This is a genomic window from Actinoplanes sp. URMC 104 (assembly GCF_051386375.1).
Lineage (GTDB): Bacteria > Actinomycetota > Actinomycetes > Mycobacteriales > Micromonosporaceae > Actinoplanes.
On the sequence record NZ_JBPQTO010000012.1, the window covers coordinates 500,810 to 557,911 of the forward strand.

48 protein-coding genes and 2 pseudogenes (2 of these 50 only partly in view) are annotated in these 57,102 nt (G+C 73.5%); 22 read left to right on the top strand and 28 right to left on the bottom strand.

Annotated elements, in window-relative coordinates; genetic code table 11:
• The 3 genes and pseudogenes from ACSNN8_RS41240 to ACSNN8_RS41250 form a co-directional block, all read right to left on the bottom strand.
• A protein-coding gene (locus ACSNN8_RS41240; RefSeq protein WP_436656529.1) for a glycoside hydrolase family 10 protein crosses the window boundary here: on the bottom strand, positions 1-453 show its 5' portion. It extends 1,164 nt beyond the left edge of the window; the window shows 453 of its 1,617 coding nt (coding positions 1-453); its start codon is at positions 451-453; its stop codon lies beyond the left edge, outside the window.
• Positions 454-511: 58 nt separating this feature from the next.
• Entirely contained in the window at positions 512-1,711 is a 1,200-nt protein-coding gene (gene glgA / locus ACSNN8_RS41245; RefSeq protein ID WP_436656531.1) for a glycogen synthase, read from the bottom strand.
• Positions 1,712-1,937: 226 nt separating this feature from the next.
• A pseudogene (locus ACSNN8_RS41250) lies at positions 1,938-2,390 on the bottom strand (IS110 family transposase); the annotation flags it as partial.
• A 341-nt stretch (positions 2,391-2,731) separates the two neighbouring features.
• Here ACSNN8_RS41250 and glgC point away from each other — a divergent pair.
• Complete coding sequence (glgC, locus tag ACSNN8_RS41255) at positions 2,732-3,964, top strand: glucose-1-phosphate adenylyltransferase (RefSeq protein ID WP_436656533.1); 1,233 nt, start codon at positions 2,732-2,734, stop codon at positions 3,962-3,964.
• Positions 3,965-3,998: 34 nt separating this feature from the next.
• Here the strand turns inward: glgC and ACSNN8_RS41260 are convergent, their stop codons facing one another.
• From ACSNN8_RS41260 to ACSNN8_RS41280, 5 genes are all read right to left on the bottom strand, one after another.
• Positions 3,999-5,003: an AraC family transcriptional regulator gene (locus ACSNN8_RS41260; protein ID WP_436656535.1), complete on the bottom strand. Its 1,005-nt coding sequence runs from the start codon at positions 5,001-5,003 to the stop codon at positions 3,999-4,001.
• Positions 5,004-5,021: 18 nt separating this feature from the next.
• The gene (locus tag ACSNN8_RS41265; protein ID WP_436656537.1) at positions 5,022-5,372 is read right to left on the bottom strand and encodes a phospholipase; all 351 of its coding nucleotides are present in this window, start codon (positions 5,370-5,372) and stop codon (positions 5,022-5,024) included.
• A 9-nt stretch (positions 5,373-5,381) separates the two neighbouring features.
• Complete coding sequence (locus tag ACSNN8_RS41270) at positions 5,382-6,806, bottom strand: DUF4331 domain-containing protein (RefSeq protein ID WP_436656539.1); 1,425 nt, start codon at positions 6,804-6,806, stop codon at positions 5,382-5,384.
• Between the two features lie 10 nt (positions 6,807-6,816).
• Positions 6,817-7,104 carry a hypothetical protein gene (locus tag ACSNN8_RS41275; RefSeq protein WP_436656541.1) on the bottom strand — a complete coding sequence of 96 codons (288 nt, stop codon included), beginning with the start codon at positions 7,102-7,104 and terminating at the stop codon, positions 6,817-6,819.
• A gap of 90 nt (positions 7,105-7,194) precedes the next feature.
• Positions 7,195-8,106, bottom strand: coding sequence for a lytic polysaccharide monooxygenase (locus ACSNN8_RS41280; protein WP_436656543.1), 912 nt, complete (start codon positions 8,104-8,106; stop codon positions 7,195-7,197).
• A 108-nt stretch (positions 8,107-8,214) separates the two neighbouring features.
• Between ACSNN8_RS41280 and ACSNN8_RS41285 the strand changes: the two genes are divergently transcribed.
• Positions 8,215-8,583 carry an FKBP-type peptidyl-prolyl cis-trans isomerase gene (locus ACSNN8_RS41285; RefSeq protein WP_436656545.1) on the top strand — a complete coding sequence of 123 codons (369 nt, stop codon included), beginning with the start codon at positions 8,215-8,217 and terminating at the stop codon, positions 8,581-8,583.
• Positions 8,584-8,659: 76 nt separating this feature from the next.
• Complete coding sequence (locus tag ACSNN8_RS41290) at positions 8,660-9,061, top strand: hypothetical protein (RefSeq protein ID WP_436656547.1); 402 nt, start codon at positions 8,660-8,662, stop codon at positions 9,059-9,061.
• Positions 9,062-9,139: 78 nt separating this feature from the next.
• Here ACSNN8_RS41290 and ACSNN8_RS41295 read toward each other — a convergent pair whose 3' ends face one another.
• The gene (locus tag ACSNN8_RS41295) at positions 9,140-9,754 is read right to left on the bottom strand and encodes a TetR/AcrR family transcriptional regulator (protein ID WP_436656549.1); all 615 of its coding nucleotides are present in this window, start codon (positions 9,752-9,754) and stop codon (positions 9,140-9,142) included.
• Between the two features lie 92 nt (positions 9,755-9,846).
• On the opposite strand from ACSNN8_RS41295, the gene ACSNN8_RS41300 reads away from it, so the two are divergent.
• Positions 9,847-10,566 carry an SDR family NAD(P)-dependent oxidoreductase gene (locus ACSNN8_RS41300; RefSeq protein WP_436656551.1) on the top strand — a complete coding sequence of 240 codons (720 nt, stop codon included), beginning with the start codon at positions 9,847-9,849 and terminating at the stop codon, positions 10,564-10,566.
• Between the two features lie 5 nt (positions 10,567-10,571).
• On the opposite strand, the gene ACSNN8_RS41305 is transcribed toward ACSNN8_RS41300, so the two are convergent.
• Positions 10,572-11,063, bottom strand: coding sequence for an N-acetyltransferase family protein (locus ACSNN8_RS41305; RefSeq protein WP_436656753.1), 492 nt, complete (start codon positions 11,061-11,063; stop codon positions 10,572-10,574).
• Between the two features lie 82 nt (positions 11,064-11,145).
• On the opposite strand from ACSNN8_RS41305, the gene ACSNN8_RS41310 reads away from it, so the two are divergent.
• Positions 11,146-12,003 (top strand): UbiA prenyltransferase family protein, encoded by an 858-nt coding sequence (locus ACSNN8_RS41310; RefSeq protein ID WP_436656553.1) that lies wholly within the window; start codon positions 11,146-11,148, stop codon positions 12,001-12,003.
• Between the two features lie 4 nt (positions 12,004-12,007).
• On the opposite strand, the gene ACSNN8_RS41315 is transcribed toward ACSNN8_RS41310, so the two are convergent.
• The 4 genes from ACSNN8_RS41315 to ACSNN8_RS41330 all read right to left on the bottom strand — a co-directional run bounded on the left by ACSNN8_RS41315 (position 12,008) and on the right by ACSNN8_RS41330 (position 15,643).
• Entirely contained in the window at positions 12,008-12,892 is an 885-nt protein-coding gene (locus ACSNN8_RS41315) for a carbohydrate ABC transporter permease (RefSeq protein ID WP_436656555.1), read from the bottom strand.
• Positions 12,889-13,845, bottom strand: coding sequence for a carbohydrate ABC transporter permease (locus ACSNN8_RS41320; RefSeq protein WP_436656557.1), 957 nt, complete (start codon positions 13,843-13,845; stop codon positions 12,889-12,891). The genes ACSNN8_RS41315 and ACSNN8_RS41320 overlap by 4 nt, the downstream gene beginning before the upstream one ends.
• A gap of 70 nt (positions 13,846-13,915) precedes the next feature.
• On the bottom strand, positions 13,916-15,280 hold the full coding sequence (locus ACSNN8_RS41325) for an ABC transporter substrate-binding protein (RefSeq protein WP_436656559.1): 1,365 nt from the start codon (positions 15,278-15,280) through the stop codon (positions 13,916-13,918).
• A gap of 150 nt (positions 15,281-15,430) precedes the next feature.
• Complete coding sequence (locus tag ACSNN8_RS41330; RefSeq protein WP_436656561.1) at positions 15,431-15,643, bottom strand: RNA-binding S4 domain-containing protein; 213 nt, start codon at positions 15,641-15,643, stop codon at positions 15,431-15,433.
• 113 nt (positions 15,644-15,756) lie between these two features.
• Between ACSNN8_RS41330 and ACSNN8_RS41335 the strand changes: the two genes are divergently transcribed.
• Entirely contained in the window at positions 15,757-16,593 is an 837-nt protein-coding gene (locus ACSNN8_RS41335; protein ID WP_436656563.1) for a DUF1775 domain-containing protein, read from the top strand.
• Positions 16,594-16,733: 140 nt separating this feature from the next.
• On the opposite strand, the gene ACSNN8_RS41340 is transcribed toward ACSNN8_RS41335, so the two are convergent.
• Positions 16,734-17,672: an exopolyphosphatase gene (locus tag ACSNN8_RS41340; RefSeq protein WP_436656565.1), complete on the bottom strand. Its 939-nt coding sequence runs from the start codon at positions 17,670-17,672 to the stop codon at positions 16,734-16,736.
• Positions 17,673-17,827: 155 nt separating this feature from the next.
• Here ACSNN8_RS41340 and zwf point away from each other — a divergent pair, with 155 nt between their 5' ends.
• Entirely contained in the window at positions 17,828-19,321 is a 1,494-nt protein-coding gene (gene zwf, locus ACSNN8_RS41345) for a glucose-6-phosphate dehydrogenase (protein WP_436656567.1), read from the top strand.
• Positions 19,322-19,366: 45 nt separating this feature from the next.
• On the opposite strand, the gene ACSNN8_RS41350 is transcribed toward zwf, so the two are convergent.
• Positions 19,367-19,885, bottom strand: a complete 519-nt coding sequence (locus ACSNN8_RS41350; protein ID WP_436656569.1) for a peroxiredoxin — start codon at positions 19,883-19,885, stop codon at positions 19,367-19,369.
• 101 nt (positions 19,886-19,986) lie between these two features.
• Here ACSNN8_RS41350 and ACSNN8_RS41355 point away from each other — a divergent pair, with 101 nt between their 5' ends.
• Positions 19,987-20,319 (top strand): STAS domain-containing protein, encoded by a 333-nt coding sequence (locus tag ACSNN8_RS41355; protein WP_436656571.1) that lies wholly within the window; start codon positions 19,987-19,989, stop codon positions 20,317-20,319.
• Between the two features lie 38 nt (positions 20,320-20,357).
• Here the strand turns inward: ACSNN8_RS41355 and ACSNN8_RS41360 are convergent, their stop codons facing one another.
• Positions 20,358-21,401 carry an ROK family protein gene (locus tag ACSNN8_RS41360; protein ID WP_436656573.1) on the bottom strand — a complete coding sequence of 348 codons (1,044 nt, stop codon included), beginning with the start codon at positions 21,399-21,401 and terminating at the stop codon, positions 20,358-20,360.
• Between the two features lie 115 nt (positions 21,402-21,516).
• Between ACSNN8_RS41360 and ACSNN8_RS41365 the strand changes: the two genes are divergently transcribed.
• The 4 genes from ACSNN8_RS41365 (at position 21,517) to ACSNN8_RS41380 (ending at position 26,264) form a co-directional block, all read left to right on the top strand.
• Entirely contained in the window at positions 21,517-23,031 is a 1,515-nt protein-coding gene (locus tag ACSNN8_RS41365) for a DUF1800 domain-containing protein (protein ID WP_436656575.1), read from the top strand.
• Positions 23,031-24,284 (top strand): DUF1501 domain-containing protein, encoded by a 1,254-nt coding sequence (locus tag ACSNN8_RS41370; protein ID WP_436656577.1) that lies wholly within the window; start codon positions 23,031-23,033, stop codon positions 24,282-24,284. The genes ACSNN8_RS41365 and ACSNN8_RS41370 overlap by 1 nt, the downstream gene beginning before the upstream one ends.
• An 80-nt stretch (positions 24,285-24,364) precedes the next feature.
• Complete coding sequence (locus ACSNN8_RS41375) at positions 24,365-25,777, top strand: DUF2252 domain-containing protein (RefSeq protein ID WP_436656579.1); 1,413 nt, start codon at positions 24,365-24,367, stop codon at positions 25,775-25,777.
• An 82-nt stretch (positions 25,778-25,859) separates the two neighbouring features.
• Positions 25,860-26,264: a pyridoxamine 5'-phosphate oxidase family protein gene (locus ACSNN8_RS41380; protein WP_436656581.1), complete on the top strand. Its 405-nt coding sequence runs from the start codon at positions 25,860-25,862 to the stop codon at positions 26,262-26,264.
• Between the two features lie 121 nt (positions 26,265-26,385).
• Here ACSNN8_RS41380 and ACSNN8_RS41385 read toward each other — a convergent pair whose 3' ends face one another.
• The 3 genes from ACSNN8_RS41385 to ACSNN8_RS41395 all read right to left on the bottom strand — a co-directional run bounded on the left by ACSNN8_RS41385 (position 26,386) and on the right by ACSNN8_RS41395 (position 29,207).
• Positions 26,386-27,531, bottom strand: a complete 1,146-nt coding sequence (locus ACSNN8_RS41385; RefSeq protein ID WP_436656583.1) for an FAD-dependent oxidoreductase — start codon at positions 27,529-27,531, stop codon at positions 26,386-26,388.
• A gap of 136 nt (positions 27,532-27,667) precedes the next feature.
• The gene (locus tag ACSNN8_RS41390) at positions 27,668-28,105 is read right to left on the bottom strand and encodes a hypothetical protein (RefSeq protein ID WP_436656585.1); all 438 of its coding nucleotides are present in this window, start codon (positions 28,103-28,105) and stop codon (positions 27,668-27,670) included.
• A 148-nt stretch (positions 28,106-28,253) separates the two neighbouring features.
• The gene (locus ACSNN8_RS41395) at positions 28,254-29,207 is read right to left on the bottom strand and encodes a pirin family protein (protein ID WP_436656587.1); all 954 of its coding nucleotides are present in this window, start codon (positions 29,205-29,207) and stop codon (positions 28,254-28,256) included.
• An 829-nt stretch (positions 29,208-30,036) separates the two neighbouring features.
• Here ACSNN8_RS41395 and ACSNN8_RS41400 point away from each other — a divergent pair.
• On the top strand, positions 30,037-37,053 hold the full coding sequence (locus ACSNN8_RS41400) for a hypothetical protein (protein WP_436656589.1): 7,017 nt from the start codon (positions 30,037-30,039) through the stop codon (positions 37,051-37,053).
• Here the strand turns inward: ACSNN8_RS41400 and ACSNN8_RS41405 are convergent.
• The 5 genes and pseudogenes from ACSNN8_RS41405 to ACSNN8_RS41425 all read right to left on the bottom strand — a co-directional run bounded on the left by ACSNN8_RS41405 (position 37,037) and on the right by ACSNN8_RS41425 (position 42,304).
• Positions 37,037-38,089 (bottom strand): GGDEF domain-containing protein, encoded by a 1,053-nt coding sequence (locus ACSNN8_RS41405; protein ID WP_436656591.1) that lies wholly within the window; start codon positions 38,087-38,089, stop codon positions 37,037-37,039. The two genes, ACSNN8_RS41400 and ACSNN8_RS41405, sit on opposite strands and share 17 nt — an antisense overlap.
• A gap of 63 nt (positions 38,090-38,152) precedes the next feature.
• Positions 38,153-39,031 (bottom strand): EamA family transporter, encoded by an 879-nt coding sequence (locus ACSNN8_RS41410; protein WP_436656593.1) that lies wholly within the window; start codon positions 39,029-39,031, stop codon positions 38,153-38,155.
• Between the two features lie 65 nt (positions 39,032-39,096).
• On the bottom strand, positions 39,097-40,281 hold the full coding sequence (locus tag ACSNN8_RS41415) for an ABC transporter permease (protein WP_436656595.1): 1,185 nt from the start codon (positions 40,279-40,281) through the stop codon (positions 39,097-39,099).
• Positions 40,281-40,949: pseudogene (locus ACSNN8_RS41420) on the bottom strand (ABC transporter ATP-binding protein); the annotation flags it as partial. The pseudogene ACSNN8_RS41420 and the gene ACSNN8_RS41415, both read right to left, overlap by 1 nt.
• Positions 40,946-42,304: an efflux RND transporter periplasmic adaptor subunit gene (locus tag ACSNN8_RS41425; protein ID WP_436656597.1), complete on the bottom strand. Its 1,359-nt coding sequence runs from the start codon at positions 42,302-42,304 to the stop codon at positions 40,946-40,948. The pseudogene ACSNN8_RS41420 and the gene ACSNN8_RS41425, both read right to left, overlap by 4 nt.
• Positions 42,305-42,368: 64 nt before the next feature.
• On the opposite strand from ACSNN8_RS41425, the gene ACSNN8_RS41430 reads away from it, so the two are divergent.
• Positions 42,369-42,545 carry a hypothetical protein gene (locus ACSNN8_RS41430; RefSeq protein WP_436656599.1) on the top strand — a complete coding sequence of 59 codons (177 nt, stop codon included), beginning with the start codon at positions 42,369-42,371 and terminating at the stop codon, positions 42,543-42,545.
• A gap of 15 nt (positions 42,546-42,560) precedes the next feature.
• Here ACSNN8_RS41430 and ACSNN8_RS41435 read toward each other — a convergent pair whose 3' ends face one another.
• A complete protein-coding gene (locus ACSNN8_RS41435) occupies positions 42,561-43,193 on the bottom strand; it encodes a L,D-transpeptidase family protein (RefSeq protein ID WP_436656601.1) in 633 nt (210 codons plus the stop codon).
• Between the two features lie 478 nt (positions 43,194-43,671).
• Positions 43,672-44,712 (bottom strand): CAP domain-containing protein, encoded by a 1,041-nt coding sequence (locus ACSNN8_RS41440; protein WP_436656603.1) that lies wholly within the window; start codon positions 44,710-44,712, stop codon positions 43,672-43,674.
• A 302-nt stretch (positions 44,713-45,014) separates the two neighbouring features.
• On the opposite strand from ACSNN8_RS41440, the gene ACSNN8_RS41445 reads away from it, so the two are divergent.
• The 8 genes from ACSNN8_RS41445 to ACSNN8_RS41480 are packed head-to-tail and all read left to right on the top strand — an operon-like array spanning position 45,015 to position 55,678.
• Entirely contained in the window at positions 45,015-46,514 is a 1,500-nt protein-coding gene (locus ACSNN8_RS41445; protein ID WP_436656605.1) for an acyltransferase family protein, read from the top strand.
• 53 nt (positions 46,515-46,567) lie between these two features.
• A complete protein-coding gene (locus tag ACSNN8_RS41450; RefSeq protein ID WP_436656607.1) occupies positions 46,568-47,062 on the top strand; it encodes a chemotaxis protein CheW in 495 nt (164 codons plus the stop codon).
• A complete protein-coding gene (locus ACSNN8_RS41455) occupies positions 47,059-48,462 on the top strand; it encodes a CheR family methyltransferase (protein ID WP_436656609.1) in 1,404 nt (467 codons plus the stop codon). Before ACSNN8_RS41450 ends, ACSNN8_RS41455 begins: the two co-directional genes overlap by 4 nt.
• Positions 48,459-49,013 (top strand): chemotaxis protein CheW, encoded by a 555-nt coding sequence (locus tag ACSNN8_RS41460; protein WP_436656611.1) that lies wholly within the window; start codon positions 48,459-48,461, stop codon positions 49,011-49,013. The genes ACSNN8_RS41455 and ACSNN8_RS41460 overlap by 4 nt, the downstream gene beginning before the upstream one ends.
• Positions 49,010-50,482: a methyl-accepting chemotaxis protein gene (locus tag ACSNN8_RS41465; protein ID WP_436656613.1), complete on the top strand. Its 1,473-nt coding sequence runs from the start codon at positions 49,010-49,012 to the stop codon at positions 50,480-50,482. Before ACSNN8_RS41460 ends, ACSNN8_RS41465 begins: the two co-directional genes overlap by 4 nt.
• The gene (locus ACSNN8_RS41470) at positions 50,482-52,617 is read left to right on the top strand and encodes a hybrid sensor histidine kinase/response regulator (protein WP_436656615.1); all 2,136 of its coding nucleotides are present in this window, start codon (positions 50,482-50,484) and stop codon (positions 52,615-52,617) included. Before ACSNN8_RS41465 ends, ACSNN8_RS41470 begins: the two co-directional genes overlap by 1 nt.
• Entirely contained in the window at positions 52,617-53,687 is a 1,071-nt protein-coding gene (gene cheB / locus ACSNN8_RS41475; RefSeq protein WP_436656617.1) for a chemotaxis-specific protein-glutamate methyltransferase CheB, read from the top strand. The genes ACSNN8_RS41470 and cheB overlap by 1 nt, the downstream gene beginning before the upstream one ends.
• Positions 53,684-55,678, top strand: coding sequence for a response regulator (locus ACSNN8_RS41480; RefSeq protein ID WP_436656619.1), 1,995 nt, complete (start codon positions 53,684-53,686; stop codon positions 55,676-55,678). The genes cheB and ACSNN8_RS41480 overlap by 4 nt, the downstream gene beginning before the upstream one ends.
• On the opposite strand, the gene ACSNN8_RS41485 is transcribed toward ACSNN8_RS41480, so the two are convergent.
• Positions 55,675-57,102: the 3' portion of an N-acetylmuramoyl-L-alanine amidase gene (locus ACSNN8_RS41485; protein WP_436656621.1), read on the bottom strand. 819 nt of this gene lie beyond the right edge of the window; the window shows 1,428 of its 2,247 coding nt (coding positions 820-2,247); the start codon falls outside the window, past its right edge; the stop codon is at positions 55,675-55,677. The genes ACSNN8_RS41480 and ACSNN8_RS41485 overlap by 4 nt on opposite strands.

Genomic DNA, 57,102 nt, shown 5'->3' on the forward strand with positions numbered 1-57,102 from the left:
CAGGGGGTCCCACCCGGGCGAGGCGCCGTCGCGCCGGCCGGTCAGCCACTCCGACCAGGGGGCGTACGCCGAGGGCCAGAACGCGTCGCCGCTGGGCCGCACGTGCACGAAGATCGCGTTGTGGCGCTGCGCCACGGCGAGGTCGAGCCAGCGCTGGTACTCCGCCTTGACCTGCGCCTGCGACAGGCCCCGCCGGCTGGGGAAGTCGATGTTGGCCACCGTGGTGAGCCACATGCCGCGCAGCTCCCGGGCCGCCCGCACCGGCACCGTGCCGCACCGGCCCTCCGCGCCGGCCGGGGCCGACGGCGTGGGCGTGACCCAGGGCGCGCCCGCCGCCGGCGTGGGCTTGTAGGTCGCCGCCCGCAGCAGCCCGACCCCGAGGACCGCCGTCGCGAAGATGACCGAGGCGAGCGCGAGCGTGAGGCGGACCGGCGGCCGGGGGACGCGGAGCATGCGGACCAGTGTGCCCTGCCGCGCCGATCATTGCCGCGGCACGGGACCGGCAGGACCCCTAAAGAACCGTCCGGTAGACCGCGAGGGTCTGCTCCGCGATCCGCGACCAGCTGAACTGCTCGACCGCGCGCCGCCGGCCGGCCAGCCCCATCTCCCGCGCCCGGGCCGGGTCCTCGACGAGCTCGGTCATGGTCGCGGCGAGGTCGGCGACGAACTTGTCGGGGTCCACCGGCGTGCCCGTGCCGTCCTGCACCTGCTCGATCGGCACCAGCAGGCCGGTCTCGCCGTCGGCCACGACCTCGGGGATGCCGCCGGTCGCGGTCGCCACCACGGCCGTCTCGCAGGCCATCGCCTCGAGGTTCACGATGCCCATCGGCTCGTAGACCGACGGGCACGCGAACACGGTCGCGTGGGTGAGCACCTGGATGACCTCGTGCTTGGGCAGCATCTCCTGCACCCAGATCACGCCGCGCTCGTCGCGGGCCGCGCGCAGCTCGTCGGCCAGCCCCTCGACCTCGGCGGCGATCTCCTTGGTGTCGGGCGCGCCGGCCAGCAGCACGATCTGCGTCTCGGCGGGCAGCGACCGGCAGGCGCGCAGCAGGTAGGGCAGGCCCTTCTGGCGGGTGATGCGGCCGACGAAGACCACGCTGGGCCGGTCGAGGTCGATGCCGAGCCGCTCGATCACGTCGGTGCCGTGGTTCGGCGTGTACAGCTCGGTGTCGATGCCGTTGTAGACGACCTGCACCTTGGCCGGGTCGACCGAGGGGTACGCCTGGAGCACGTCGCGCCGCATGCCGCCGGACACGGCGATGACCGCGTCGGCATTCTCGATCGCGACCCGCTCGCAGAACGAGGACAGCGCGTAGCCGCCGCCGAGCTGCTCGGCCTTCCACGGGCGCAGCGGCTCGAGGCTGTGCGTGGTCACCACGTGCGGCACCCCGTGCAGCAGCTTGGCGGTGTGCCCGGCGAAGTTCGCGTACCAGGTGTGGCTGTGCACGATGTCGGTGCCCTCGGCGCCCGCGGCGATCTCGAGGTCGACGCCCATCGTACGCAGCGCCGCGTTGGCGCCGGCCAGCTCGGCGGGCTCCGGATAGGCCGTCACACCGGGCTCGTCGCGCGGCGCGCCGAAGCAGTGCACCCGCACGTCGGCGAGCGCGCGCAGGTCGCGGGTCAGGTATTCCAGATGGACGCCGGCGCCGCCGTACACCTCCGGCGGGTACTCGCGGGTGATGAGGTCAACGCGCAATCTCTCGGCCACGCCCGCAGCCTAGTACCTGCACCGCCCGCGCGCCGCGCTCACGCCTGTGGATGACGAGGTCGTTCGCGCTTGACAGCGGGTACGGTCGTTCCGCTCCCCTGGGCGGGGGTGTCCCTATGGGTTTGGTCAAGCGGTAGCTGTCCGAGGTTGGTAGGGGACCTTGTCGCGCAGCATGGCGAACAGGACGTCGCAGCGGCGGCGGGCCAGACAGGTCAGGGCGGCGTGCCTTGGGCGCTGCCTTGCGGAGCCCGGCCGGGCCACCGCAGCGCGACAGCAATTCCAGGACGGCCTTGTGCTGCACTAGCGGCCCCATTACGCGTTCCAGGGCGGGGTGGACCTGGGTGAGCAGGGCGCGGATGCGGTTGGCCAGCCGGATCGCTTCCCCGGCCAGGTCATCGTCGAAGCCGACCAGAACTTCCAGCTCGGCGAGTGTTTCGTCGCCGACGTCGACGCGGCGAAGCGTGTGCGGCAGCGTGCGGGTGGCGTCGGCGATCACATAGGCGTCACGGGCGTCGGTCTTCGCCGTGCCAGGGTGCAGATCAGCGATCCGGCGCATCGCCAGGCCAGGTGAGTAGGCGACCTGGTGGCCGCAGGCGACGGCGTGGTGGCCGTCCTTGCCGACATCAGGACCGAGAAACACCTGATAGTCGCCGTGCACCGCATCGCCTCCCCGCGACATCGCCTGCCGTCTCGATCGCCAGTCTGGCGTCGACTGCCGCAGCCACGTTACGAAGAGACCTACCCCAACCCTGCGGGTGGCCGTGTCCCTGTCAGCGGTCCATCGACGCCACCCGGCCCGGTGACAACACCCCCGGATCATCCGTACGACAGGGGCAGTAAGTCATGCGCGGCCCGGGAGACCGAGCAGTCCCCGGCCGGGGACGATCAAGGAGGTAACGGGGCTCGGGATGGCCACACGCGGTACACCAAGATCCGCTATCCTGGCCACTCGCCGTGGTGGGCTCGGCGAGTTGGTCTCTTCGGCTGGCGCTCCGGCTGGCGGAAAGTTAGCGTCCTTCCATGGCTGTCAAGGTGCTTGCGATCGTTCTGGCCGGTGGTGAGGGTAAGCGCCTGATGCCCCTGACGGCGGACCGGGCCAAACCCGGCGTCCCGTTCGGCGGCATCTATCGCATGATCGACTTTGTGCTGTCGAATCTGGCCAACGGCGGCTATCTGAAGATCGTCGTGCTGACCCAGTACAAGTCGCACTCGCTCGACCGGCACATCTCCAAGACGTGGCGCATGTCGACGCTGCTCGGCAACTACGTCACGCCGGTGCCCGCCCAGCAGCGGCTGGGCCCGCGGTGGTTCGCCGGCTCGGCGGACGCCATCTACCAGAGCCTCAACCTCATCAACGACGAGTCGCCCGACTACGTCATCGTGTTCGGCGCCGACCACATCTACCGCATGGACCCGAAGCAGATGGTCCAGGACCACATCGCCTCGGGCGCCTCGGTCACAGTGGCCGGCATCCGCCAGCCCAAGTCGCTGTCCGACCAGTTCGGCGTCATCGACGTGGCCGAGGACGGCAAGAAGATCCGGCAGTTCATCGAGAAGCCCAAGGAGGTGAACGGGCTGCCCGACGCGCCGGACGAGATCTTCGCGTCGATGGGCAACTACGTCTTCACCACCCGGGCGCTGTGCGAGGCCGTCTCCAAGGACGCCAAGGACCCGGACAGCAAGCACGACATGGGCGGCAACATCATCCCGATGCTCGTCGAGCGCGGCGAGGCCAACGTCTACGACTTCCGCGACAACTCGGTGCCGGGCAGCAGCGACCGCGACCGCGGCTACTGGCGCGACGTGGGGACGCTCGACTCGTTCTACGAGGCCCACATGGACCTCATCGCCACCGAGCCGATCTTCAACCTCTACAACCACGACTGGCCGATCTTCACGAACTACGGCTCGTGGCCGCCGGCGAAGTTCGTGCACGGCTACGACGACCGGCAGGGCCGCGCGATCGAGTCGATGATCTCGCCGGGGGTCGTGGTGTCGGGCTCGCTGGTCGAGCGCTCGGTGATCTCGCCGAACGTGCGGGTCAACTCGTGGGCGCACGTCGAGGGCTCGGTGCTGATGGAGGGCGTGCAGGTCGGCCGGCGCGCGATCATCCGCAACGCGATCATCGACAAGAACGTCATCGTCCCGGAGGGCGCGCAGATCGGCGTCGACCTCGACCGTGACCGCAAGCTCTACACGGTCTCGGACAACGGGGTGGTCGTCATCGGCAAGGGCCAGGAAGTCGAGCTCTGACGTCTTCCCGTTCAGGGGCGGCGGCCGGATCGGGCTAGCGGCGCTCGCGCAGCGTCTGCGAGGGCGAGACGCCGTACCGCTCGCGGTAGGCGCCGGCGAAGCGTCCGAGGTGGGTGAACCCCCAGCGGTACGCCACCTCGGACACGTTGACCTGCCACGGGTCGGCGCGGGTCAGCTCGGCGTGCACCCCGTCGAGGCGTAATCGCCGCAGGTAGGTCAGCGGCGACATGCCGACGTGCTGCCGGAACGACTCCTGCAGCACGCGCACGCCCACCCCGGCCACCGCGGCCAGCTCGGCCGCGGTGAACTGGCGCCACGGTTCGGCGTGCATCGCGTCGAGCGTGCGTTTCACCGTGCGCGGACGGTTCGGCCCCTGCAGCCCTGCCGGTTCCTCGCCGTACGGGTGCTCGACCGTCAACGCCAGCCCGCTGACCACCATGTCGCGCCAGCGGGCGGCCATGCGCGGTTCCGCGGACAGCCCGTCGCCGCGTCGCAGCTCGCCGAAGAGCAGCCGCACCAGCGACACCCAGGTGCGCCCGGGCGCGTCGACCGCGCTGAAGCTGTCGCCCAGCAGCAGCGGCGTCACGACCCGCTGGTCGAGCGCCGCGTCGAGCTCGCGTTCCAGGGCGGCGCGCTCGACCTTGACGCTGAGCAGCCGGCACGTGCCCGGCCACTCCAGCTCGATGTCGCCGATCGGGCGGTAGACCGCGGCCCGGGTCGGGTCGGCGAGCACCGTGTTGCCCCGGTGCCGCGAGTGCAGCATGCCGGTCAGCGGCGAGAGCACGTGGTACGACGTCTCGAGGTCGGCGATGGCGACGTGGATGTCGCTGCCGTAGCTGATCTCGCCGACCGTGAGCGGCCCGAACGACACCACCTCGCCGCGGAAGGCGAACCCGGACCGGTCGCCGACCGGGTCCACCCGCAACGGGCCGTAGAACAGGCGGCGGCAGAAGGCGCGTGCCTCGTCCACATCGGTCGTGGCGAGCTCGAAGCGGACGGGTGTCTCCGCGCCCGGGCGCAACTGGTGGACGCCGGCCATGGCGTCCACCCTAGACCGCTACACCGGTTGCGGGACCTCGGAAGTCACCGGCCAGGTGAACTCGGCGACCCCGCCGTCGGGCACCTCGACCTCGCCCAGCGGCGTGACCGGGTCGTCCCAGACGGTGTAGCGGCCGCGGGGCAGGCTGTCGAGCACCACGCTGTAGCAGACGCCGCCCCACACGTAGCGGGCGCGGACGGCCGCGTGGGTGCGCCGTGCCGGGTCCTCGACCGGGCTGACCTCGATCTCGCGGCCGTGCATCCGGCCGGGCGTGTTGATGATCAGCGCGCCGATGCCGTTGCCGATGTTGAGCATGACCGTCCCCTGCCCGGAGGGCGTCATGCTGTGCCAGGAGTGCTCGGAAGTCATGGTCAGCCTTCAGTCCGTTTCAGGGGCGGCGGTCGGGGTGGCGGGAAGGGGGTTGCCGAATCCGTCGAAGGGGGTGCCGAGGTACGGGAAGTGCTTGAGCAGCCCGGCGCTCGCGTCCTTGATGCTGAGTCCCTGCTCGACCAGCGCGGCCGCGGCGTCGGGCTCGAAGTCCTTCTCGACCAGCGGCAGGGTGGCGCCGGCGATGGCCCGCAGCGAGATCGAGACCACGTCGTCGGCGATGCGCCGGCCGTTGGGGAAGCCGGCCAGGTCGCCGCCGAGCACGCCGAACTTGCTGGGCTCCTTGGCCGGCGGCACGGCCGTGTTGAGCCGCAGCATGTCGGCCTGCACCTCGCCGGTGGTGTTCTGGAAGTTCTCGACGACGCCGTCCGGGATGCCGGTCAGCAGGATCGCCACCAGGTCGGCGCGGGGCTTGCCGGTCTTGTCGCGGGCGGCGAGCTTGTCGAACAGGCCCGGGTAGAGCACCGGCAGCAGCGTCTGCAGCTCCGGCTTCTCGACGAACTGGGCGAACCGCTTGTCCTCCGCGGGCGGCAGGCTGTTCCACGTGTCCTTCTGCGCCATCGGCACGATGACCTCGTTGAACAGCGGGTTGCCCAGCCGCGACACCTGCACCTGCGGGCCCACCACGACGTCGTCGTCGGCCCGGTCGCCGCGCACCTGCACCTGGCGCCGGCTCGCCGAGGTCCACACGCCGATCACGGCGCCGGGGTCGCGCCCGCGGACCTTTTTCTTGCCGTCCCGGCGTACGGCCGCCAGCGGCACCTGGATCGCGATGCTGTGCACGTTGAGCTTGTCGGTGGCGTTGACCGCCTTGCCCGCGTAGTTGAACAGCGTCTGCCCGACCAGGTGCTTGTCCTGGAACGGGCGCAGCGTGCCCAGGTCGAAGATCGCGCCGAGGTCGACGAAGAACGCGTCGGCGCGCTGGCCCGCGAACACCTTCTCGCCGGTCTTGAGCTTGGCGACGGCGTCCTTGGCGAGCTTGTCGTAGTCGGGGATCGACAGCTTGCCGACGTTGCACGGCGGGCACGGCAGCCGCTTGGCCAGCACGGTGCTCTTGCCGTACGCGTCGACCTTGGTGACCGAGAAGAACTGCCGGCGGTTCCAGTTCTCGCTGTCGAGCGAGTCGATCGGCCCGGTGTTGTAGAGGAACGTCTTGTCGTTGCGCAGCTCGGTGCGGAACCGGAACTGGTACGTCAGATCGGGCCGCGCGTCGCCGTTGGAGTCGATGTGGATCTCGTAGAGGACGTCGTCGCCGAACTCGAAGAAGTTCGGGCCGCTCGCCGGCAGCTGCAGCGGCACGTAGTTGGCGATGATCGTCACCGTGTCCGGGTCGTCCGGGCTGACGAACGCGTAGAGGTCGGAGCTGTCGGCCACCGGGTCCTTGCTGATCTCCGGGGCTTCGCGATGCGATGACATGTCGGTCCCCTCAGCCCTTCGCGGCCTTGAGCAGCCGGGCGGCGAGCTTCTTGTCGGTGAGCGTGACCTTGGAGCCGCCGGCGAACACGTCGAACGTGCCCTTCTCGGCGTCGCGCAGAGACAGGACCAGCGGGCCGGCGCCCCGGGGGGCGTCCTCGGACTCGCCGGCCAGGCTCAGCCCGGCCACGCCGGCCACGGAGACGCCCACACCGGCCGTGGCGGCGATCGCCAGGACCCGGCGCCGGTTCACCCCACGGTGACCGTTGGCTGCTCGGTAGCCGTAACGAACTCGACTCATGCTCGGCCTTTCATGATTCCTCGGGGGGAAGGAACGGGACCTGCTGGAGGATGTCGACGCCCATCAGTACGAGGGGGGAACCGTTGCGGTTCAACGGTTTTCGCGCCGTCTGCGAAGAAGTGCGCCCGCGGTGGCCCAGGATGCGGCGGCGAGGCCGAAGATCAACGCACCCGCGACGATCCAGTGACCGAGGGTGACCCGATCGTCGTCGCCGGGCCGCTGGGCGCTCACCAGATCCTGCGGTCGGGGCGTCTCCGGCGGCCGCGTCGTCCGGGTCGTGGCCACCGGGCGCGCCGCGGCCCTGGTGGTCGCCCGGGCGGCCGGGCGCTTCGAGGGCGCGGCCGGCTTCGTGGCCGGGGGCGCCGGCCGGGCCGCCGCGGCGGCCGGGAAGCTGAGGTCGGAGCAGGAGTAGTACGTGTCCGGGGTGCTCGACGTCTCCCAGACGACGTAGAGGATGTGCCGCCCGGCGCGCTGCGGCAGCTTCGCCTTCAGGACGTACGCCCCGTCGTCCAGCGCGGGGTCGGTGACCGTCACCAGCGGCTTGCTGCCGAGGTCGTCCCAGGCCAGGGGCTTGCGGGGGTCGTACGTGGCCCTGGTCAGGAACACCCGGAACTCGCCGGCGTGCGGGATCGTCGCGCGGTAGCGGATCGTGAGGGTCCGGCCCGCGCTCACCTTCGTGGCCGGGAAGTCGTCGCGCGGCAGATCGAGCCCGCGGAAGGCGTCGAGGCCGCCGCTGCACAGCTCGCCGTCGGGAAGGACCTGGCGGTCCTTGCCGTCGACGCCGGCGATGCGCAGGTTGTCGAACCGGCCGAAGTCGCCGCCGTTGGCCTTGCGGGCCGCCCTGCACGCCGCGCTGCCGGTCTGCTCGCCGCCCGAGGCGCACGCGGCGGTGCGGCTGATCGGCGTGGTCGGCGATCCGTGCGCCCCGGCCGGCGCGGCGGGCGCGAGCGCGATGGCGGCGGCCGCCGACAGCACGGCCGCGGCCAGACGATGCAGTCTCACGTGGGACCTATACGGAGAACACGCGTGAGTCGTTCAGCACGTCCCCACCGGCCGTCACGGGCGCTGTGATTGCATGGCGGGGCTCGACTGTCAACGAATGGAGTTCCCATGGACAAGCCCGACGTCGGCCCCATCGAGGGTGCGCCCCCGGCCGACCTCGTGATCGAGGACATCACCGTCGGCGACGGTCCCGAGGCCCAGCCCGGCCAGTACGTGAACGTGCACTACGTGGGCGTCGCGCACTCGACCGGCCGCGAGTTCGACGCCTCGTACAACCGCGGCGAGCCCTTCGCGTTCCCGCTGGGCGGCGGCCAGGTCATCGCCGGCTGGGACCAGGGCGTGGCCGGCATGAAGGTGGGCGGCCGCCGCAAGCTGACCATCCCGCCGCACCTGGGCTACGGCCCCCGCGGCGCCGGCGGCGTCATCAAGCCGAACGAGACCCTGATCTTCGTGGTCGACCTGCTCGGCGTGCAGTGACGTAACGGGTGCGGCGCCGCGCTCGGGCCGGCGCCGCACCCTTGTGCCCTTGCCGGCGAGCCGCGACGCTGAAGGCATGTTCGACCCCGACGGCGTGGCCGGCCACGTGCGCGAGATCCTCGACAGCGAGGCGTTGCCGGGCGAGGTCACGTGGGCCGGCCGGATGTGGGACGACGGCCGCCTCCGCTATCGGGTGACGGTCGTCGACTGGGCCGACGACGTCGTCAAGGTGGTGGTCACCTGCGCGGCGCAGGGCGCGGCGTTCGGCGTGGCGAACCGGCCGGAGCCCAAGCTGGCCCGCTACCTGGCCCTGAGCGATGAGCAGCGTGTCCGGGGCTGGACCGTGTCTGCCGGCGACCCCGCCCTCCGGACCCACCTCGCCGACCTGGTCGCCATCGTGAGCGACGCCTTCCACGCGTACGAAGTCCACCGTGAGGCCGACGGCAGCCACGGCCTGCTGGTCAGGAAGTTGCGCTGAGGTCGGCGTACATGATGTGCAGGCCCACCCGGCCGTGTGCGGGGTGGGCGAAGGCGCCCGGGCCGCGCCTCCCCCGGCTCAGGAAACGGCCGGCGGCCAGCCGCGCAGCGCCAGGTCGGCGACCAGCCGGAGCTCGTCGCGGGGGGCGCCGCCGGCGGCCTGGACGGCGATGCCGTTCGCCACGGTCATCAGGTAGCGGGCGAGCAGGCCGGGGTCGGCGCCCGCCGGCAGGTCGCCCTCGTCGACGGCCCGCTGGAAGCGGTCGCGCAGGTGGGCCGTGCCCGTCTCGCGCCAGGCGGCGAGGATGTCGCGGGCCCGGGAGCCGGACTCGCCGGCGGCCAGCGACCCCTGCACGCCGAGGCATCCGGCGGGACAGCCCGGCCGCGTGGTCGCCTCGACCGCGCCGCCGAGGAACGTGGCGGCCACCTGGTGGGCGGCCGGCTCCCGCAGCGCCCGGGCGAAGTACGACGCCGGGCCCTCGGTGTAGCGCTGCAGCACCCGGCGGAACAGGTCCTCCTTGTTGCCGAAGGCCCGGTACATGCTCGTCCGGGTGATGCCCATCGCACCGGTCAGGTCGTCGAGGCTGGCGCCTTCGTAGCCCTGCGCCCAGAACACCAGCACGGCCCGCTCGAGCGCCTCGTCGGCGTCGAACCCGCGCGGCCGGCCGACCGGCACCTTCCGCCTGCTCTCCACCGCGCCAGCATACCTCTTCGGTACCGATCGGTTACAAACTGGTACGGTGTCATTCGGTATCGCTTGATACCGAAGTATGGGGAGGTCACAGCATGGACAAGGTCGTTCTCATCACCGGAGGCACCTCGGGCATCGGCCTGAGCCTCGCGGAGGCGTTCCTGGCCGAGGGAGCGTCGGTGGCCGTGTGCGGCCGGTCACGGACGGCGCTCGACCGCTTCGCCCGGGCCCATCCGGAGGCGCTGGCCGTGCGGGCCGACGTGACCGTCCCGGAGGCCAGGGCCGCGCTGCTCGCGGCGGTCGACGACCGGTTCGGCCGGCTCGACGTGCTGGTCAACAACGCCGGCACGTTCGTCGAGCGGAACTTCGCCGCGGACGGCGACGCCACCACGGCCCTCGACCAGGAGATCGACCTCAACCTCACGGCGCCGATCCACCTGACCGGCGAGGTGGTGCGGCGGTGGCCGCCGCTGACCGCCATCGTCTTCGTGACCTCGGGCTTCGCCCTCGTCTCGCCCACCCGCGCGCCCACCTACGGCGCCGTCAAGGCCGGACTGCACGGGTTCGCCGACGGGCTGCGCCGCCAGCTCGCGCCGCAGGGCACCCACGTGCTCGAGGTGCTCCCGCCCACCACGGACACACCCATGAACGCCGGCGCCACGGGGGCTAAGCTGCCACCCGCCGAGGTCGCCGCGGTCACGCTCGAGGCGCTGCGCAAGCGCCGGCCGATGGCGCTGCCCGGCGCCACCCGGCTGATGCCCGCGATGCTGCGGATCGCGCCGCACGCCCTCGGGCGCCGGGTCGCGAGGCTCTGAGCGGCTCAGCCGGTCAGGTCGGCGTACATGATGTGCAGGCCGACCCGGCCGTGCGCGGGGTGGGCGAAGGCGCCCGGGACGGTCCCGACGATCGTGAAGCCGTGGCGCTGGTAGAGGTCGACGGCCGTCTTGTTGGACTCGGCCACGGCGTTGAACTGCATGCCCGCGTACCCGTGCTGTTTCGCCCAGGACAGAGCGAACCGCAGCAGGGCCGTGCCGACCCCCCGGCCGCGGCTGATCGGGGCGACCATGAAGCTGGCGGTGGCGACGTGGGAGCCGGGGCCGGGACGGTTGGCGCCGACCTTCGCGGTGCCGAGCACCTCGTCGCCGTCGACGGCCACGACCGTCTCGCCGGGCGGGGGCTCCAGCCAGATCGCGCGGGCCTGCTGCTCGGTCATCGCGGGGTCGTAGGGGAACGTGTCGGCGGCCCGCACCACCGACCGCACGATCTCCCACACCTGCGGCCAGTCGGGCTCGGTGAACTGCCGGATCAGCACGATGCGCACGTTACCCAGTCTTCTCCGTCGCGGTGGGTAGTTCTCAGCGGGCTGTCAGCACGGCCCCGGCACGATCTGGCGCATGACAGCTGCCACGCTCGTGGTCGCGGTGTCGCGACCGTGGTTCTGGCCGGTCTCGTGGGTGCCGGCCTATCTGGGCACGGTGCTCGCCGACGGCCGGCTCACCCCCGCCGACCCGCCGCGGGCGGCGGTGGCCCTGCTGGTGCTGGGTCCGCTGGTGTGGGGCGCCGTGCTCGCGCAGAACGACCTGCACGACCTGGACAGCGACCGCGCGAACCCGCGCAAGGCGACCGCGCCGCTGGTCACCGGGGCGGTCGACGAGCGGCGGCTGCGCCGCTGGTACTGGTGGATCGCCGTCGCCGCCCTCGCCGCCGCGCTGTTCGTGCGGCCGCTGTTCGTGCTGGGCGTGGCCGGGGTGCTGGCGCTCGGGTGGGCGTACAGCGCGCCGCCGCTGCGCCTCAAGACCCGGCCGGGCTGGGACGTCGCCGTCAACGCCTTGGTCGTGGGCGTCGTCTCCCCCGCCGCGGGCTGGTCGATCACCCGCGACCCGTGGGCGTTCCCGTGGCAGTTCGCTCTGATCGGGCTGCTGTTCGCGGCCGCCGTCTATGTGCCGACCACGGTCACCGACCTGCCCGCCGACGCCGGCGCCGGGGACCGGACCTTCGCCGTACGCTTCGGCGCCCGCTTCGCCTACCGCGCCGGGCTCGGCCTGTGGGTGGCGGCGCTGGCGACGAGCCTCGCCTGCGCCGCCGCCGACGTGGTGGTGCCGCGGAGCACGCTGACCGGGCAGCTGCTCGCGATCCCGGTGCTCCTGGCGGCGTACGCCGTGCTCACCCGCCGCCCGTCGATCCCCCGGCTCGCCGTGCTGTCGCTGTTCTTCGCCGTGCCGACGGCCGGGTTCGCGTTCGCGGTGACCTGAGGCGTCACTTGACCGAGCCCAGCGACAGGCCCTGCACGAGCTTGTCCTGGGCGGCGAAGCCGGCCACCAGCACGGGCAGCGAGACCACGAACGCGGCCGCGCAGAGCTGGGCCAGGAACAGGCCCTGGCTGGTGACGAACGACGTCAGGAACACCGGGGCGGTCTCGGCGACCGTGGCGGTCAGCACCCGGGCGAACAGCAGCTCGTTCCAGCTGAAGATGAAGCAGATCAGCGCGGTGGCGGCGATGCCGGGCATCACGACCGGGGCGATGACCGAGCGCAGCGTCTTGGTGAGCCCGGCCCCGTCGACGGCCGCGGCCTCGAGCATCTCGACGGGCACCTCGGACAGGAACGAGCGCATCATCCAGACGGCGATCGGCAGGTTCATCGACGTGTAGAAGACGATCAGCAGCCAGATGTTGTCGAGCAGCCCGGCGTACTGGGCGAACAGGTACAGCGGCAGCAGGCCGGCCACCACCGGCAGCATCTTGGTGGACAGGAAGAAGAACAGCACGTCGGTCCACTTCTTGACCGGCTTGATGCTCAGCGCGTACGCGGCGGGCAGCGCCAGCAGCAGCACGATCAGCGTGGACACCACGCTGGCGGTGAGCGAGTTGAGCAGCGGCGGCCACGGGCTGGCGCCGCCGGAGAAGAACTCGCGGTAGCCCTCCAGGGTCAGCGGCGCGAAGACCGCAGGCGGGTTCTGGGCGGCGTTGCTCTCGCTGTGGAATGAGGTGAGCACCATCCAGACCACCGGCAGCACGAACAGGATGCCGACTATCCAGGCGAGCAGGCTGAGCCAGACGTTGGCCCCCTCGCGGCGCTTCTTGACCGGCCGGCCGGCCTCGTCGCGGGTGGCGGGGACCGGGGCGGTATCGGTGACGGTCATCGGCCCGACTCCTCCTTGAACAGCGACGAGACGGTCCGCAGCGCGAACGTCGCGATGATGATGGTGCCGATGACCACGACGACCGCGGCGGCGGACGCCCGGCCGTAGTCGTGGGCCTGGTAGAAGATCTGGTAGATCGTGTACGGCAGGTTCGCCGTTCCGAGGCCGCCGGACGTGATCGTGAAGACCGCGTCGAAGTTCTGCACGATGTAGATCGAGCCGAGCAGCGCGCCCAGCTCGAGGTACTGGCGCAGGTGCGGCAGCGTCATGCTGCGGAAGATCTGCCAGGTGTTCGCGCCGTCGATGCGCGCGGCCTCGATCACGTCGAGCGGGCGGCCCTGCAGCCCGGCCAGCAGGATCAGCATCATGAACGGCGTCCACTGCCAGACCAGCGAGAAGATGACCGCCCACAGCGGCATGTTGCTGATCCAGTCGGGCTGCGGCGGGCTGTCCGAGCCGAACAGCCCCCACACCCAGGTGAGCGCGCCGTTGAACAGGCCGTACTCGGGGTTGTAGAGCGCGTGCTTCCAGATCAGCGCCGCGGCGACGGGAACCACCAGGAACGGCGCGATCATCATCGTGCGCACCGCGCCGCGGCCGCGGAACTTGCGGTCGAGCAGCAGCGCGATGCCCAGGCCGAGCAGCAGACTGATCAGCACCACGCCGACGGTCAGCAGGATCGTGGTCCACACCGCGTCGCGCATGTTGACGTCGGTGAACACCCGGACGAAGTTGTCGAAGCCCGCGAAGCCGCGCTCGTCGGGGTAGTACGCGTTCCAGTCCATGAACGAGATGACCAGCGTGGCCACGAACGGCAGCTGCGTCACGACGATCATGAAGATGAGCGCGGGCAGCAGCGGCGCGCGCCGCGCCCAGGCGGAGGCCCGCCGCGCCGCCCCGGGCTGCGGCGACTCCGCGGTGCCGACGCGCGACTTCTCGGCGACCGATGTCATGCTGAGCCTCCTGTGGCATGCCTTCCTGGCCCTGCGGGCGCTTCGCTGACTCCGGTGCAGTCAGTCATGCCTAGCCCTCCTCGCGGGACTGGTAGCGCTCGGCGACGTCCTCGGCGAGCCGCTGACCCCGATCCAGCGCCTCGTCGACGCTCATCTGCCCGGCGATCGCCGAGCTGACGTACTGCGACACCTGGGTGCCCAGGTCGGTGAACTCCGGAATGTCGATGAACTGGATGCCGATCGCGGGCCGGGGCTGCACGCCCGGGTTGCGCGGGTCGGCGCCCTCGATCGCCGCCCGGGTCGGCTCGGCGAACGCCGACGCGACGCCGAGGTAGTCCTGGTTCTCGTACGTCGAGGCGCGCTTGCCGGCCGGGACGCTGGACCAGCCGACCTCGCGGCCGACCAGCTCCTCGTACTGCTTGCTGGACGCCCACGAGATGAACTTCCAGGCGTTGTCTTTCTGGGAGCTGGCCTGCTGGATGCTCCACGACCAGGCGTACAGCCAGCCGGAGCTGCGGGTCTTCACGACGGGCGCCGGGGCGTACCCGATCTTGCCCTTGACCGGGGAGTCGTCGGCCTCCAGCGAGCCCGCGGCGCTCGTGGCGTCGTACCACATCGCGACGTTGCCCTGGATCATGTTGTTGAGGCACTCGGTGAAGCCGGCCTGCGGGGCGCCGTTCTCGCCGTGCGTGCGCACCAGGTTCACGTAGAAGTTCGTGGCCTCGGTGAACTCGGGCGCGTCCACCTTGGGCGTCCAGTCCTGCTCGAACCAGGTGCCGCCGAAGGTGTTCACCACCGTGGTGAGCGGCGCGAAGATCTGCCCCCAGCCCGGCTGGCCGCGCAGGCAGATGCCGCGCATGCCCGGCTGCTTGTTGTCGACCCGGGCGGCGATGTCGGCCACCTGCTGCCAGGTCGGCTTCGCGGGCATCTGCACGCCGCCCGCGTCCAGGACGTCCTTGCGGTACATCAGGAATGAGGACTCGCCGTAGAACGGCTCGCCGTACAGCTTGCCGTCGTCCGCGGTCAGCGACTGCGTCATCGGCGCGAGGATGTCGTCCTGGTCGAACGCGGTGTCGGCGGTGACGTAGTCGTCGAGCGGCGCGATCCACTTCGACTTGGCGTAGATGGGGATCTCGAAGTTGCTCAGCGAGGCGACGTCGTACTGGCCCGCCTGGCTCGAGAACTCCTGGCTGATCTTGTCGCGGACGTCGTTCTCCGGCAGCACCGTGAAGTTGACGTTGATGCCGGTCTCACGGGTGAAGTTCGCCGCGGTGAGCCGCTGCAGATCGATCATCTGCGGGTTGTTCACCATCAGGACGTTGATGCTGTTCGCGCCTCCGCCGCCCGGCCCGCCGCCCCAGCCGGCACATCCCGTGAGGGCGAGCACGGCGGCGGCGGCCGCGGCGAGCAGGGCGCGTGTGGGCCTGCGTGACATCCGGCCTCCCCGGCGAGGCTTGCTCGGTCCCGGCGGCACGTTGTGACGCCGGCAACACAACGGCCTCAGTACATGCCTGAGATCGACACGATGTCAACCATTCGTCACGCTCCGTCCGGCGAACGGGCAATCCGGGGCAGCCGGCGTGCCCTAGGAGGAGACCACCCGGGCCTGCTTGCCGAAGACCTCGACCACGTCGCCGGGGTGCAGCTGCCGGCCCCGCCGGGTGTCCACCTCGCCGTTGACCGACACGTCCCCGGAGGCGATGAGCACCTTGCCCTCGCCGCCGGTGTCGATGAGGTCGGCCAGCTTGAGGAACTGTCCGAGTCTGATCATGTCCCCGCCGATCGGCACGTCACGCATGCGAGTCATTGTGCAAGCCGGCGACCGGCCGGCCGACGCCGGGCGGGACGGCGGAGCAAAAAGAAATTCCGGTGGCGTTGAACCTTTCCGGCGTGTGATCCGAACTACCCCCCGTGAGGCACTTCCAGCTGGCCCGCCGCGCGGGCGTTCCGGTCGCTGTTGCTGCACTCGGCGTGCTCGCCGCGACCCCGGCCCTGGCCGACGTGACGGTGTCGCCGTCGACCGCCGTGCAGGGCAGCGGGGAGAACTTCAAGCTGCACGTGACCAACGACGGCGACAAGCCGATCCGCACGGTCACGGTGCGGCTGCCGGCGGACACCCCGGTGGCGGAGGTCTATCCGCTGTCGGTGGACGACTGGGCGCCGCGGATCGAGACCCGCACGGTGTCGACCGAGCTGCCCACGCTGCACGGCGGCGTGCCGACCGACCAGGCCGCCTCGGCGATCACGTGGCTGGCGATGCCGGGCAGGGACCTCGCGCCCGGCGCGAGCACGGACCTCACCGTGGCGATCGGGCCGCTGCCCTCGCTGAGCACGTTCCAGCTGCGCGTCGCCACGACCTACGCCGACGGCAAGCCCGGCCCGGCGGTCCCCCCGGCGGCCATCAAGCTGACGGCCGACCCCACCGGCGGGCAGCAGGCCGGGCACGGCCACGGCGGCGGGGCATCCGGGACGACCGAGGACCCCGAGGCGCAGCTGTTCGAGGACACGGTCGCGGACGCCGAGCGCGGCCCGTCGGTCTGGTCGATCGCCGGCTGGGTGGTCGCCGGGCTCGCGCTGCTCGGCGGCGCGGTGATGATGGTCCGCGCCCGGCACCGCGCCGAGGAGGACGAGCCGGACGAGGACGAGACGCCGACCGCCACCGACAGGAGCGCGACGGACGAGGCGGTCGAGGGCGACCGGGAGCCGGTGGCCGCCGGCGGCACGAGCAAGTGGGCCTACAAGGGCTGACGCGAGACTCCCGCGCTGGTGGACGCGGGACCGTCGTGATGACGCGCGTGGGGCGCGGAGCACGACCGGCGGGTGGGGTCATTGGGCATGACCCGCGACCCGCGGACGAGGGGCGGGAGGATCCTCCCGCCCCTCGAGTATCAGACCGCGACCGTACGGGGTGAGCGCAGCGCCTCGATGATCTCGAGCTCGACGCGGTCGGACTCCTCGTGCGGGACCTGGCAGGTGCCGGCCGCGAGGTGCCCGCCGCCGCCGTAGCGCAGCATGACCGCGCCGATGTCGACCGGCGAGGTGCGGTCGAGGATCGACTTGCCGCACGCGAAGACGGTGTTGAGCTTCTGCCGCCCCCAGATGATGTGCACCGACACGCGCGCCTCGGGGAACAACGCGTACACCATGAACCGGTTCCCGGCGTGGATGACCTCCTCGCCGCGCAGGTCGACCACGACCACGTCGCCCTCGACGTGGCTGACCCGCTTGAGCTGCTCGACGAACAGGTCGTGCTGCGCCCGGTACAGCTCCGCCCGCTCGGCCACGTCCGGCAGCCGGAGGATCTCGCGGACGTCGTTGTGCTGGATGCAGGCGTCGATGAGCTGCATCATCAGCTGGTAGTTGGAGATCCGGAACTCGCGGAACCGGCCCAGCCCGGTGCGGCTGTCCATGAGGAAGTTCAGCAGCGTCCAGCCCTCGGGGTGCAGGACGTCCTCGAGCGTGTAGTCGGCCGAGTCGGCCTGGTCGACCGCGTACATCAGGCCGTTGGATACCTCGGGGAAGCGCTCCCGGCCCCCGTAGTACTCGTAGATCACCCGGGCCGCCGAGGGCGCCTCGGCGTCGATGATGTGGTTGCTGAGGTTGCCCTCGTTGCGCAGCGTCTCCGAGTGGTGGTGGTCGAAGACCAGGTGCGCGCCCGGGGCGTACGGCAGGTTGGTCAGGATGTCGTTCGCGGTGACCTCGACCTCGCCGTCCTGCACGTCTTTGGGGTGCACGAACTTGATGTCGTCGATCATGTCGAGGTGACGCAGCAGCACCGCGCAGACCAGGCCGTCGAAGTCGCTGCGGGTCACGAGCCGGTACTTCACGGGTCCCCCTCGGCCAAGACAACAGATACCCGCCAGTTTGCCACTTTTGTCGCTGTATCCCTGGTCGCATCGGAGGATGGGTATGAACCTTTCCGACTCCACGCTGCGTAAAGTTTTCCCGGACGGACCCGACGGCCGGAGGACAACCAGAGACCATGGACAACGCCCCTCAGCTCATCCAGGAGCGCAGCGCCCCACCCGCCACGCTGGTGATCTTCGGCGCGTCGGGCGACCTGACCCGGCGCAAGCTGCTCCCCGCCGTGGAGAGCCTCGCTCGCCACAACCGCCTGCCCAGCGAGTTCGCCCTGGTCGGCGTCGCGCGTACGCCGATGGCCGACGAGCAGTTCGCCGACAGCCTGCTCGGTGAGCGCCGGCTGCTCGACAAGCCGCAGCTGCAGGGCGGCATCCGGTACGTCTCGGGCGGCTACGACGACCCGGACACGTACAAGCGCCTGGCCGAGACCCTCGACGAGCTCGACGCGGTCCGCGGCACGGCCGGCAACCGCCTGTTCTACCTGTCCACGCCCGCCGAGGCGTTCGAGCCGGTGATCAACGGCCTGGCCGGCGCGGGGCTCAACCACGCGCGCGAGGGCTCGTTCTCGCGGCTGGTCATCGAGAAGCCGTACGGCCGGGACCTGCCCACCGCCCGGGAGCTCGACCGCGTCGTGCACGGCTCGTTCGACGAGCCCCAGGTCTTCCGCATCGACCACTACCTGGGCAAGGACACCGTCCAGAACGTGCTGGCGCTGCGCTTCGCCAACTCGATCTTCCAGCCGATCTGGGACCGCTCGTGGATCGACCACGTGCAGATCACGGTCGCCGAGACGCTGGGCGTGGGCACCCGCGGCGGTTTCTACGAGCACGCCGGCGCGATGCGCGACATCGTGCAGAACCACGTGCTGCAGGTGCTCGCGCTCGCGCTCATGGAGCCGCCCGCGTCGTTCGAGGCCGAGGGGCTGCGCAACGAGAAGGTGAAGCTGCTCCAGGCGATCCGGCTGCCCACCAACCGCGACATCGCCGACCTGGCGGTGCGCGGGCAGTACACCCGCGGCGGCACCCGCGACGACCTGATGGCCGGCTACCGCGAGGAGGTCGGCGTCGACCCGCTGTCGCGCACCGAGACGTACGCGGCCATGCGGCTCAACGTCGACAACTGGCGCTGGGCCGGGGTGCCGTTCTACGTGCGCACCGGCAAGCGGTTGCCCGCGCGCGTGACCGAGGTGGCACTGCAGTTCCAGCGGCCGCCGCACCTGCCGATCCCGCAGGACCAGCTCACCGGGCTCGAGGCGGACGCGCTCATCCTGCGCATCCAGCCCAACGAGGGCATCTCGCTGCGCTTCGGCGCCAAGGTGCCGGGGCATTCGTTCCGGGTGCGCACGGCGAGCATGGACTTCTCGTACGAGAACACGTTCGCCGAGGAGTCCCCCGAGGCGTACGAGCGGCTGCTGCTCGACGCGTTGCTGGGCGACCCGACGCTGTTCATCCGCACCGACGAGGTCGAGCAGTGCTGGCGGATCGTCGACCCGATCATCGAGCACTGGGCCAGCGACAACTCGCCGATCCCCACCTACGAGGCCGCCTCGTGGGGCCCGGCCGACGCCGACCGCCTGATCGGCCGCTCCGGCCGGGCCTGGAAGAACAGCATCTGAGCACCGGCGAACTTCGCCCGTCGATGTCGAGGGCGCCGAAAACGGCTAGGCGGAGCCGAGGCCGTTTTCGGTGTCCTCGGCATCGACCTTCCGGGGCGAAGTTCCGGCCGAGCGGAGCGAGGCCAAGGCAAGCTCGGCATGGTCCTGCATGTTGGTTTCGGAGTGGATGACCTCGAGCACCCGTCGGTCGGTGTCGATCACGAAGGTCATCCGCTTGGTGCTCAGCGGGCCCAGCGGCAGCTTGCGCTTGACGCCGAACGCGGCGGCGACCCTGCTGTCGGGGTCGCTGAGCAGCGGGTAGTCGAACGCGTGCAGGTCGGCGAACTGCTTCTGCCGCGCCGGCTCGTCGCGGCTGATCCCGACGCGCTGGGCGCCCGCCTCGCGGAACTCCGCGGCCAGATCGCGGAACGAGCACGCCTCGGCCGTACAGCCGGAGGTCATGGCGGCGGGATAGAAGAACAGCACCACCGGGCCGGCGGCGAGCAGGTCGCTCAGCCGGCGCGGCACGCCGTCCTGATCGGGAAGCTGGAAGTCCTCGACGACGTCACCTGCGCGAATGCTCACGCCCCCAAATTACTGCCCAGTAGCCGATTCGGCCATCGGGGCCCGCCTCCCCTAGGGTGAGAGGCACCCCCGCACGTTCTCCACCGAAAGCGACACATGCCATGCAGGTCTCGGTCGCGCACCATCCGCCGAACACGGCCGTGCTGGTGCTGCGCGGTTCCCTCGACATCGACACCGCCCCGTCGCTCAAGGCCAACCTCTCCCGCCTGGTCGAACGGCCCTCGCCCCGGGTCGTCGTCGACGTCTCGGGGCTGGATTTCTGCGACTCGATGGGGGTGGGCGTGCTGGTGACCGCGCACGGCCGCGCCACCGAGCGCGACGGCTGGGTGCGCCTGGCCGCGCCGTCCGGATTCCTGCGCCGCCTCTTCGACACCCTCGGGCTGACCGGCTACCTGGCGCTCTACCGGGACGTGGAGAGCGCCCTCAGCGACTGACCGAGGGCGCCTCCCGCGGTCGGATCAGCCGGCAGGCCTCAGGCGCTCTGCACGGCTTCCAGGGCGGCGACGGCCGCGCCGCGGGCGCCGGCCATGTCGAGGTCGGCGACCAGCGCGAACGTGGCCGCCGCCTGCTGCTCGGCCCGCAGCTGGGTGTGCTCGCGGACCGTGTTGAGGAACCACTGCCGGAACTTGGGCGACGCCTCGACGACGCCGCCGCCGAGCAGGTACGCGTGCGGGTCGGTGAAGTTCGCGGCGATGGTGAACAGCTTGCCGATCGCCTTGGCCTGCTGCTCGAAGACCGCCAGCGCGAGCGGGTCCTCCTTCTCGCCGTACGCCCGCAGTTGCTTGGCGGCCTGCGGGAGCGGCTCGGCGGCGAGCGGGTGGTCGGGGAAGCGGGTCAGCCAGTACGGCAGCAGGTTCTTCTTGATGCCGGTGAGCGAGGCGATGCTCTCCCCGTCGCCGGCGAAGCCGCAGTTGCACTCGGGCACGGGCTGGCCGGCCTCGAGCACGCCGTGCAGCGGGATCTGCACGTGCCCCAGCTCCCCCGCCATGCCCGCGGCGCCGCTGACCACGCGGCCGTTCTCGACCACGCCGCCGCCCAGGCCCGTGCCGACGATCGCGGCGACCGACGAGCGGGTCATCGCGTCGGCGCCGAACAGCTGGTGGTGCGCGTAGAGCGCGGCCGCGTTGGCGTCGTTCAGATAGAAGACGGGCAGCCCGATGCGCGCCTCGAGGGCGCTGCGGATGTCGAAGCCGTGCCACGACACCTGACTGAAGTTGGTGGCGCCCTTCGACGAGATGACACCGGTGGCGCTCGCCGGGCCGGGGGTGTCGAGCCCGACCGCGCGCACCAGCGTGAGCGGGGTGCTGGTCAGCTCGAGGATGTTGTGGAAGGCCTCGGCGAGCTGGTCGATCGCGGACTCGGGGCCCTCGGTCACCAGGCTCGGGTTCTCGACGAGCTGGTCGACCAGGTAGCGGCCGGTCGCGTCGAGCACAGTCGCGTTGTTGCAGGTGCCGCCGTTGTCGAGACCGACAACGACCCAGGACGCGGGGGTACGTACCGACTCAGACTGATCCACAGCTTTGAGCGTACGTCCGGGACCGGCCCCGCGGTACGGGTGCGCGGCGATTGCGGGTCCGTTAGTCACGGTTGCAACGGCGACGGCCACGCCCGTCCGGGCCGAAGGGTCGGGCATGACGACCCGACGCACGCTCCTCGCCGCCGGTGCCGCCACCGCTGTCGCCACCGCCGTGGGCGCCGCCCCGGCCGCCGCGGCCTCCGCTCCGGCCGCCCCGGCCGCGCTGCTGCCCGCCGACCCGATCGCGCACCTGGTGCGCCGCGCGACGTTCGGCCCGACCCCTGCCACGCTGGCCGAGGCGAAGCAGCTGGGCGTCGCGGGCTGGCTCGACCGCCAGCTCGACCCGGCCTCGATCGCCGACGCCGCGTGCGACGGGCTGCTGGCCCGCATGCCGCTGGCCGGCGCGAGCATCGCCCGGGTGCGCTCGTCGATCGCCAAGCACTCGTACGACGCGTTCAAGCAGCTGGGCCGGGCCGCCGTGGCGCGCGCCGCGTGGAGCAACCGGCAGCTGTTCGAGGTCACGGTCGCGTTCTGGGCCAACCACCTGCACATCGCCGCCCCCTCCAGCGGCGTGTGGGACAGCCGCAGCGACTACGACGCCCAGGTGATCCGCAAGCACGCGTTCGGGCGCTTCGCCGACATGCTCAAGGCGTCGATGAGGCACCCGGCGATGCTCACCTACCTCGACAACCGCTCGTCGACCAGGACGCACCCCAACGAGAACTACGCGCGTGAGCTCATGGAGCTGCACACGGTCGGCCTGGCGTACACCGAGCAGGACGTCTACGCCGCGGCCCGCCTGCTCACCGGGCTCACGGTCAACACCTCCGGGGCGTACGTCTACGACGGCGCGCGCCACGTGACCGGCGCGGTCGAGATCCTCGGCTTCCGGCACGCCAACGCCACCGCAGCGGTGGGCGAGTCCGCCGCGATGGCCTTCGCCGACCACCTGGCGCGGCACCCCGCCACCGCCCAGCGCCTCGCCACCAAGCTGTGCCGGCGGTTCGTCGCCGACGAGGCGCCGGCCTCGCTGGTCACCAAGCTGGCGAAGGTCTACCTCGACAACGACACCGCGATCAAGCCGGTGCTGAAGGCGCTGTTCACCTCGCCGGAGTTCGCCGCCGCGATCGGGCAGAAGACGCGCACGCCGTTCGAGGACCTGATCGCCACGATCCGGGCGCTGGGGCTGGGACCGGAGACCGCGGGCGTCAAGGCTCTCGACGCGCTCTTCAACGGGCTGGTCAACGCGGGCAACGCGCCGTTCCGGTGGGCGCCGCCGAACGGCTTCCCCGACGTGGCCGCGGCGTGGGCCTCGCCCTCGGGCTTCCTGATGCGCTGCAACAACCACCTCAACCTGGCCGCCGGCTGGTACCCCAGCCAGCTCACCCGTCCCGCCGACCTGCTCCGGTCGCTGGTGCCCGCGCTGCCGCCGACGTACGGCGCTCTGGTCGACGCGCTGGCCGTCCGGCTCGTCGGGGCGAAGCTGCCGACCGCGCACACCGCCGCCGTGCTCAGCGTCGCGGGCAAGCTGCCGACCAGTCCTCTGACCGCATCCGACAAGTCGCTCGCCGGCCACGCGCCGTACCTGATCGCGCTGGTGCTCGACGCGCCGTCCTTCCAGCTGAGGTGATGACCATTTCTGCCCTGCGTCTCGACTGCGGCGAGCTCGTGGTGTCCCGGCGCGGGCTGCTGGGCGCGGCCGCGCTCACCGGGCTCGCGGGGGCCGGGGTGTCGACCGAGCTGGCGTACGCCGCACCCGGCTACACCGGCGACACGCTCGTCGTGCTGTCGCTGCACGGCGGCTTCGACGGGCTCTCGGCGCTGGTCCCGATCGGCGACCCCGACTACTACAAGGCGCGCCCCGCCATCGGCGTGCCCAAGGCCCAGGTCATCGCCGGCGACGGCACGTTCGGCCTGCACCCGGCGCTGGCCCCGCTGCTGCCGCTGTGGACCAGCGGCAAGCTCGCCGGCGTGCACGCGGTCGGCCAGCCCGACCCGACCCGCTCGCACTTCGCGGCCATGGAGGCGATGGAGAACGCGGCGCCCGGCACCTCGCTGCGGACCGGCTGGCTGGGGCGTATGCTCGGCGTCACCGGCGCCACGGGGGCCCTCGCCGGGGTCTCGGTCGGCGCCGCCATGCCGGACCGCCTGTTCGCCGGGCCCGCACCCTCGGTGTCGATGGCCTCGCTCGACAAGTTCACGCTGGCCGGCGACTCGGCGTCGCGCCCGCGGGCGGCGGCGCTGCGGGCGATGTACGCCGACGCCCCGCTGCTGCAGGCGCTGCCGGCCCAGGCTGCCGACCAGGCGCTGACCGCGAGCGCGGCGGTGCGGGCCTCCGCGTACACGCCGGCCAACGGCGCGGTCTATCCCGACACCGAGCTGGGGGCGGCGCTGCGCGACGTGGCCCGGCTGATCAAGGCGAAGGCCGGGCTGGTGACGGCCGCGGTCGACTGCGGCGACTGGGACATGCACGAAGGTCTCGGCACGGCGGTCAAGGGCCAGCGGATGTACGACAACCTCACCGACCTCGCGCTGGCGCTCGCGGCGTTCGCGGCCGACCTGGGGCCGGACGGCATGAGCTCGGTGACGCTGCTGACGATCAGCGAGTTCGGCCGCCGCGTGCAGGAGAACGGCTCGCGCGGCGCCGACCACGGGCACGGCAACGCGATGCTGCTGCTCGGCGGCAACGTGCGCGGCGGCAAGGTGTACGCCAAGTGGCCCGGCCTGGCGCCCGGCGCGCTGGTGGCGGGTGACCTGGCGGCGACCACGGACTACCGCTCGGTGATCGGGGAGATCCTGCAGAAGCGCTGCGGGGTCGGCTCGCTCGCCCAGGTGTTCCCGGGGGTCGCGCCGTCGTCGTTCGGCCTGACGACGGCACGCTGAAACCTCGCGTTGAAGGTGTGTTAACCCGCAGGAGCGGTACTGGGAGAACGCAAGCTCCTGCTGCCCTATGGTGAGCCGTGATGGAACCAGCAACCGGGCACGTCGTCCTCGAAGCCGCCGTCGACGAGGGCTTCGCCTCCCTGCGCCTGCCCGCCCGGCCGCGCGCCGAGCGCTACCGGCTGGGCCGGTCGCTGCGCGAGCGCTCGCACCGCTCCGACATGGCGCACTGGTCGGCACCGGACGGCCGGGTCGACCCGGTCACGCAGATCATCAACGCCAACCGGGGCCGGCAGCCGTGGCTGGTGCCCGTCCGGGTCGGCCGGATGATCGCCTCGCCGTACGCGTATCTGCGCGGCTCGGCCAACGTCATGGCCGACGACTTCGCCACGCTGCCCGCCACCGGCATCACGCCGGTCATCTGCGGCGACGCCCACCTGGGCAACTTCGGCTTCTACGCCTCCCCCGAGCGGGAGCTGGTGTTCGACCTCAACGACTTCGACGAGGCCCACCCCGGCGCATGGGAGTGGGACCTGCGCCGGCTCGTGACCAGCGTGCACGTGGCCGGCCGGCAGAACGGCTTCAAGGAGAGCGCCTGCGGCGACGCCGTGCAGCACTGCGTCGAGGAGTACCAGTGGCAGATCAAGCACCTCGCCGAGCAGCCGCTGCTGGGCCGCTCCTTCGCCCAGATGGACGTCGACCGGCTGCGCTCGGCGGCCTCGCGGGCCAGCTTCCGCGACCAGGTCGACCGGGCCGCCCGGCGCGCCCGCCGGCGCACCAGCGACCGGGCGCTGCCCCGCTTCACCGAGCTTCGTGACGGCACCACCCGGCTGGTCGAGGAGCCGCCGCTGATCACCCGGCCCAGTGCGTCGGAGATCGATCAGCTGGCCGAGGCGCTGGACGGCTACCTCAACACGCTGCCGCCGCACTGGGCCCGGATCCTGGCCGGCTACCGCATCGTCGACATCGCCCACAAGGTGGTCGGCGTCGGCTCGGTCGGCCTGCGGGCGTACGTGGCGCTGTGCGAGGGGTCGAGCCCGTCGGACGTGCTGTTCCTGCAGCTCAAGCAGGCCCGGCGCTCGGTCGTGGCGCACCACCAGCACGGCGACGCGGCATGGCACCGGCACCAGGGCCAGCGCGTGGTCGAATACCAGCAGGCGCTGCAGACGGTGTCGGACCCGCTGCTGGGCTGGGCGACGGTCGGCGACACCCAGTTCTACGTGCGCCAGTTCCGCGACATGAAGGGCGCGATCGTCGTCGAGGACATCGACGCCGGGGCGCTGAGCGACTACGCCGGGATCTGCGGCTACCTGCTGGCGAAGTCGCACGCCCGCACCAGCGGCGCCTCCATGATCGCCGGCTACGTCGGCAGCAGCAGCAAGCTGGCCGAGGCGCTGTGCCGGTTCGCCCGCGCCTACGCCGACCAGGTCGAACACGACCACGCCTGCCTGGTCGCCGCCGTGCGCCGGGGAATCCTGCCTGCCGAGCACGCCTGATCCGGCCCCCGGCTCCCCGGTCGATCTTGGCAACCCGCATGATGGGCCGGGTGAGCATCCGTACGCGCGTGGCGGCCCGCCGGTGAGCGGCCGCGTCAGCATCGACAACCCCGAGCTGCTCGAGTTCTGGACCGAGCGCCACCTGTGCACGCTGACCACGCTGCGGGCCGACGGCTCGCCGCACGTGGTGGCGGTCGGCGCGACGCTCGACCCGGCGGGCGGGCTGGCCCGGGTGATCTCGTCGTCGACGTCGGCGCACGTGCGGCACGTCCGCAACGGCCAGAACCGGGTGGCCGTCTGCCAGGTGGAGGGCCCCCGCTGGACGACCGTCGAGGGGCTCGCGGTCGTGCGCGACGACCCCTCGTCGGTGGCCGAGGCCGTCAAGCGCTACGCGGCCCGCTACCGCACCCCCCGCCCCAACCCGGCGCGCGTGGCCATCGAGATCACCGTCACGCGGATCCTCGGTTCGAGCCGCTTCACCGCCTGAGCCGCCCGCGCCGTCGGCCACCTCACCGCCCGCGCCGCGCCTTCAGCCGCCGGCCGCCTGACCACCTGCGCGGCCCCAACCACTGGCCGCGTCACCCGCCCGCGCCGCTCCTCCAGCCGCCTCACCACCCCAGCCGCTCGCGCAGGCGCAGCCCGGCGCCGGCGGACGGCAGCGCCACCCGGGTCGCCAGCGCGTGCAGCACCGGGTTTGCCAGGCGCCGCTGCCAGGCCAGCGGCGGGCGCGCCTCGTCGACGGCCCTCGGGGCGTACGTGAGAAGTCTCTGCTGGTAGCGCGCGAGCGCCTCGTCGACCGGGCAGGTCGCCAGGTCGTCCGCGAGGTGGACGGCGTCGAGGATTGCGGTGCTCGCCCCGGCGCCGGCGGTGGGCGGCATCGGGTGGATCGCATCCCCGAGCAGGGTCACGCGGCCGGCGGGCCAGGGCTGCAGCGCGGCCGGGAACCAGAACGGGAACGCCGCGACGCTGCCCGGCTCGGACCCGTCGATCAGCGCGTGGAAGTCGTCGCTCCAGCCGGCGGTCAACCGGTGCGCCTCGCGCAGCAGGTCGCTGCCGACCTGCTCGGCGACCACCGACCAGACCACGTACGGCGGCTCGGCGGCGGGGTCGTCGCCCCGCGCGCCGTGCAGGCTCAGGAACGAGCCCACGCCGCCCGGGCCGATCACGAACGCGAGACCGTGGCGCAGGTCGGCCGGGATGCGCCGGGGCAGCAGCGACCGGCCGGCGATACCCACGACGCCGGCCGGCCGAGCGGTGCTCCGCCCCACCCATCGCCGCGCGGTGCGCGAGCCGGCGCCGTCCGCGGCCACCAGCACGTCGGCCTCGGTGCCGTCGGCGAGCACGACGCCGGTCGCCGTGGCCTCGTACCCGGAAACGGGGGTCCCCCACCTCAGGTGGAGCTCGAGGCCGCGGGCGAGCACGGCGCGCAACGGGCGCCGGCCGATCATGAGCACCTCGCCGGGGTGGCGCACCGGGATCCGCAGCCGCGTGCGACCGCGATGGTCGAGCACGGCGAACTGCCGGAACGCGTCGTTGTCGGCCCCGCACTCGCGCAGCGCCCGCACCGACGCCTCGGGGAGCACGTCGCCGAGCGCGGCGAACGCCTCCGCGGTGAGGTGCAGCCGGTAGCCGTCGGTGCGCTCGAGCCCCGCATCCCGGTCGAACACCACGCAGTCGATGCCGCGCCGGCGCAGCGCGTGGGCCAGCGTCAGCCCGCCGATGCCCGCGCCGGCGATCGCGACCTTGAGTGTCATCTCAGCCCACCGCGACTCCGCTCCCGCCGGGCGGCCGGTCCGCCCGGGATGCGAAGACCCTACGTCGCGGCGGGCCACTGATCGGGGTTGTCCACAATCGGCCGTCGTCCACAGGGCGGCTCGACAGCGACCGTGATCAGATGCGACCGTCGGAGGTGAACGGGCCCACCTTGGCGGGCAGGACCAGGCCGGCCGCGGCCAGCGACATCAGCAGGTCGTGCAGCTGGCGCCGGGTGAGGGTCTGCTCGGCCGCGATCTCGGGGTGGGCGAGGCCGAGCGCGCGGGCCGCCTCGATCGCCCGGGTGCCGATCGCCGCCTCGACCGCCCACAGGCGGTGGGCGCGCATCGCCAGGTGGGCCGACGCGGTGAGCTCGCTGTGCAGCCGCAGCAGGCGGCGCAGGTCGGCGGCGAGCTGCTCGATGGGCGGCCCGAGGGGCTGCGGCGGTTTCGGACGTGCCGCCTCCCAGCGGTCGGCGATCGCGCCGCACCACTTGGGGGCGAAGACCACGACAGCGCCGAGCAGCGTCGGTGTGGCCACGATGAGCGCGAGCTTCCCCAGATCCCAGACGTCCACTGATGCTCCCTGTGAACGGCAGACAAGGCCGTACCTCGACCATCCGCCCGCGCCGGGGCACCGTCAACCCGAACGCCCCCGCGGACGCACCGCCCGTGCGCCGTCTGCCAAAACCGAAGCCCCACGGGTGACTCGGGGCGGCCTCAGGTCATCGGACGCGGCCGCGCGGGACCAGCCGGGAGATGGGCATGGGCGGAGCGGGCAGCGGCAGACCGTCGTAGCCGCGGACCTCGCCGAACCGGGGCGTGCGGTCCGCCCAGTCGGCTCGCATCTGGACGATCTCGTCGTGGTCGCGGCCGACGAAGTTCCACCACATGACCAGGCGCTCCTCGAACGGCTCGCCGCCGAGCAGCAGCAGGCGGGACGCGGAGCCGGTCGCCACCCGTACGGAATCCCGGCCGGCACCCAGATAGAGCAGCGGGCCGGGCTTGAGCGTGGTGTCGTCGACGACCACCGCGCCGTCGAGCGCGAGCACCGCGTATTCGAAATCGGGCCGCAGCAGGAGGGTGGACCCGGGGCCGGGCGCGAGCGTGATCTCGGCGCCGACCAGGGGCGTGTGGCAGTCAGCGGGCGAGGTGGCGCCCGCGAAGGTGCCCATGAGGACCGTCGCGGTGAACCCGTCCCCGGTGACGACGGGCAGGTCGTCGTGGTGGGCGAAGGCGGGCGGCATGTCGCGGGCGGCGTGCGGCAGCGCGACCCACAGCTGAACGCCGTGCAGCACGGGCGTGTGCTCGCGCGGCGTCTCCTCGGAGTGGGAGATGCCGCGGCCCGCGGTCATCAGGTTGAGCCGGCCGGGGCGGATCTCCTGCACCGTGCCGAGGCTGTCGCGGTGCAGCACCTCGCCCGCGAGCAGCCAGGTCACCGTCTGCAGGCCGGTGTGCGGGTGCGGGCCGACGCGCATGCCGTCGGAGTCCGCCAGGTCGTGCGGACCGTACGCATCGAGGAAGCACCAGGCGCCGACCATGCGGCGCCGGCGGTTGGGCAGGGTGCGGGTGACGGCGAAGCCGCGCGGGCCGCCCAGGGCGACCGGCGCGCCCTCAAGCAGCTCCACGGTGGCCGGCGCGGGGAGCCCGACCTCGGGGTCTGCCTCGAAGCTGCTCATGCCCACGACGCTACCGCCCGGGTATGACAGGGGAAACGGCGAAACGGCGGCGGGGAGCTACCCCGCCGCCGTTTCTGTCCCGGCACTGCCGCACAGGGCACGACCTCACACCGGCATGGGGGGCAGGACGATGTGAGCGTTCGCGTTGCGGTTGTGCGGTGGCGACCTCAGAGACGGGGGCGACGGCCGCCGGCCGGGGGGTTGAGGGTCTCGAGCGTCCAGACGTCGAGGCGGCGCAGAGCCGCCCGCCAGGTGGCGCGTACGGCGCCGAGGTCGAGGTGCGGCATGGATCCGCTCCTTTCGATCGGTGTCGTGTGCCCCACCCGGGACGACGTCGTCCCGGGCGCTCCTCCACGGTGACACCGCCCGACACCTTGATCCGCAGCCGGGAGGGGTGTGTTGCACCACTGCCGCGAGGCCGGAACGCCCGGAGGGCGTCAGGTTACCGGTCCGTATCCTCAGAACGGGTTTAAGAATGGCTTAAGTTCGGCCCGCGATCGACGGTGACCGGGCGTCCCGCCGGGCCGACGATCTGTACAACAGCCGACACCTTTTGAACCGTTCGCCGCTGGTCCACGTACTCTCCGCCGACGAACAAGCCCGGCGGAGCAGCGAGCCGGGGCCGGCCGCCGGTCCCGACCCCGCGGCGAGGCCGTGGGACGCGCTCCAGGGGGTGGTGGCGCGGCCCGCAAATCCGTGGTTAACCTTCCACATCCACCGCGTGGGAGGGGACGATCCGGGCACGCGTGACGAACAGGGGGCGAGGCATGCGGCGATGGGGTGAAGGGCAGTTCCCCTTGCGCCGTGAGCACGTTCCGGGAGCTGCGGCATGAGCTTCGAGGACGACGAATACTGGGAGGAGGAGTACTCGGAGTACTCCATCGTTCCCAACGCGGCCGTCGTTCAGGAGCGGCAGTACGAGCGTCGCGACACCCCCGACCCGGTGATCCCCACCCGGCGCGGCGGCGCGGACGCCGGCACCCCCGTCGACGAGCTGGCCGCGCGCCGGCAGCGGCGTGCGGCGAGCAACACCGGGGGTGGCACCCGCCGGCCCCAGGCCGCGTTCGACTCGCAGCGCCCCAGCTGGCTCGACGACCCCGACTTCGTGCCGATCGACACCTCGCAGCCCAACCTGGCCGGCGACGACTTCGACGACGTCGACTTCAACCGGCCCGAGCTGGGCGCCGACTTCGACGCGCCGGACACCACCTTCGCCCGGCGCGACGACCGGTACGACCCGCTCGACGACATCGACGAGCCCTACGATCATCGCGACCTGGTGGCGTACGGGCACGGGCCCGACCCCGGCGTCAAGACCGTCAGCCGCAGCGAGGACGAGGAGCGCCCGGCCGGCCGCCGGCGTCAGCGGCCCGAACCGGAGCGTCGCCGCCGCGAGGACCCGCCGGCCGCCAGCGGTCGCGCGCGGGTGCCCGAGGATCCCTACCGCCGTCCGGCCCGGCGCGACGACTCGTACGACTACGACGACCGCCGCCGCCCCTACCCCGACGAGCGCGGCCGGCGTGCGGCCATGATCTGGGAGGAGCCGGGCCGCTACGACCAGACCCCCGATGGCGGCGACCGCCGGCGCGGCAGCGAGCGGCGACGCGACGAGTACGAGTACCGCGAGGCCGCCGACCGCCGCGACCCGCAGCGGCGCCGCGGTCCCGACTCCCTCTCCCGCGGTTTCGACTCCCGCTCTCGCGGGTCCGACTCCCTGTCTCGCGGGTCTGACTCCCTGTCCCGCGGGCCTGAGTCTCTATCCCGCGGCGCCGACTCCCTGTCTCGCGGGTCTGACTCCCTGTCCCGCGGCTACGACGACCGCTCCGAGGGCTCGCGGTCGCGCGGCTACGACGACCGTCGGCCTTGGCCTGACGAGCGGATCGCGCCCGACGCGGACGCCCGCACGATCGACGGCGAGATCCTCGACGAGCGTGCCCCGCGCACCATCGAGGGAGAGATCGTCGAGGACCGCCGCCGGCGCCCCACCGAGCGGTGGGACGACGGCCGGCCGGTCGGCGGCCAGGGCTGGACCGAGGACAGCCCGGTCGGCGACGGCAACGGCCGGGTCGCGGAGATCACGGCCGGCGAAGACCACGGCTGGGTCGAGGCCGGCTCGGACCGCAACCGCGCCGCCGACCGCGGCTGGGGCGAAGCCCACTCCGATCAGAGCCGCGAGGATGACCGCGGCTGGGTCGCGGCCGAGTCGGACCGGAGCCGCAACGCAGACCGCGGCTGGGTCGAGGCCGAGCCGGAGCGGAGCCGCGACGCCGGCCGAGGCGCCGCCGAGCCCGACGCCGACCACGGCTGGGTCGAGGCCGAGCCGGACCACAGCGGCGGCTGGGTCGAAGCCGAGCCGGAGCGGAGCCGCGACGCCGGCCGAGGCGCCGACGAGTCCGATGCTGACCACGGCTGGGCCGAGGAAGGCACGCGCTCGCAGGAGCCGGCGGCCGAGGACCAGGCCGACAGCCCCCGCGTGGTCAGCAAGCCCGCACCGCCCGCCGCGCCGCGGGTGGTCGGCAAGGAGCAGCCGCCGCCTCCGCCGCGCGTCATCAAGGCCGACCCGCCCGCCGCACCCCGGGTCGTCGGCACCCACGCGCCGACACCGGCCGCCCGGGTGGTCAGCCCGCCTCCGGCACCGGTGACTCCGGCGGCGCCGTCCGCTCCTTCGCCGCGCCAGAGCTCACCGTCTTCTCCTCCGCCGGGCCAGGGTTCGCCGTCTTCTCCTCCGCCGGGCCAGAGCTCGCCGTCTTCTCCTTCGCCGGGCCAGAGCTCGCCGCGCACCGCGCCGGACCCCGGCCACGCGGCGCGGGCCTCGGTGCCGCCGGCTGCCGCCGGACCGACGCCGGGCAACCGCGACGGACGTCCACCGGCCGCCGGCGCAGGCCAGGCCCGGGTCGACCAGGGTCAGTCCGGCCGCCCTTCGGCGCCCGGCCAGGCGGGTCGTGCCTCCGTGCCCGTGCCGCCTCCGGGTGATCCGCGCGGTCCGGCCCCGTCTTCGCCGCCGCCCGCCCGCGGTCCGGCCCCGTCTTCGCCGCCGCCCGCCCGTGGACCGGTCCAGTCCTCGCCGCCTCCCGCCCGCGGGCCCTTCCCGCCGCAGGCGCCGGGCGACCGCTCGGCCGCCGAGACCGATCCGCGGCTCGAGGCGCCGCCTGGACCGCGTTCACGGCGCAGCCCTCGAACCGCCCACGTCTACCTCGCCGAGGGCGACGACCCGTGGTCGATGGTGCCGGACGAGGCGCCACCCGCCGCCCTGCCCAGCAGCGGCCTCGGCCGTCCAGTGTCGCCGGGCGCGCCCCACCCCGCGGCCGATGAGGCGATGCCACAGCGCGTTCCGCCTCGTGGCGACCGGTCGGACGCAGTTCCGCCCGCCGCAAGTCACGGCGTCGCCCCGCCCGCGACAACAGGTCACGGCGCCGTCCCGCCCGCGACAGCAGGTCACGGCGCCGTCCCGCCGGCGGCGGCACGTCACGGCGTCGCCCCGCCCGAAGCCCGGCCCGGCTCGGCCCCGACGTACGACGCGATGCCCGGTGGTGCGCGGCCGCCCGCGGCGGCGCCGAACGCAACCGACGATGACCGGTTCCCGCCGTCGGCCGCCCCGGCGCAGCCCCGTCCCGCGTCAGCGGACCTGCCTTTGTCGCCGGCTGCGCCGATGCCGCCGGCCGACCGGCGTGGTTCGGCGATGCCGCCCGTGGTCGCGCCCCCCGGGACGCCCACGCCGGACGGCACCCACGTACAGGCCGTCCCAGCGCCCGACGTTCCCGGGCCGCGTCCGTCGGAGGCCGTGCCGCCGCCGCAGGCGTATGCGCGACCGGCCTCGCCGCAATCTCCGCAGGCGGCACCGACGCACACCTATCCCCCGCAGGCTGCTCCGCCCCTGGGGTACCACGCGGGCCCGGCGCCCGTGTCACCGGCGGCTTCGGCGCATGCACGGCCGACGTCCGTTCCACCGGCGGCCTCCAGTGGGCCGCTCTCGCCCGGCGGCGGGCAGAACACCCCCGCCCGTGGCTCGGCGTGGGGCGACACGCAACCGCCCGGTCAGCACGACGCGCAGGGTTGGGCCCAGCCCGGCCCGCAGGTCCCCGACCAGCGCTCCCAGCACCCGGGGCGGGAAGCCGCCATGCCGGCCCAGCGCGCCCCGGAGCTAGCCCAGACGCCCAGCGAGCAGAACTCGACCCACCACAAAACCGGCGGCGACTTCTTCCGCCGGGCTGTCGACAAGCTCTTCGGCGGTTCCGACAAATCGCGCCGGCCCGCCGAGCAGCAGCCCCAGGACCGCCCGGCTCCGAGCGGCCCGGCCGACCAGCAGGCCCAGGCCCCGTGGCCCGGCGGTCAGGCAGACGCTTGGCACCACGACGCCGGGCAGCCCATGCCGCAGCAGCCCTTCCCCGCACAGCGGACACCGGACCAGCACCCCGTCAGCCACGAGGCGCCCGGCCAGCATGTGCCTGCGCAGCACGGGCCCAGCGAGCACGCACCTGCGCAGCACGCGCCCAGCCAGCACGCACCTGCGCAGCACGCGCCCACGCAGCACGCGCCGAGCCAGCACGCGCCCGCGCAGCACGCGCCCGGCCAACACGGGCCCGGCCAGCACGCGCCCGCCCAGTACGCGCCCGGCCAGCACGCGCCCGCGCCGCACATGCCCGGCCAACACGCGCCCGCGCAGCACACGCCCGGCCAACACGGGCCCGGCCAACACGGGCCCGGCCAACACGGGCCCGGCCAGCACGCGCCCGCGCAGCACGCGCCTAGCCAACACACGCCTGTGCAGCACACGCCCGGCCAGCACGCGCCCGCGCAGCATGCGCCCAGTCAACACGCACCCGGGCAGCACGCGTCCAGCGAGCACCCGTCTGCGCAACGTTCGCCCGGCCAGCCCGCATTCATGCAGCACACGGCCGGTCAGCACGCACCTGCGCAGGACACACCCGGCCCGCGCGGATACGAGCAGCAAGGACCCGCGCAGCGGACGCCGAGCCGGCAGGCATCCGAGCAGCACGGACCCACGCAGGACGCGTCCGGCCAACAGGGGCTCGACGGCTCCACGCCGCACGCACTGAGCCAGCCCGGGAACATCGAGCAAGCACCGGCCCAGCGCACTGACGGCCCTGCCATGCCTCGACAGCATGCTCGCGGGGATGCCATTCCCGGTTGGCATGTGTCCGACGACGCCGTTTCGGCGCGGGACGGCTCTGAGGGTGCGGCGCCGGGCCGATGGGTCGAGGGGCGGGACGTTCGAGCGCAGTACGCGCCCGATCATGAGGCCGCTGATCAGCACGTCGCGGGGTGGCCGCCGGCGGATCCGCACGGGGCCGAGATGGACGCGCCCGCGCAGGACGGGTTCGAGCGGGACGCGTTCGAGCGGCGTGGAGCCTCGCCCGTGCCAGGGCAGCAGGTGCCCGGAACGGAAGGTACGGCGGCGGGTGAGGAATCGCCGTGGGCGCCGCGCCCGCAGCAGGCAGCCGACGGTCGCGCGGCGGCGGGACGGCCGACGTCGCTGGCTTCGGCGCCCGTGAGCGCTCCGACCGGCGGGCAGGAGTATGTCAGCCCGCAGAGTCCGGCGGTGCCGGCGATCCCGCGACAGGTTCAGAGTGAGCACCCGGTCGCACCGGCGCCCATGCCGAACGAGGGTGCGTCGGCAACGGCACGGCCGCAGACGCAAATGCCGGGGCAGTCGGCCGGGCTCGCACCTCAGGAGGCGAGCAGTCCGCGCGCGGCAACGCACCCGCAGCCGGACATGCCGACTCAGCCGGTGGCACCGCCGCGCCAGGAAGTCAGTGCGCCCTCGGCGGCCCAGCCGCACGCGCAGATGCCGACCCAACCGGTCGCACCGCCGCGCCAGCAAGTCAACGCACCCCCGGCGGCCCAGCCGCACGCACAGATGCCGACCCAACCGGTCGCACCGCCGCGCCAGCAAGCCAGCGCACCCCCGACGGCCCAGCCGCACGCACAGATGCCGACCCAACCGGTCGCACCGCCGCGGCAGTGGGTCAGCGCTTCCCCGGTGCCGTCGCCGCAGCAGGGCGATGCTTCCGTTGAGGCGGATGCGCCTGCACAGCAGCAGCAGCAGGGTGCAGGAGCTGGCGACGCGTTGAGCGGGCGGGTGCCGGATGATCGGCCGGCGCAAGAGCAGTCGGTGGCGGAACGGCGTACGGCCGACGTGCCCCTGCAGCGGGCATCGGGCGACGACGCGGCGGGGGCTGGAGCGCAGCGCGACGGGAACGAAGGGGTGTCGCGTGCCTCGCGGCACGCCGGGCCGGACGATGGAAGCGAGCAGGCCGGGTCGGCGGTGGAGGATCCGCATCGGCTGGGGGCTCATGCGGCGCCGTACATGGATCCGGACGGGACGTTGCACAACGTCCGGCCGATAGGGCGTCTGGCCATCTCCGGGGAGGACGCACCGCAGCGGACGGCGGACACCGAGTTCGGGGGCATGTGGTTCACCGCGAAGGTGGATGCTGCTGCCGGGGCCGGGGAGGCGGCGTCGGTCACGGACGCGAGAGACTCGGCGGGCCGCGATCAGGGAGCCGAGGAGGGCGTCCGGGGCGACGATCGCCGGGTCATCGACTTCGATGTAACCGGGCTCTTCCAGGGCATGCCGGTCCCCGGGGACCAGTCGGCCGCCGGGAACGGGCGACCCGCCGACGACCGGGGCAGGTCCGAAGAAGCGCGGCCCGCCGAAGAAGGCGAAGAGCCCGGACAGGGGCGGCCCGCCGAGGACGGAGGCAAGCGGCCGGCCTACGAAGGGGAAGGGTCCGGACGGGAGTGGCCTGCCGACGACGCAGGCAGGCCGGACGAGGAGCGACCCACCAACGACGGCGCAAGGCCCGGACGGGAGCGGCCTGCCGACGACGCACGCAGGCCGGACGAGGAGCGACCCACCAACGACGGCGCAAGGCCCGGACGAGAGCGGCAGGCCGACGACGCACGCAGGCCCGACGAGGAGCGACCCACCAACGACGGCGCAAGGCCCGGACGGGAACGGCAGGCCGACGACGCAGGCAGGCCCGAAGGCGCGCGGCGCACCGGCGAAGGCGAGCAGCGCACCGACGAGGGAGGCAGCCCCGGAGGTGAGCGGCCGGCTCCGCAGGAGCCGGGGCCGGTTGACGCGGCCTCGGTGCGGGCCACCATCGACGAGCAGATGGCGGCGGGGTGGGACGAGGCCGCCGGCGTGGTGCGGGCGAAGGTTGAGCGGCCCGCGTTGTCGGCGGCGGACCTGGAAGCGATCCGGTGGCGGCTCGACGGGGCGACGCTGCGGGAAGTGGTGGACGACCGGGAGGCGCTGCGGGAGCTGGGTGAGCGGCTCGACGGGCCGCTGGCGGACGAGGCCGACATCGTGGTGAAGGCGGGGCTGCTCAGCGTCCGCGCGGAGGTGTACCGGCTGCTCGGGGAGCTGGGCATGGCGGCGGCGGCGAGCCGGCTGGCGCTGGCGCACGCGGAGTCGGCGCGGGACCTGCAGTCGATGGTGATCGCTCAGGCGGAGCTGGCCCACATCCTGCGGCTGCGGGGGGACTTCCAGGAGGCCGACCGGCTGTTCGCGAGGGCGACCGGCGCGGAGGTGCCCGAGTCGCTGCGCAGCGTGGTGCACGAGAACGCGGGGCGCTGCTGCTTCGACCAAGGCCGGCACATGGAGGCCCTCGACCACTTCGCCCGGGCCGTACGCCTCGGCGGCCCCGAGGACGCCGACCTGGCGGCGCGCGTGGGGGTGTGCCTCGAGGCGGTCTACATCCACGTGCTGCGCGACGGCTGGGGGCCTTATCCGCGTACGCGGGAGGACATCCTGGGCGTGAGCCGCGGCGGGCCGCTGGACGAGGCGACCGCGGAGCAGCCGGTCATCCAGCCGCGCTGACCTCGGCGGGCTGCCCGGTGCTGTGCCGCCCGGGCGGCGTGACGGCCATGGCCGTACGGCCTCGCCCGCCGTCCTTAGCCCGGTAGAGCGCGTCGTCGGAGGCCGCGCGCAGCTCCTCGGCGGTGCCGGCGTGGTCGGGCAGCACGGCGATGCCGATGCTCAGGCCGGGCGGCCCGGACGGCAGTTCGGCGGCGGCTTCCAGGGCGGCGCGCACCTCGTCGGCGGCGTGCCGGGCGCCGTCGCGGTCGGTGCGCAGCAGCAGGGCGAACTCGTCGCCGCCGAGGCGGGCCACCACGTCGTCCGTGCGCTTGGCCACCGTACGCAAGGCCTCCGCCACGGCTTGCAGCGCCCGGTCACCCGCGCCGTGCCCCCAGGTGTCGTTGATCGACTTGAAGTGGTCGATGTCCACGGTCAGCAAGGCGAGCGGCCCGCCGCCGTGGCTCGCGCGGGCCAGCGAGCCGTCGAAGGAGCGCCGGTTCGCGACGCCGGTGAGCGGGTCGACGAGCGCCTGCGCCTCGAGCACCTCGCGGAGCCGGTCGTGGCGGTTGCGCAGCGACGACGCCACGACGATGGCGGTGAGGGTGAACGCCACGGTGATCGAGATCCAGTCGGCAAGCGCGTGGCCGGGGCTGAGCACCGTGAACCCGACCGCGGCCTGGCCGGCCGAGACCAGCGCCAGCGTGAGCCCGGCGTTGCGGTTGCTGAGGAAGTTGGCGGCGTACAGGATCGGCCAGAGGTAGAAGAACTGCGAGCCCGCGGCCGCGTCGCGGGAGGCGAAGTTCAGCCCGGCGATCATGATGGTGGTGGCGAACGGGGCGACCAGCCACCACAGGCGGGGCAGCCGCGCCGGCCGCCAGTACGACATCGCGCCGCCGCCCGCCATGACCAGGCAGACCAGCGCGATCGCGACGACCCAGCCGAGCGGGTGCTCGTCGGGCAGCACGATGCCGGTCACGAAGACGAGCGGAGCGGCGGCGAGCATCAGGTACGCGACGCTGCGGGCGGCGCCCGGTTCGTCGCGGAGCTGAAATCGCACCGTGTGCCCGCCCCCTCTCTCCCGGACAGTTCGGCGCGACCCGGCCCGATCTGAGCGATCGGCCTAGACCGGCTCCGCGACGGCCTTCGCCTCGTCGCGCGGGGGGTCCCGGCGGGCCAGCGTGACCCCGGCGCTGGCCAGAGTGACCAGCGCGAGCGCGACGATCTCGGCGGCGCCCAGCCGCTGGTGCAGGATCAGCAGGCCGGCGACCGCGGCCGCGGCGGGTTCGAGGCTCATCAGGATGCCGAACACCCGGGTGGGGATGCGCCGCAACGCGTTGATCTCCAGCCCGTACGAGAGAACCGACGCGAACAGCGCCACGGCGACCGCCGCGGCCAGCAGCGACGGCGTGTGCAGCACCTCGGTGGCGCCGGCGGCGCCGAACGGGGCGGCCACGAGCGAGCCGACGGCCAGCGAGACGGCGAGACCCCCGGTTCCCGGTACGAGGCTGCCGAGCCGGGCGCTGAGCACGATGTACGTGCCCCAGCACAGCCCGGCCAGGAAGGCGAGCAGCAGCCCGCCGAGCGGGGCGGACCCGCCGCTGTCCAGGCCCAGCAGCAGCACGCCGGCCGCGGCGAGCCCGGCCCAGAGCAGGTCGAGCAGCCGGCGGGTCTGCACGACCGAGAGCAGCAGCGGGCCGAGGAACTCGACGGTCACGGCCGTGCCGAGCGGCACCTCGCGCAGCGCCTGATAGAAGATCAGGTTCATCGCGGCCATCACGACGCCGAGCAGCGCGGCGGACCACCAGGCCGCCCGGGACCAGGAGCGTACGTCCGGACGGGTCACGGCGGCGAGGATGACCGCGGCGAGCACCAGGCGGACGAAGGTCACCCCGGCGGCGCCGAGGTCGTCGAACAGATCCCGGGCGATCGCGTTGCCGACCTGCACCGACACGATCGCCGTGACGACCAGCAGGGGCGCGGGCGCCTCGATCCGTCTCATCCCGCCAGCCTCGCGGGCGGTCGGTCCCGCCGCACACCGGCCCCGCGGCTGGTGCCCTGCGTCACTCACTCGGTGCGCAGGGCGACCACCGGGTCGAGGCGGCCGGCGCGCTGGGCGGGCACCACGCCGAACACGATCCCCGCGATCGCCGAGACGCCGAAGGCCAGCGCCAGCGACCACCACGTGATCGCGGCGGGCACCGGCGAGAAGCGGTCGACCAGCAGCGCGGCGGTGACGCCCAGGGCCATGCCCAGCACGCCGCCGATCGTGGTCAGCAGCACGGCCTCGAGCAGGAACTGCACGCCGATGTCGCGGGGGCGCGCGCCGACGGCCTTGCGCAGGCCGATCTCCTTGGTCCGCTCGCGCACCGAGACCAGCATGATGTTGGAGACGCCGACGCCGCCGACCAGCAGGCTGATGCCGGCGATCGCGGCGAGCACCCCGGTGAGCACGCCCAGGATGTCGCCGAGCACACCGAGGATCTGCTCCTGGGTGACGGCGCTGAAGTCCGTGTCGGGATGCCGCTCGGTGAGCGTGGCGACCACGGCGGAGCTGAGCTGGTCGATGCGTTCGCGGTCGGGGGCGCGGATCGCGAGGCCGTCGATGCGGTCGGTGCCGAGCAGGCGCTGCGCGGCGGTGACCGGGACGTGCACCTCGCTGTCGCGGTCGACGCCGAGGCTCTGGCCGAGCCGTTCGAAGGTGCCGATGACCCGGAACCGTACGCCCCCGATCGTGACCTGCCGGCCGATGGGGTCGCGGTCGCCGAACAGAGCGGTGGCGGTGCCGGCGCCGAGCACCGCGACACGGCGGCCGGTGCTCACGTCCGTACGGGTCAGGTAGGAGCCCCGGTCGAGGCGGCGGACGAACACCGTCGGGGTCGTCTCGAGGACGCCCTGCATGCTGGCGAACGCGGAACGCGAGCCGGCGCGGACGGTCTCCCCCGACGCGATCGTGACGGCCACCCGGTCGCGGTCGCCGACGACGCGCGCCACGGCGTCGGCGTCGTCCATGGTCATGGTCGAGGCGGTCGGCGCGGACCCGGCCTCGAGCCGGCCGGGCACCACCAGCAGCAGGTTGGAGCCCAGCCCCTCGACCTGCTGCTCGATCTGGCCCTTGGTGCCGGTGCCGATGCCCACCAGCGCGACCACCGCCGCCACGCCGATCACGACGCCGAGCATGGTGAGGACGCTGCGCAGCCGGTTGGCGCGCAGCGCGTCGATGGCGACCCGCCAGGCCTCCGCGAGTCTCACGAGACGATCACGCCGTCCTTCATCACGATCTGGCGGTGGGCCCGCGCGGCCACGTCGCGGTCGTGGGTCACCAGCACCACGGCCACGCCCTCGGCGTTCAGCGACTCGAGCAGGGCCAGCACCGACTGGCCGGTGGCCGAGTCGAGGTTGCCGGTGGGCTCGTCGGCCAGCAGCACCGACGGGCCGGTCACCAGGGCGCGGGCGATCGCCACACGCTGCTGCTCGCCGCCGGACATCTGGTTGGGGCGGTGGTCGAGCCGGTGGGCCAGCCCGACGCGTTCCAGCATCGCGGTCGCGCGGGCGCGGCGCTCGCGGCGGCCCACGCCCCGGTAGACCAGCGGCAGCGCCACGTTGTCGCGGGCCGTGGTGCGGGCGAGCAGGTGGAACGACTGGAAGACGAAGCCGATGGTCTCGTTGCGCAGCCGGGCCATCTCGCCCGGGCCGAGCCCGGACACGTCGCGCCCGCCGATCAGCAGCGTGCCGCCGGTGGGACGGTCGAGGCCGCCGAGCAGGTGCATCAGCGTCGACTTGCCGGAGCCCGAGGTGCCGACGATCGCCACGTAGTCGGTCGCGTCGATGGTGAGCGACACCCCGCGCAGCGCGGGCACCGTGACGCCGTCGAGGTCGTAGGTGCGGCTGATGCCGGTCGCGACGATCGCGGCCGTCATGAGGGCCGGTCGCCGGGCTGGATCTCGTCGGCGCCGGACACGGCGATCCGCTGCCCGGCGTCGAGCCCCTCGGTCACCTGGACGACGTCCTCGCCCTGCACACCGAGCCTGACGGGCACCCGCTCGTAGCGGTCGCCGCGCACGGTCCACACGGTGTCGCGGCCGTCGACGTTGATGACCGCCGAGGCCGGCACCGTCACCGCGTCGTCCGCCTCGCGCACCTGCAGCCGCACCACGGCGCTCATGCCGGGTCGCGGGGTGGGCGCGGTGGCCCCGGCCGGGTCCTTGCCGCCGGAGAGGTCGAGGCGCACCTTGTACGACACCCCGCCGCGCGCCGACGTCGTCGGCAGCAGGTCGATCGAGCGTACGGTCGCCCGGTAGCTCGAACCGGTGGCCGCGTCCAGCTCGACGGCCGCCCTGACGCCGGGCTTGACCAGCAGCACGTCGGTCTCGTCGACCTCGGCGGTCAGGCCCAGCCGGCTCACGTCGACCACGGTGAGGATCGGCGTGCCCGCCGCGACGTAGGCGCCCTGCGGAACGGACGCGTCGACGCCGGGCAGCGACTGGCCTCCCCCGGCCGCGGCGGGAGCGGCCCCCGCGGCGCCGGAGGACAGCAGGTCGGTCAGCGACGGCGAGCCGCCGCCCGCGGTGCCGCCGAGCTGCACCACCCCGGCCACGGGGGCCCGCAGGGTGAGCGCCTCGACGGCGGCGTCGGCCAGCTCGTACGCCTGCCGGGCCTGCAGCCGCTGGGCGGCCGACAGCGAGCTGACCGCCTCGCCGAGCGACGCCACGCCCCGCTGCACCGAGCGCAGCGCCTCGGCCGCGGCCGCGGAGGCCGCGTCGTACTGCTGCTTGGCCGCGTCCACCTGCTTGAGCAGCACCTGGCGCAGGGCCGGATCGGTGATCTTGCCGGCCGCGGCACGGGCCTCGGTGAAGGCGTCCGCGGCCTGCTTGTCGGTCCTGCTCCGTACGGTCGTGAAGCCCGACGTGTCCCCGATCGAGCCGCCGCCGCGGGACGCCTCGTCGAGCGCGCGCTCGGCGGACCGGCGGCGCGCCTCGAGCTCGGGGGCGTCGATCACGGCCAGCACCTGGCCCTTGCTCACCCGGCTGCCGGACTCGACGCGCAGGTCGTCCAGCGTGCCGGCGGCGGGCGCGCTGACCGTGGCCGCGGCCCGGGCGGTCACCGAGCCGGGCGCCTCGACGATCTCCGACACCGTGCCGCGGGAGGCCTCGCCGAGGCGTACGTCGGTCGGCTCGTCGTCGCCGCACGAGGCCGCTGTGGACGAGACCAGGAGGACGCCCGCCGTGGCGAGCACGAAGAGGCGGGGCCGGCGGCGCGGGAGTTCGGCGGACACGCACGCAACTGTATGTCGCTCGCACGGGTGAACCGGGCGGGGCGCCGGATCCGTATCACCGGGCATGCTGAGAGCCGACGAGCTGACGATCGTGCACCACGACGACACCGTCAGCCGCTTCGTCGACGTGCGCTACACGCTGGGGCGCGAGGGGCTGCGGCTGATCACCGCAGCCGGTGGCGAGCGGTTGTTCCCGCGGCACGAGGTGCTGACCACCCACGCGCGAAGGCGGGCCGCCTGAGCGGCCCGCCCCCGGTCACGTCCCCGGCCGCCGGCCGAAGGTCTTGACGGTCATGCCGATCTTGCCGGTGCTCCAGTACGTCTTGGCGTCCTGCGGGAGCAGGTTGACGCACCCGTGCGAGCCCCGCCACTTGTCGTGGATGTAGGTGGTGGTCTGGTGGAAGCCCATGCCGCCCTTGAAGCGCTGCCAGTAGGGCAGCCACACCTCGTACGGGTCGGACCACTCCTTGATCGCCCGCTTGTTGATCTTGTAGGTGCCGGCGGGCGTGCGGTAGTTCTTCATGCCCGTGCGGACCACGGTCGGGTTGGTGTACCGCTTGCCGTTCTTCATGATCCAGGCGGTCTGCTCGGTCAGGTTGACGCAGAACGTGATGCCCGATTTCTTGGCCTTGCAGGCCGCCACGTTGCTGCGGCCCAGCCGGCCGGCCACGTCGTAGGTGGTGGGTCCGGCCAGGCCCTGGGCGGGCTGGATGCCGTACCGCTTCTGGAACTTCTTGATCGCCGCGCAGTCGGCGGCGGACTGCTTGCCGTCGACGGTCGTCTTGCCGAAGCCGCCGAGCTTGTGCAGCCACCACTCGACCTGCTTCTGGTACTTGCCGGTCGCACAGCCGGCCGCCGCGGCCTTGACGACCGTGGCAGGCTGCGTCATCGCGGCACCGGCCACCGCCGGCTTTGTCAGTGCGGCACCGGCCGTCGCGGGCTTTCCCACTGCGGCACCGGCCGTCGCGGGCTTTCCCACTGCGGCACTGGCCGTCGCGGGCTTTCGCGCTGCGGCACCGGCCGTCGCCGGTGACAGCGCCGCGGCGCCCAGACCGCCGCCGACCAGGGTCGCCAGGACGACCCCGGTGAGGCGGGTCGCTACCCGTCTCACTCTCACTTTTCCTCCCCAGGAAACTCGTGCGCACATACAACCACGTCGAAGCGGCGCACGGCTTCCCGGAGGAAAGCGTGGCGCGAAACCGGTAGAGCCATCGGCCCGCGCCCCGTCGAGTCAAGACTTATTGATCACCAATGCTCTCGAATTGTCAGCAGGCTCACGCGTCGTCGCCTGTGGACAACGCCGTTTCGCGCAGCCGGCCGGGGTAACTTCTGGCCGGCCCCCTGGGTGGGCGGGGAGGGCTGGTGGGTCAGGCGTCGGGGGTGGCGAAGTCCTGGACCCAGTACGGGGTGCGGTCGCGCGAGATGGCCAGGCCGATGCCCATCTGGCGCAGCCGGCAGTCGAGGATGTTCTCGCGGTGCGAGGGGCTGTTCATCCAGCCGTGCACCACCTCGTACGGGCTGTCGGCGCCGCGGGCGATGTTCTCGCCGTACCGCTTCCAGCGGTAACCGGCCTCGCTCACGCGCTCGCCGGCGCTCTCGCCGCCAGGCGACCGGTGGGCGAAGTAGCGGCGGCGGGCCATGTCGGCGGCGTGCCGGTTGGCGGCCAGGATCAGCCGGCGGTCGAGCGAGAACGGCCGGCAGCCGTGGCGGCGGCGGTTCTGGTTGATGAGCACGAGGACGCGCTGCTGCACGGGCGCGGAGGGGCTCACGGAGACGTCCCGCAGGGTCACCGCCCGGCGGGCGCCGGCCAGCACGGCGGCGCCGGAGCGCTGCGCGTTGCGCTGGGCGGGTCGCTGCGCGGTGAAGGCGGGGCGCTGCTGCGCCGAGAAGCCGGGCTGCTGCGCGGGGCGCTCCACGATGCGGGGGCGCTGGGCGGCGTCGGGGCGCCGCTGCTGCCCGGACGCGGTGGCGGCGCGCGGGGTGCCGCGGTCGTCGTCGTCGGCGTCGGCGGTGTCAGCGTCGCCGTCGGACGCGCCGGGGTCGTCGGCGTCGGCGGAGTCGTCGGACGCGCCCGGGTCGTCGGAGCCGTCGGTGCCGGGATCGGACGTATCCGGGTCGTCGGCGTCGTCGGCATCCGCATCGGGGTCGTCGGCGTCGACGTCGTCGGAGCCGGCGGGGTCCTCCAGGGTGGGCCGCTCCGCCGGGCCGCGATCGGAGAAGGGCTCCTCGTCGGCGAAGTCGTCCGCCTCGTCGCCCGGCGCGTCGTCGCCGAACAGGTCCGGCCACCAGAAGGCGCCGAAGCCTGCCATGTCCGGCCGCTCGTCGGCGTCGGCCGACGTCGCCACGACGCCGCCCGCGAGCAACAACGCCGAAGCCGCCGCACAGACCACAACGAGTGGTTTCCGCATACCCCGTAATCCCCATCGATCCACCGCCGCCCAGCCGTTCCGGGCGGCACTCGGCGAGGTCAACGTCACAGCCCTGCAGAGGTCACTTCGCCGACACGCGGGCGGCGCCGCGGCACACCGGCGACGGTCACTGCAATATGCGCTCTCAGCAGGCACTTCACGGCCGGAGGGGGCGGCACGGAAGTCGCACATTCGCACAGACAAACCGGACAGTTCATTCGTACGGGGTAAGCCCCCGGGTCCGTCTTCCCCGTCCGCCCGGAGGTCGTCAGCCCCGGTGCGGTCGTGGCACCGTCGTCGCGGTGCGCAACCGCTACCTGGATCTCCTCCGTGCCGCGGCGATCGTCCGGGTGATCGTCTACCACCTGTTCGGCTGGCCCTGGCTGTCCATCCTGCTCCCGGCGATGGGCGTCATGTTCGCGCTGGCCGGCTCGCTGACCGCCGCGTCGCTGTCGCGGCGTGACGCGGGGCAGGTGGTCGCCTCCCGGCTGCGGCGCCTGCTCCCGCCCCTGTGGCTGCTCGGCGTGATCGCCGTGCCCGTCATGCTGGTCACCGGCTGGCTGCAGGAGAGCGACGGCGAGCACCCGTTCAGCTGGGCGAAGCTCGCGTTCTGGGTCCTGCCGCTGGGCGACCCACCCGGCAGCGACCAGGCCGTCGACGTGTGGGAGCCGCTCTGGTACCTCCGCGCGTACGTCTGGTTCGTCCTGCTCTCCCCCGTGCTGTTCGCGCTGTGGCGCCGGGTCGGCTGGGCCGCCGTCGCGCTCCCGTTGCTGATCATGGTGGCGCTGGACGTCACCGGGCTGTCGCTGCCGGACACGGCGGACGCGGCGCTGTGGGACTTCGTGACGTACGGGGCCTGCTGGATCGCCGGTTTCGCGCACCACGACGGCCGCCTCGCGCGGCTCAAGCCGTACATCGCCTATCCGGTCACGCTCGCGATGGGCGCCGCCGCGCTGTGGTGGGCGCACAACGAGGGCAGCTGGGACCTCAACGACATCTCGGAGTCGCAGGCGCTGTGGTCGCTGGCCTTCGTGCTGGTCGTGCTGCGCTGGGAGCCGCCGATGGGCTGGCTGGCCCGGGTGCGCCCGCTCGACGCGACGGTGACGCTGCTCAACGCCCGGGCGGTGACGGTCTATCTGTGGCACAACATCGCGATCGCGGCGGTGTGGCCGGTGCTGACCGTGCTGGCGCTCGACGACCTGGGCGACCAGCTCGGCGCGGTCACCGATCTGGTGGCGGCGTTCGTGCTGACGCTGGTCGCGGTGCTGGCGTTCGGCTGGGCCGAGGATCTCAGCGCCAAGCGGCGGCCGCGGCTGTGGCCGGCCACGACGCCGCAGCGGGCCGAGCAGGGTGACCCGCAGACGGCCGGCACGCAGGGCGCCGAGCGGGCGGCCGAGCTGCCGGCGACCGCCCCGCACGGCCGGTCGAGCGCCGCGGCCGCGATGACGAGGACGCCCGCCAACTGGCCGCCGACCCCCGCCGCCGAGGCCCGGCACCCGGCAGCAGAAGGGGCCCGGCACCCGGCAGCGGAAGAGGCCCGGCACCCGGTCGCGCCCCGGCGTCCCGAGGAGGCCTGGCGTCCCGAGGAGGCCTGGCACTCGGAGGGGGCTCGGCACCCCGCGGAGGCCGGCCACCCGGCGGCGGAGGCTTGGCATCCAGCGGAAGCTGGGCATCCCGGGGATCAGGCGCGGCATCCGGAGGAGGCTCGGCACCCGGCGGAGGAGCCCACCCGGGCGGATCCGGGGTTGCCGGTGGCCGGGCGGCGGGCCGAGCCGTGGCACCGGGACGACCTCCGGGACTGACGAGTGTGAAGGAATCTCGGCTATCCGGGATGAAGTCTCGCTAACCTGAGCGAATGCGGCAGTACGGACAGGCGTCGGCGCTCTCCGACGAGGGCGCCGGGGTGATCTCGCTCGTCTTCCGGGCCGGTCCGCTGCTCTGCGCGCTGCCGCTCGACGAGGTCATCGAGACCATGCGGCCGCTCGAGACGCGGGCGCTGGCGGGCACGCCCGCCTTCGTCCGGGGCATCACGGTGCTGCGCGGCGTGCCGACCCCCGTGATCGACGTGTCGCGGCTGCTCGGCGGCGCGACCGCGCAGGCCGAGCGGTACGTCGCCGTGCGCACCGAGCGCGGCGCGATCGCGCTGGTCACCGGGGAGATCCTGGGGATCCGCGGCGTCGAGGCCGAGCCCACGGGCGGGCATCCGGCCCTGCTCGGCGGCGGCAACACGCGGCTGGTGGCGGGGGTGGGCACGCTCGGCACCGAGCCGCTGCTGCTCCTGCAGAGCATGCGGGCCGTGCCCGACGAGGTGTGGGAGGCCGCCGCCGCCGCGTCGGGCGTGCCGTCGTGAGCACGACCGCGCGGACCACCCGCTTCCGGGAGGTGCTGGCCCGCCGGCTGGGCTGGACGTTCGCGGACAGCGACGGCGGCCGGCTCGCCGACCTGCTGCGCGACCGGGCGGCCGAGCACCGGCTGGGCCCGGACGACTACCTGGCCCGGCTGGGCGCGCGGCCGTGGGACGACGAGCTGACCGAGCTGGTCGAGCGGCTCAGCATCACCGAGACGTACTTCTTCCGGCACGGCGAGCAGTTCGCGGCGCTGCGCGAGGACGCGCTGCCCGAGCGCGCCGCGGCCCGGGCGGCCCAGCGGACGCTGCGGATGCTGTCGGTGGCGTGCTCGTCGGGCGAGGAGGCGTACTCGCTGGCGATCACCGGGCGGCAGGTGCGGCCCGACCCGGACTGGATCGTGCGGGTGACCGGGATCGACGCCAACCCGGCGGTGCTCGGCCGGGCCGAGCGGGCGTGGTACTCGGCGTGGTCGCTGCGCGAGACCCCGGAGCCGGTACGGCGGCGCTGGTTCCGGCCCGACGACGGCGGCTACCGGGTGGTCGACGAGATCCGGCGGATGGCGCGCTTCGAGCGCGGCAACGTGGCCGACCCCGGCGGCGACGTGTGGCGCCCTAGCCAGTACGACGTCGTCTTCTGCCGCAACCTGCTGATGTACCTGACCCCGGACGTCGCCTCGGCCCTGGTCGGGCGGATGACCGAGGCGCTGGCGCCGGGCGGCTTCCTGTTCCTCGGGCACACCGACTCGCTCGGCAGCGACCCGGCCGGGCTGGAGCTGCGGCACAGCCACCAGACGTTCTACTACCGCCGCGCCGGCGCGCCCGGCGCGGTCCGGGCCGCCGCCCCGGCCGAGGTGGTCGTGCCGGTCGTCCGGGAGCCGCCGGCTCTGCCCTCCCCCGGCGACACCGACACCTGCAACCGCGCGCTCGAGCTGCTGCGCCAGGAGCGGTTCACCGCCGCGCTGGAGCTGATCACCGCGGCCCGCCCGGGCGCGCTGCCGCCCCGCGACCGGCTGCTGCACGGGGTGCTGCTGGCGCAGACCGGGCGGCTCGACGAGGCGATCGCGCTGGCCCGCCGGCTCAGCGACGAGAACGGGCTGTTCCCGGACGCGCACCAGCTGCTCGGGCTGTGCCTGGAGGACGGCTCGGCGGTGGCCGAGGCGATCGGGCAGTACCGCCTGGCGGCGTATCTGGATCCGGGCTTCGCGCTGCCCCGGATGCGGCTGGGCCAGCTCGCCCGGCGGCAGGGCGACGAGCGCACCGCGGCCGGCGAACTGGAGCGCGCGCTCGACCTGCTCGCGCACGAGGACGAGGAGCGGATCACGCTGTTCGGCGGCGGGTTCGGCCGCCTCGCGCTCACCGTGGTCTGCCGCTCCGAGCTCGACGCCTGCGGGGTGCGCCCGTGACCGCCCCCACCAAGGTCGGCCGGCGCCTGCTCGAGCTGCGCGAGGACTTCGACCGGTCCTTCGCCGAGCCGGCCCGCGGCCACGACGAGGAGCACCTGGAGCTGCTCACGATCCGGGCGGGCGGACGCCCGTACGCGATCAGGCTCTCCCAGACCTCGGGGGTGCACCCGGACCGGCCGGTGACCGCCCTGCCCGGACCGCAGCCCGCCCTGCTCGGCCTGGCCGGGTTCGCCGGGGCCGTGGTGCCCGTCTACGACCTGGCGGCGCTGCTCGGCCACCCGGTCGGCGAGGTGCCCCGCTGGCTGGTGCTGGCCGCCGGGACGCCGCCGCTGGGCCTGGCCTTCCACGAGCTGGACGGGCACGTGCGCGCCGCCGTTTCCGACATCGTCCGCGAGGCGGGCGAGCAGTCCGGCACCCCGCCCAGCGGCAGCCTGCGCGGGCTGGTGGAGCTGCCCGGCGGCAGCCGCCCGATCGTCGACATCCCGGCCACCCGGGCGATGGTGCACGCCCTGGCCGGTCACACCCAAGCACGCGACGAGGAGCCTCGATGATGTCCGGGAAGACCTTCGGCACCAAGCTGGCGGCCGGCTTCGGCCTGACTTTGGCGCTGACGCTGCTGCTGGCGACCACCTCGGTGCTGGCGCTGCGCTACGTGCTCACCACCAAGGACGCCGTGATCACCTCGGCGCGCGAGAACCTCACCGGCACGCAGGCGCTCAGCGCGTTCATGGAGGCGCGGATCGCCGACTACCGCGGCTACCTGCTGGCCGGCACCGACGAGTACCTCACCGCGGCCGGCGAGGACCGCACCAACTTCCTGCGCGAGGTCGCCAAGCTGCGCGGCACGCTCGTCGACCCGACCTCGCGCAGCCTCCTCGAAACCGTCTCCACGGCCGAGGAGAAGCACGCGTCGGTGCTGGCGCCGGTCATGGCGCAGCGCGCCAAGATCGCGAACCTGTCCAGCATCGACCAGCTGACGGGCAACGAGCAGGTGAAGGCGGCCCGGATCGCGGTGCGGCAGGCGATCGCGGACCTGATCGCCCGGCAGAACGTCGTCGTGAGCGCGCGCAGCAACGAGTCGTCGGCCCGCGCCACCCAGGCGATCATCTTCATCGTCGTGCTGGGCGCGCTGCTGATCGTGGCCTCGGCGCTGGTGGCCTGGAAACTCGGCCGCGACCTGCGCCGCGAGGTGGGCGCCGCGGTCGGGCACATCCAGAGCTCATCGGCCCAGCTGGAGGCCGCCGCGGCGCAGCAGGCCTCGGGCGGGCGCGACCAGGCCAGCGCGATGAACGAGATCACCACGACGATCAGCGAGCTGCTGATCACCTCGCGGCAGATCGCGGACAGCGCCCAGCGGGTGTCCAAGATCGCCGAGGAGACCGCGGAGGCCGCCCGCACCGGCGACGCCACCATCGACCAGACGCGCGCCTCGATCACCGCCATCCGCACCCAGGTCGACCAGATCGTGCAGCACATGCTGGCGCTGGGCGAGAAGTCGCAGCAGATCGGGGGCGTGGTCGACCTCGTCTCCGAACTGGCCGAGCAGACCAACATCCTGGCCATCAACGCGACCATCGAGGCCAGCGGCGCCGGCGAGTGGGGCCGCCGGTTCGCGGTGGTGGCCGAGGAGATCCGCAAGCTCGCCGACCGCACGGCCGGGTCGGCCAAGGAGATCCGGGCCCTGATCGAGGACGTCCGCGGCGCGGTGAACACGACCGTCATGGCGACCGAGATCGGCGCCAAGGCGGTGGACGCAGGCTCGCGGCAGTTCGACGACGCCACCAGCTCGTTCCGCCGCATCGCCGGGCTGGTGGCCACGACCAGCGACGCCACCCGCGAGATCGAGCTGTCCACCAAGCAGCAGACCACCGCGGTCGAGCAGGTCAACGTCGCCGCCTCGGACACCGCCCGGGTCACCCGCGAGACCGAGGCCAGCGCCGTGCAGACCAAGCAGACCGCGGCGCACCTCACCACGCTCTCCGGCGAGCTGCTGGACCTGGTCGGCACCGGACGCCACTGATGGCCGACCGCGATCCGCTGCGCTACTTCCGGATCGAGGCCCGCGAGCTGGTCGACCAGATCAGCGCCGGCGTCCTCGACCTGGATCAGCAGCCCGAGCCCGACGTGGTGGCGCGGCTGCTGCGGTTCGCGCACACCCTCAAGGGCGCGGCCCGGGTGGTCCGGCAGCAGGAGATCGCCGACCGGGCGCACGAGTTCGAGGAGGTGCTGGTCCCGCACCGCGACGAGGCCCCGCCGGCGCTCGCCGCCGACCAGATGCGCGAACTGCTGCGCCTCAACGACGAGATCTCCGGGTACGTGGACGCGCTGTCGGCGCCGGCGGCGCCGGTCGCCGCGCCCGCGCCGGCCGAGCCGGAGCCCATCCGCACCGTCCCGCTCGGGGCGCCCGACACGCAGGCCGAGATCGATCAGTCGAACGCCGCCGCCGAGCTCGTGCGCGGGGCCGAGGCCGCGGCCGACCGGCAACCCGAGCGGGCCGCCACCGCCGACCTCGACGAGCTGCTCGACGCGATCGGCGAGGCCAGCGCGCGCATCGCCCCGCTGCGCGAGGGCAGCCGCACCCTGGCCCGTCTGCACCGCAACGTCGAGACGCTGGGCGACCGGATGCGCGTCGGGCGCACCACGGTCACCGACGCCGCCGCCCGCACCGCCGTGCGCCGCCTCGCGGGCGAGCTCGGCGCGCTGGGCCGCCGGCTCACCGACGCCGTCGACCAGGTGGAACGCGAGCTCGACGAGGTGCGCGGCCGGGCCGAGGGGCTGCGCCTGGTGCCCGCCGGCTCGATCTTCACGGCGCTGCGCCGGGCCGTGCGCGACGCCGCCGACGCCGAGGGCAAGCAGGTCCGCTTCCAGGCCACCGGCGCCGACGTGCGGATGGGTCCGCACCTGCTCAACCTCATCAACGGCGCGTTCCTGCACGTCGTACGGAACGCGGTCGTGCACGGCATCGAGCCCGAAAACCAGCGCCTCGCCGCCGGCAAGCCCGCCGAGGGCACGGTCCGGGTCGACGTGGAGCGCCGCGGCCGGTACGCCGAGTTCCGCTGCACCGACGACGGCCGCGGCTTCGACCTGGCCGCGCTGCGCCGCACCGCCGAGCAGCGCGGGCTGCTGACGCCGGGCGCCGAGGCGAGCCCGCAGGCGCTGGTCGACCTGGTGCTGCACGGCGGCATCAGCACCGCGCCCGGGGTCACCGAGGTGGCCGGGCGCGGCATCGGCATGGACGTGGCCCGCGACGTGGCCCTGCAGCTGGGCGGCGAGGTGTCGATCGACAACCGGCCGGGCGCCGGGGCGACCGTACGCCTGGTCGTGCCGTTGACCCTGCTCAGCATGAACGGATTGATCGTGGAGGCCGGCGGGACCACCGCCACGATGCCGCTGGACGCCGTGCGCCGCTGCGTGCGGCTGTCCCCCGCGGAGGTGGCCGCCGCGACCGCCTCGGGGCGGTTCGCGCACGAGGGCGAGGTGCTGCCGTTCCTCCCGCTGGCCGGCGCCCTGCACGTGCCGCCTGCCGACGAGGAGTGCGGCTCGGGGGTGGCCGTGGTGCTGGCCGCCGACCGCGACACGGTGGCCGTCGGCGTGGACCGGCTGGCGGGCATCACCACGCTGGTCGCCCGCCCGCTGCCCGACCTGGCCCCGGCCGCCCCGGTCATCGGCAGCGTCTCGATCGACCTGGACGGCAACCCCCGGCTGGTGCTGGACGCGCACGGGCTGGTCGCCGAGGCGCGGCAGGAGAGCGCGGCGACCCGCGGCGACACCTCGCCGACCGTCCGGCCCCGCATGCCGATCCTGGTCGTCGACGACTCGCTGACCACCCGGATGCTCGAGCGCAGCATCCTCGAGTCGGCCGGCTACGAGGTCGACCTGGCCGCCTCGGGCGAGGAGGGCCTCGAGAAGGCCCGCAAACGCGAGTACGGGCTCTACCTGACCGACATCGACATGCCCGGCATCGACGGCTTCACCTTCGTCGCGCAGACCCGCGCGGACCCTCAGCTGGCGCACGTGCCGGCGATCCTGGTGAGCTCGCGGGCCAGCGCCGAGGACCGCCGCCGCGGCGCCGAGGCGGGCGCCTCGGCCTACGTGGTCAAGGGCGAGTTCAACCAGGAGGAGCTGCTCGCCCACATCCGGAGGCTGATCCTCTGATGATCCGTGTCCTGCTCGTGGAGGATTCCGCGACCATGCGCCACCACCTGCGCGAGTCGCTGGCCGCCGACCCGGAGCTGCAGGTCGTCGGCGAGGCGACCGACGGCGGCGAGGCGGTCGACATGGTCGCGCGGCTGCGGCCCGACGTGGTGACCATGGACATGATGCTGCCCACGATGACCGGTCTGGTCGCCACCGAGCACATCATGGCCGAGCACCCGACGCCCATCCTCGTGGTGTCCTCCGCCGACCGGCGCGAGCTGTTCAGCACGTACAACGCGCTGGCCGCGGGCGCGGTCGACGTGCTGGAGAAGCCGCGCGGCGACGACAGCGACGCCGACTGGGGACGGCGGCTGTGCGCGGCCGTCCGCCTGGTCTCGCGCATCCGGGTGATCACGCATCCGCGGGCCCGCCTCGACGGCCGCGGCCGGCCGGGCGCCCTCGCCGCGCCGCCGCCGCTCGTCCCGGCCGCGCTGCCGCAGGACTCGCTGCAGGCCGTGGCGCTGGGCTCCTCGACCGGTGGCCCGGGCGCGCTCACCGAGCTGCTGCGGGCGCTGCCGTCCGGGTTCCGCCCGCCGGTCCTGTGCGTGCAGCACATCGCCGCGAGCGAGCCGTTCGCGGTCGCGTTCTCCGACTGGCTGGCCGGGCAGACCGGCCGCGACGTCAGCTACGCCAGGGACCGTACGCCGGTGACCTCGCTCGCCGGGCGGGTCGTGCTCGCCCCGCCGGACCGGCACCTGCTGGTGCGCGAGGGCCTGCTGCGGCTCAGCGACGCGCCGCCGCGGCACTCCTGCCGCCCGTCGGTGGACGTGCTGTTCGAGTCGGTGGCCGCCGAGTTCGGCGCGGCCGCGGCCGGCTGCCTGCTCACCGGCATGGGCCGCGACGGCGCCGACGGGCTGCTGCAGATGCGTGCCCGGGGCGCGGTCACGTTCGCGCAGGACGAGGCGAGCTGCGTCGTCTACGGGATGCCGCGCGAGGCCGCGCTGCTGGGCGCCGCCGCGTACGTGCTGCCCCCGGCCCGCATCGCCGCCCGGCTCGCCGAGCTGCAGCCCGCGGGGAGCCGGCGATGACCCACCGCGTGCTGATCGTGGACGACAGCCTGACCGTGCGCATGGACCTGCACGAGGCGTTCGAGGCGGACGGCTTCGGCACCGTGCTCTGCGCGACCGGCGCCGAGGCCCGCACCGCCTTCGTCGGCGAGGACTTCGACGTGGCCGTGCTCGACGTGCTGCTGCCCGACGCCGACGGCCTGGAGCTGCTCACCGAGCTGCGCGGCATGCCGAGCCGGGCCCGCGTGGTGACCGTGCTGCTGAGCACCGAGGACGAGGTCGCCGACCGGCTCGCGGGGCTGCGCATCGGGGCGGACGAGTACGTCGGCAAGCCGTACGACGCGGGCTACGTCGTCGCCCGCGCGCGGCAGCTGCTCGGCGACGACCCGCGCCGCTCCGACGACCGCACCACGGTCCTGATCGTCGACGACAGCATGACCTTCCGCGAGCAGCTGCGCGAGCTGCTCGAGGGCGAGGGCTACGCGGTGCTGACCGCCCCGAGCGGCGAGGAGGGTCTGCGTACGGCCGCCGACCGCCGCCCGCAGGCGGTCATCGTCGACGGCGTGATGCCCGGCATCGACGGCGCCACCGTGATCCGCCGGATCCGGCTGGACCCGGCGCTGCGCGACACCCCGTGCATCCTGATGACCGCGGCCGACGACTACGCCACCGAGCTGCAGATGCTCGACGCGGGCGCCGACGCGTTCGTGCGCAAGCAGCAGAACCTGGCGATCGTGCCGGCGAAGCTCAACGCGGTGCTGCGCCAGGGCACCGAGCAGCTGCCGATCGAGGTCACCGGCAGCCTGCACGGGCCCAGCAAGGTGCTGGCGCTGACCCCCGACCGGCAGCGGCTGGCCGCTCTGGCCGAGGCGCTGCGCGACGAGGGGTACGACGTGATCCAGGCCGCCGAGACCGCGGACGCGCTGGACCTGCTCGCCGAGCAGCCGGTCGACTGCATCGTGCTGGGCCTGGGGCCGGACGGCCGGCTGGGCCGCGACGCGTGCCGCCGGATCAAGGAGGTGCCGCGGATCGGGGAGACGCCGATCGTGATGACCGGCGCCGGCGACGACGACATGCTGGAGTGCCTGGCCTCGGGCGCGGACGACTACGTGCGGGCCGACTCGGGGGCGGAGGCGCTGCGGGCCCACGTGCGCACCCAGATCCGCCGCAAGCAGTCGCACGACGAGAGCCGCCGCATCCGCGAGGAGCTGATGCGCCGTGAGCTGGACGCGGCCGAGGAGCGCTCGGCGCGCCAGCTCGCCGAGACCCGCGCGGCGCTGGTCGAGGAGCTGGAGTGGCGCAACCGCGAGCTGGAGGCGTTCTCCGGCTCGGTGTCGCACGACCTGCGCGGGCCGCTGCAGGTCATCAGCAGCTTCGCCGAGCACATGCTCGACGACGAGGACGACCCGCTGAGCCCGGAGGCGCGGCGGCGGCTCAGCCGCATCCAGGCGGCCGCGCACCGGATGGCCGACCTGGTCGAGTCGCTGCTGATCCTGGCCCAGGCGAGCCGGGGCGACCTGCGCCGCACCGAGTTCGACCTGACCACCACGACGTGGCAGGTGATCGGCGAGGTGGAGGCCCGCGACCCCGAGCACAAGGTGGCGTTCACCGTGCACGAGGGCATGCGCGCCGACGCCGACGAGGGCCTGGTCCGGGTGATCCTCGAGAACCTGATCAACAACGCGGTCAAGTTCACCCGCAAGATCGAGCATCCGGCGGTGGAGATCGGCCGTACGCCGCGGGGGTTCTACGTGCGCGACAACGGCGCCGGCTTCCCGGCCGGCAAGGCGGGCGAGCTGTTCCGGCCGTTCGCCCGCCTGCACAGCGCCGCGGACTTCCCCGGCACCGGCATCGGCCTGACCACCGTGCACCGGGCCGTCGAGCGCCACGGCGGCGAGATCTGGGCCGAGGGCGAGGACGGCCGCGGCGCGACCTTCTGGTTCACGCTGCCGCCCGCGCCCGGCCCGGGCGCGGGCCCGGACCGGCGCACGCAGGCCCGGCGCAACGGCTAACCGACGTAGGCGAGGCCGTCCGAGATGACCGTCGGGCGGCCCGCGGTGCCGGCCACCACGACCGAGACGGTGTGGGCCTTGGCGGTCAGGGCCCGCACCCACAGCGTCTGGCGGTGGGTGGTCCTGGCGGCCTTCGTGTCGACGGTGGCCACCTTGACGCCGTCCACGTAGACGTACGCGACGCCGGTCGACGCCGCCCGGGTGAAGGTCAGCGCCGCCGAGCGGCCGGTGAAGGTGTAGGCCAGCTTGGCGTTCTTCGCCGACGCGGCGAGCGCCCTGCCACCCAGGTAGGTCGACGCGGCCCGGGCCGACCAGGCGCCGGTGCGCTTGGCGGAGGTCTCGGGCAGCTGCGTGACCGTGCGGGTCACCGCGCCGGTGCCGACGTTGCCCGCCCAGTCGCGCGCCTCGACCGCGTACTTCACGGCTGTGTTCGGCTTGGCCGTGGGGTACCAGACCGTCGAGGCCGCGCCGAGCGCCACCGCGGCCGGCGAGGTCGCCCGCTGGCTGAACACCTTGACGTTGTCGGTGGAGCGGAACGTCACGGTGACGGGCACCGCGGTCGCCGAGGACGTGCCGGTGCGCAGCGTCACGGCCGGGGCGGCGGGGAACACCGGCGCGGTCACGTCGCCGTACACCTTGATCGACGGGGTGACGTCGGCGACGCCCGAGGCGTGCACGACCCGCACCGCGAGGGTGTGCGCCCCGGCGGGGACGTCGACGGTCGCGGCGCGCTCGGCGTTGCCGTCGACCGTCCGGCTCACCTTGCCGTCCAGCAGGACGTCGTAGCGGGCGACGCGGGCGAGGTCGCCGGTGACGTCCCAGAACAGCCGCGCGGTCCTGCGCACGTAGTAGGTGCCGGTGGCGCCGACCAGCGGCCCGCCGGTCAGCTTCGTGATCTTGAGGCCGGGCAGCACCGCGCGGGCCCGCACCACGCCCAGCAGCGGATAGAGCAGGTCGCCCGGGCACTCGGTCTCGGCGCCGTCGCGGTGCCCGGCGATGCGCGGGAAGGTGACCTTCGTGCCGAGCGGCCACTTGAGACCCGTGACGCCGGCGGTCATCTCGGCCGTCGAGACCGGGTCGAAGCCGTACGCCCCCAGCCGCGCGGCCGCGACCTGGGCGACCGTGGTCAGCGCCGCCTGGGTGGGCCGTACGGTGGTGAAGTCGCCGAGCAGCGCGATGCCGGCCGAGCCGGTGTTGAAGCCCGCGACGTGCGCGCCCACCACGGCGGCGGTGGCGCTGCCCTTGCGGCCCTCGTAGAGCGTGCCGCACTTGTCGACGACGAAGTTGTAGCCGATGTCGTCGAAGCCGTCCTCGAGGTCCTGGGTCATGATCGCGCGCAGGATCGACGGGGTCGCCGAGCAGGGCTCGGGGTTGGCGAACCCGCCGTGGTGCACCCAGATCATCTTGACGCCCTCGGCGGCAAC

Coding starts and splice junctions, on each gene's coding strand:
- ACSNN8_RS41260 (WP_436656535.1), bottom strand. CDS start 5,003: ATGGCCGGCGTCCACCAGTTGCGCCCGGGCGCGGAGACACCCGTCCGC.
- ACSNN8_RS41275 (WP_436656541.1), bottom strand. CDS start 7,104: ATGAGTCGAGTTCGTTACGGCTACCGAGCAGCCAACGGTCACCGTGGG.
- ACSNN8_RS41370 (WP_436656577.1), top strand. CDS start 23,031: ATGACCATTTCTGCCCTGCGTCTCGACTGCGGCGAGCTCGTGGTGTCC.
- ACSNN8_RS41385 (WP_436656583.1), bottom strand. CDS start 27,531: ATGACACTCAAGGTCGCGATCGCCGGCGCGGGCATCGGCGGGCTGACG.
- ACSNN8_RS41330 (WP_436656561.1), bottom strand. CDS start 15,643: ATGCGTGACGTGCCGATCGGCGGGGACATGATCAGACTCGGACAGTTC.
- ACSNN8_RS41300 (WP_436656551.1), top strand. CDS start 9,847: ATGGACAAGGTCGTTCTCATCACCGGAGGCACCTCGGGCATCGGCCTG.
- ACSNN8_RS41285 (WP_436656545.1), top strand. CDS start 8,215: ATGGACAAGCCCGACGTCGGCCCCATCGAGGGTGCGCCCCCGGCCGAC.
- ACSNN8_RS41435 (WP_436656601.1), bottom strand. CDS start 43,193: ATGACGCAGCCTGCCACGGTCGTCAAGGCCGCGGCGGCCGGCTGTGCG.
- ACSNN8_RS41290 (WP_436656547.1), top strand. CDS start 8,660: ATGTTCGACCCCGACGGCGTGGCCGGCCACGTGCGCGAGATCCTCGAC.
- ACSNN8_RS41270 (WP_436656539.1), bottom strand. CDS start 6,806: ATGTCATCGCATCGCGAAGCCCCGGAGATCAGCAAGGACCCGGTGGCC.
- ACSNN8_RS41355 (WP_436656571.1), top strand. CDS start 19,987: ATGCAGGTCTCGGTCGCGCACCATCCGCCGAACACGGCCGTGCTGGTG.
- ACSNN8_RS41325 (WP_436656559.1), bottom strand. CDS start 15,280: ATGTCACGCAGGCCCACACGCGCCCTGCTCGCCGCGGCCGCCGCCGCC.
- ACSNN8_RS41400 (WP_436656589.1), top strand. CDS start 30,037: ATGAGCTTCGAGGACGACGAATACTGGGAGGAGGAGTACTCGGAGTAC.
- ACSNN8_RS41480 (WP_436656619.1), top strand. CDS start 53,684: ATGACCCACCGCGTGCTGATCGTGGACGACAGCCTGACCGTGCGCATG.
- ACSNN8_RS41410 (WP_436656593.1), bottom strand. CDS start 39,031: ATGAGACGGATCGAGGCGCCCGCGCCCCTGCTGGTCGTCACGGCGATC.
- ACSNN8_RS41465 (WP_436656613.1), top strand. CDS start 49,010: ATGATGTCCGGGAAGACCTTCGGCACCAAGCTGGCGGCCGGCTTCGGC.
- ACSNN8_RS41395 (WP_436656587.1), bottom strand. CDS start 29,207: ATGAGCAGCTTCGAGGCAGACCCCGAGGTCGGGCTCCCCGCGCCGGCC.
- ACSNN8_RS41470 (WP_436656615.1), top strand. CDS start 50,482: ATGGCCGACCGCGATCCGCTGCGCTACTTCCGGATCGAGGCCCGCGAG.
- ACSNN8_RS41375 (WP_436656579.1), top strand. CDS start 24,365: ATGGAACCAGCAACCGGGCACGTCGTCCTCGAAGCCGCCGTCGACGAG.
- ACSNN8_RS41440 (WP_436656603.1), bottom strand. CDS start 44,712: ATGCGGAAACCACTCGTTGTGGTCTGTGCGGCGGCTTCGGCGTTGTTG.
- cheB (WP_436656617.1), top strand. CDS start 52,617: ATGATCCGTGTCCTGCTCGTGGAGGATTCCGCGACCATGCGCCACCAC.
- ACSNN8_RS41320 (WP_436656557.1), bottom strand. CDS start 13,845: ATGACATCGGTCGCCGAGAAGTCGCGCGTCGGCACCGCGGAGTCGCCG.
- ACSNN8_RS41365 (WP_436656575.1), top strand. CDS start 21,517: ATGACGACCCGACGCACGCTCCTCGCCGCCGGTGCCGCCACCGCTGTC.
- glgC (WP_436656533.1), top strand. CDS start 2,732: ATGGCTGTCAAGGTGCTTGCGATCGTTCTGGCCGGTGGTGAGGGTAAG.
- ACSNN8_RS41430 (WP_436656599.1), top strand. CDS start 42,369: ATGCTGAGAGCCGACGAGCTGACGATCGTGCACCACGACGACACCGTC.
- ACSNN8_RS41450 (WP_436656607.1), top strand. CDS start 46,568: ATGCGGCAGTACGGACAGGCGTCGGCGCTCTCCGACGAGGGCGCCGGG.
- zwf (WP_436656567.1), top strand. CDS start 17,828: ATGGACAACGCCCCTCAGCTCATCCAGGAGCGCAGCGCCCCACCCGCC.
- ACSNN8_RS41310 (WP_436656553.1), top strand. CDS start 11,146: ATGACAGCTGCCACGCTCGTGGTCGCGGTGTCGCGACCGTGGTTCTGG.
- ACSNN8_RS41265 (WP_436656537.1), bottom strand. CDS start 5,372: ATGACTTCCGAGCACTCCTGGCACAGCATGACGCCCTCCGGGCAGGGG.
- ACSNN8_RS41315 (WP_436656555.1), bottom strand. CDS start 12,892: ATGACCGTCACCGATACCGCCCCGGTCCCCGCCACCCGCGACGAGGCC.